Origin of the sequence: Serratia sp. Je.1.23.a (assembly GCF_051129805.1) — a bacterium.
Classification (GTDB): Bacteria; Pseudomonadota; Gammaproteobacteria; order Enterobacterales; family Enterobacteriaceae; genus Serratia; species Serratia liquefaciens.
Genome location: NZ_JBCPSR010000001.1, coordinates 1,205,441 through 1,262,652, shown reverse-complemented (window position 1 = coordinate 1,262,652; position 57,212 = coordinate 1,205,441). Strand labels below are relative to the sequence as shown.

The window sequence follows — 57,212 nt, the reverse complement described above, 5'->3', positions numbered from 1 at the left end:
CCGCGGGGAAACTGCTGCTCAGGCGGCGGAAGGGACGATGCAAAGACAAAAAAACGCGGCCAGCTGAAGGCCCATATTTACTGCGGCACAGGCAACCGCCCGCGCAGGTTGATGGAACAGTTATGGCTGTCATGGTTCTTTCCTCGCCGGCGTCCTGTACGCCAAGTAGAAGAAATGCTTTACCGCTGCGCGCAGCTTCGCAGGCCACAGGATAGCCGGCGGAATGCGCCAGACGCGCGCGGTATCATCGAGGATGAGCGGGTTCAGGCGTTTTTCAGCATCCACTCGATTTCGGTATCGGTGATCAGGCGCTCAAACTGCACCAGCTCATCCGTTTTACAGGCCAGATAAACATGGCTGAACCTTTCACCCAGCAGCGCATTCAACACCGGCTGATGCTCGAATTCATACAGTGCATCGCTCTGGCGGATAGGGAATGGCAGTCCGTCCTGCTCCAGCCCGTTGCCGGTTACCGGCTCTTGCAGCGGCAGCGGTGTTTCCAGCCCGTAGACGATGCCCGCCAGGATGGTCGCCATCACCAGATAAGGGTTGGCATCGGCACCGGCCACACGGTATTCCACGCGGTGGCTATCGCGGTCGCCGCAAGGGATACGCAGTGCCACTGTGCGGTTGTTATGGCCCCAGGATGCCTGAGTCGGCACGTACATGCCCGGTTGGAAGCGGCGGTAGGCGTTAACGTTCGGCGCCAACAGCGCAATAGAAGAAGGCATCAGGGCGATCATTCCCGCCAGAGCCTGTTTCAACAATGCAGAGTCTTCGCCGTCATCATCGGCGAGGACATTGTTGCCCTGGCGGTCCAGCATGCTGATATGCACGTGCATGCCACTGCCGGCGTGCTCTTCATACGGCTTGGCCATGAAGGTAGCCTGCATGTTGTGTTTTTCTGCCACCATGCGGATCAGGCGTTTCAACGCCAGCGCATGGTCGCAGGCCTGCAGCACGTTGTCGGTATGGTGCAGATTGACTTCAAACTGACCGGGCGAGGCTTCGGCCACCGCACCGTCTGCCGGCAGCCCCTGCAGGCGTGCCAGTTCGTCTATCTCACTTAGCACGTCGGCAAAGTTGTTAAGGTTGTCTACCGAATAGACCTGGCTTTGGGTGTTACGCTCCTGCGTACCCGGCGCACACGGCGGCTGCAGATACCCTTCCGAATCACGCTGACGATCGATGAGATAGAACTCCAACTCTACCGCTACTACGGGGGATAGCCCGCGCTGACGCAAACGCTGCCACACTCGGTTCAGCACATTGCGCGGTTCAACGTCAAAGGGAGTACCATCTTCATCCAGCATGGTGAGCAGTACCTGGCCGATATATTGTGGATCCGCCGCCGACGGCGTTAGCGTGCCCAACACCGGTACACAGATGTGGTCCGGCTCACCGAGCTCTTGCCCCAATCCGGCCTCTTCAACCACGTTGCCAAGAATATCCATCGCAAACACCGACGCCGGGAAGTAACAGCCCTTCTCCAGTTTGCTCAGCCCGCCAACCGGTATCCGTTTGCCGCGGAAGCTGCCGTTAAGGTCGGTCAACAGAACGTCAACGTGCTGAGTTAATGGATAACGTTCCAGATACTTCTTCACTTCACGTTGGAACGCGCTACTTCGCTTTTCTTCGTGGTGCTGAACAAAGTTTTCCACTTCTACTATGTTGGTCTGCATGATTCACCCGCCATGTATGTTTTTGTCTGTGGTTCTCACACTTATTGCCGTCGATGTTTTTTGACCATCTTGCTCAATATAATGTCCACCAATGAAACATAGATGCAACAAAATTGTTTTGCAAGTGTTACTTTTAGTTTGAATATTGCCCATCTCACTGCTAGATTTATAAAATATTGAACGGAAACGGCAGTGGAGAAGCTTATCGTTCATAATTTCGAACATACCAAGGGGACAGTATGGGCAATATATTTAACAGACCAGTGGTCGGCGTAGTGATGTGCAGGTATAGGTTAAACGGGCACCTCACTCAGACCTTGCAAGAAAAGTACCTAAATGCCGTTATCGCTGCGGGCGGGTTGCCGATAGCCCTGCCACACGCGCTGGCAGAACCGAAACTGCTCGAAGAGTTACTGCCACAACTCGATGGCATTCTGTTGCCAGGCAGCCCCAGTAATGTGCAGCCGCACCTTTATGGTGAAAACGGCGATGAGCCTGACGCCGATCCCGGGCGAGACGAATTGAGCCTGGCGCTGATCCGCCACTCGCTCGACAGGCGCATTCCCCTTTTCGCCATTTGCCGTGGCATGCAGGAAATGGTGGTCGCCACCCAGGGTACCCTGCACCGCCGGCTGTATGAACTGCCCGAACTGCTGGAACACCGTGAAGATCACGACCTGCCGCTCGAACAGCAATATGCCCCTGCCCACGAAGTCATCGTTCAGGAAGGGGGCCTACTCTCGCAACTGATACCGGATTGCAACAGATTCTGGGTGAACTCACTGCATGGCCAGGGCGCGAAGACGCTGGGATCCAGCGTACGTATCGAAGCTCACGCCGCCGACGGGTTGGTAGAAGCCATCAGCCTGCGCGATCAGCCCTTTGCGCTGGGCGTGCAATGGCACCCGGAATGGAACAGCGAGGAATATGCCCTGTCACGCCTGCTGTTTGAAGGTTTCATTAGCGCCTGCCGGAACTATCAAAAGGAAAAACGCCCATGAGCGATGTCAGCTTGGCACCGGGCAAACGTCTGTCGCAAATCCGCCAGCAATTGGGATTATCGCAGCGCCGCGCGGCCGAACTGTCTGGGTTAACTCACAGCGCCATCAGCACCATCGAACAGGACAAGGTCAGTCCGGCCATCAGCACCTTACAAAAGCTGCTGACGGTGTACGGGCTGTCCCTGTCGGCATTTTTCGCCGAACCGGAGAAGCCGGCCGAGCCACGGATTGTTATCGACTACCAGGATCTGATCGAGATTGGCAGCCAGGGGGTTTCTATGAAACTGATCCACAACGGCGATCCTAATCGCACCCTGGCGATGATGATCGAAACCTATGAGCCGGGTACCACCACCGGTGAACGCATCAAGCATCAGGGGGAAGAGATCGGCACCCTGCTGGAAGGCGAAGTCGTGCTGCAGGTCAACGGGCAGGCTTATCCCCTGCTGGCCGGCCAGAGCTACGCTATCAACACCGGCATTCCCCACAGTTTCAGCAACACGTCGGCGCGGATTTGCCGGATTATCAGCGCCCATACGCCGACGACATTCTGATCAACGGAGCAAGGTATGGACTTCCACCACCTGCAGTATTGGCAACACCGGGCGCAAGCCCTGAATATTGAGAACCGACTGTTTATCAATGGCCGCTATCAGCAGGCGGCCGAAGGCGAAACCTTTGCCGTGGAGGATCCTGCCGGTCAGCGAGAGCTGACTCAGGTGGCCCGGGGAAGCAGCGTAGATATTGACCTGGCGGTCAGCGCCGCCCGCGAGGTGTTTGAGCGGGGCGACTGGTCGCGCGCGGCCCCGTCGCAACGCAAGGCGACGCTGCTCAAGCTGGCGACATTGATGGAACAACACCACGAAGAGCTGGCGCTGCTGGAAACGCTGGACACCGGCAAACCGATTCGACACAGCCTGCGTGATGATGTGCCCGGTGCTATTCGTTGCCTGCGTTGGTATGCCGAAGCGATCGATAAGGTTTATGGCGAAATCGCCCCTACCGGCAGCGATGCGCTGGCGTTAATCGAACGCGAACCCATTGGCGTGGTCGGCGCCATAGTGCCGTGGAATTTCCCGTTATTGCTCGCCTGCTGGAAGCTCGGCCCGGCGTTGGCCACCGGCAACAGCGTGATCCTCAAACCTTCAGAGAAATCGCCACTGAGCGCGGTCTATCTGGGGCAACTGGCGCAGCAGGCCGGGCTGCCGGACGGCGTGCTGAATATCGTTCCCGGTTATGGTCACGATGCCGGTAAAGCGCTGGCGCTGCATAACGACGTCGACGCACTGACCTTCACCGGTTCAACCCAGGTTGCCAAACAACTGATGATCTATGCCGGCCAATCCAATATGAAACGGGTCTGGCTGGAAGCCGGCGGCAAAAGCGCCAATATCATCTTTGCCGACTGCCCGGATCTGGATAAGGCCGCACAAAGCGCCACCGCCGGGATTTTTTATAACCAGGGACAAGTGTGCATCGCCGGTACTCGGCTGTTGGTGGAAGAGAGCATACAGCAAGAATTTTTACAGGCGTTGCGCCGCCATGCAGCAGCCTTTGCACCAGGCAATCCGCTCGATCCGGCGACGGTGATGGGCACGCTGATTGATCAGGGCCACTGCGAGAAAGTGGCCGACTATATCGAACAGGGTTTGACTCAGGGCGCTGCGCTGTTCCTCGACGGTCGCGATCATCCGCAAGGTGAACACGGCGGTTATCTCGGCCCAACCATTCTCACCCAGGTAGACAACGCCATGAGCGTGGCGCGCGACGAAATCTTCGGCCCGGTATTGGCGGTCACTTCGTTTAGCGGCGAGCAGCAGGCCATGCAGTTGGCTAACGACAGCGACTACGGCCTGGGGGCTGCAATCTGGACCCGCGACCTGTCCCGTGCCCATCGTTTGGCGCGTCAGCTAAAAGCCGGCACGGTGTTCGTCAATAACTACAACGACGGGGACATGACCGTTCCTTTCGGTGGCTACAAGCAAAGCGGTAACGGCCGCGACAAGTCACTGCACGCACTGGACAAATTCACCGAGCTGAAAACCACCTGGATTTCATTGGAATAAGGGCAGAGATCATGACTGAACACGTAAAAAGCTATTATGCGGCTTCGGCCAACAACCACGCGCCCTACCCGCAGCTGAATGAATCCATTGAATGCGACGTCTGTATCGTCGGCGGCGGCTACACCGGTTTGTCATCGGCGCTGTTTCTGGTAGAGGCGGGGTACAACGTGGTGGTGTTGGAGTCTGCCCGCATCGGTTTCGGTGCCAGCGGACGTAACGGCGGGCAATTGGTGAACTCCTACAGCCGCGATATCGACGTCATTGAACAGCGTTATGGCGCCGAAAGCGCCCGCCTGCTCGGCAGCATGATGTTTGAAGGCGCAGAGATCATTCGCAGCCGTATCCAACGGTACGCCATCGAATGTGACTATCGCTCTGGCGGCATCTTCGCCGCGCTGAACAACCGGCAATATCACGCGTTGATCGAACAAAAACAGCACTGGGAGCGCTACGGCAATACCCAGCTTGAATTGCTGGACGCCGAGCGTATCCGCCAGGAGGTCGATAGCGAGCGCTACGTCGGCGCCCTGCTGGATCACAGCGGCGGCCATATTCACCCACTGAATCTGGCGCTCGGTGAAGCCGAAGCCATTCGCCTGCAGGGTGGACGGATCTTCGAACAGTCTGCGGTCACTCACATCCGTCATGGCGAACCGGCCATCGTCAGCACCGCCAACGGCCAGGTGACAGCGCGTTATGTGATTGTCGCCGGTAACGCTTATCTGGGCGATAAGCTGGAACCGCGGCTGGCGAAACGTAGCATGCCGTGTGGCACCCAGGTGGTGGCTACCGAACCGCTGGCGCCGGAAGTGGCGCGATCGCTGATCCCACAGAATTACTGCGTCGAAGACTGTAACTACCTGCTGGATTATTACCGTATCACCGGCGATAACCGCCTGTTGTACGGCGGCGGCGTAGTGTATGGCGCCCGCGATCCGGACGATATCGACAATCTGATCCGGCCAAAGCTGCTGAAAACTTTCCCGCAGCTCAAAGGCGTGCGTCTCGACTATCGCTGGACCGGTAATTTCCTGCTGACGCTGTCGCGCATGCCGCAGTTTGGTCGGCTGGAAAATAACGTGTATTACATGCAGGGCTACAGCGGCCACGGGGTGACCTGTACTCATTTGGCGGGCAAACTGATTGCCGAGCTGATGCGCGGCGATGCGGAAAGATTCGATGCGTTTGCCAAGCTGCCGCACCTGCCGTTCTTCGGCGGTCGCAACCTGCAAATTCCTTTCACCGCGATTGGTGCAGCTTACTACCAGCTGCGGGATCGGATTGGGGTGTAACGCTATCGGGCCCGGTATACCACCGGGCCCGAAATTACCGCTTAAACAATCTTCGGCTGGCCGTCAGAGGCGGTCGCCCCGCCGTCTACCGGGATGTTGGCACCATTGATAAAACTGGCGTCGTCACTGGCCAGGAACGCCATTACTGCCGCCACCTCTTCCGGCTCCGCCGCTCGGCCTAACGCAATACGCTCGTTAAACTTGTCGCGGATCTCCTGTGGCCAGCCGTTGGTCATATTGGTTTTCACCAGGCTCGGACATACCGAGTTGACCCGCACACCGTCACCGCCATGATCCAACGCCATGGCACGCGTCAGGTTAACCACCGCCCCTTTCGCCGCGCAGTAGTACGCCGCGCCCCAGTCACCACCCAGCCCGGAAACCGACGCGGTGTTAACGATGCAGCCTTTGGTTTTCAGCAGATACGGCATGGCGAATTTGGAACAGAACACCACGCCATCGATATCCACCCCGGCAATGCGTCGCCAGTCGGCAACGCTGGTTTCCAATACGCTGCCGGCCACGTGCACGCCTGCGTTATTGAGCAGCACGTCGATGCGGCCTAATTTTTCGGCCACCTCATTCATCATTTTTTCAACCGCAACGTGGTCGGAAACGTCAATATGTACCGCCAGAGCCTTGCCTTTTGGCAGCGAAGCGGCAACTTTGTCCACCGCCTCTTTCGCCCAGTCAGCCAATACTACGGTAGCCCCTTCGGCAGAAAAACGACGCGCTGCCGCCTCTCCCATCCCATTGCCTGCACCGGTGATCACTACCACTTTATTGTCAAAACGCATGAGACCTCCTCCATGTGAATGTATTTCTATAAATCATACAAATCCTAATGGTTCGAGGATAAAACTCATGGACGACGAGTGACAGTCAAAATGTGCGGTTTATTAATCACAAAGAGGTATTCAGTGCGAATTCAATGCGCTAGGTCAGGCATTATCGGAATTAAGCCAACCATTTGATAGGGTTAATAAAATTCATGTCAGTGACTATTGCCAACGCGCATTATCACCTATCAATAAGTCCCGTGCCGTCGCGTTAGTGCAGTTGGCGAGGTTCATTACTTCGCAATGGGGATCACCAACAGGTCAACGTTAAGGTTATTGATCGCCTGCCGGGCCGAAGATATCCATCTGCTCCAGATATCGTGATGATGGCCAAAGATAATCAGATCAATGCCTTTCTCTTTCGCCGCCCGGTTCAATTCTTCCGTCAGTTCGCCGCGGCTGATAATCACCTCTTCAACCGGGTAAGACGACTGATCCTTGATCGCATTCAGCATGTTTTTGACACGCTCCGAAAAAGTTCGGTCGGTGTAGTTGTATTCACCCACGCCCAGCTCAGCGTAATAGCCGCCACGGTGGATATCGATATAAATCAGGGATAGCCTGGCATTCAGTGCGCTTGCTAACTTGGCGCCTTTGCCGAGCAAAAATTCAGCGTCTTCGCTGAGATCGGTTGCCACAACGATATGATGATAAGCCATGATTACAGCCCTCCGCATTGCGCTGGTGAACAAAGTGGCGCTCCCTGCCAGGGCCTTTCCGCATGTTTGTTATGCTGTTTAAGTTTAGTTCAGCGCTGAAATAATCGCCTGCCCCTGGCCTTATTGTTCTTTTTATAGAACGATGCATCCTGAGTTAGCCCTCTAGTGGAATTTTCCTCTGGCCCTACACTGTTAACAAGCACTGAGATTAACCCTTGGTTAAACAAAGTTAATTGTTGTCTACGTCCCGATCACAGAGGAAAGAAAGATGAGCTCTCCAGCAAACTTTAATGGCCAGCGTCCTGTTATTGATGCCAATGACGCGGTGATGTTGTTGATTGACCACCAGAGCGGCCTGTTCCAAACCGTCGGCGATATGCCGATGACTGAACTGCGCGCTCGCGCTGGCGCACTGGCCAGTATCGCTACGCTAAGCAAATTGCCGGTCATTACCACGGCTTCCGTTCCACAGGGTCCTAACGGCCCCTTGATCCCCGAAATCCACCAAAATGCACCGCATGCGCAATATGTGGCGCGCAAAGGCGAAATCAACGCCTGGGATAATCCAGATTTTGTTGCGGCCGTAAAAGCAACCGGGCGTAAAACCCTGATTATCGCCGGAACCATCACCAGCGTTTGCATGGCCTTCCCGTCGATCAGCGCCGTGGCAGAGGGTTATAAGGTCTTTGCCGTTATCGACGCCTCCGGCACCTACTCTAAAATGGCGCAGGAGATTACTATGGCGCGAGTGGTGCAGGCCGGAGTGGTACCGATCGATACCGCCGGCGTGGCCTCTGAACTGCAGGGCAGTTGGAACCGCGAGGATGCACAGCAATGGGCTGAGGTTTACACCAAAATCTTCCCGGCATATCAGTTGCTGATTGAAAGCTATGTTAAAGCTCAGGACGTGGTGAAGAATAACGAAGTGCTGGATTCCCAGCGCGGCTAACGGTCACGCCAGGCTGGCCTGCTTCATTCTGGTCCAGCCTGTTTACCGGAGCAGCAGGCATAAAAAAACCCCGGCTTTCGGCCAGGGTCATCAATGTTTGTCGGTTACTTTCCCGACCGTCATGTTATGGCGTAAGCGTCCATCGAACACTCCAACCTTACGCAGCCTAAGCACAACTTTTTCACAACAGAAAAATAGACTGGATCGGACTTATAACTTTATGGGCCAATCTTCTTTTCTGTTGCCAATAACTTCAGTTATTGAAAATGGTGAAGCTAATTATTTTAGATAAACTCCGGGTAATCCCGGAGTTTATTCAGGCAATTATTTTATTTCTCATCTGCTCCGGCTTAAACCATCATCGCTATCGCAAGAAATAAAGCACTACCTTGAAATTATAAAACGACTACGTTGCCTGCAGACGGGCCTTTCATACCGTTTTCGACAGTGAACTCAACGCGCTGACCTTCATCAAGCGTTTTGAAATCATTGCTTTGGATAGCGGAGAAGTGTACGAACACGTCTTTGCTGCCATCTTCCGGAGAGATAAAACCAAAACCTTTACCTGCATCAAACCATTTTACCAAACCAGTCATTTTATTAGACATAGATATTTCCTTTATATTTTTGAGACGCCATAAGGCGATTGAGGTCTGTTTTTATTGGAAACTTATTGGGCACTAGAGAAGGAAATTCGCGGGAGAAGAGCTATCTATGGGATATCACTAATACTGAGAACTGCTTTACTAAAACTGCTTTCATAAGGTCTGTACTACAAACCGATGACGCTATTTACACATAGCTAGATTATTTAAGCAAGGAATATTTAACATTATATTTATACGCCCTGCTTATTATTTCCCAGATTCTGCAGCCCCACCCCCGCCCAGCAAGGCCTGATTGCCCTTTGCGGGATCGTCGCCTTAGCCGATAATGGCAATGCCCAGGCGTTCCATTAGCTGGAACACCTGGTAACTGTCCAACTTCACGCCCTGCAGATCGGTTCCGCGCAGATCCAACTCACCCAGTTCAGAGTTGGTCAGATCACAATGGGTAAAGTTGGCAGCACGCCAGTCGAAGGAGGAAAACTCGCCGCCGGACAGATCTGAGCCGCTAAAGGTCGCGCCGAGAATTTGCGCGCTGTTCCAGCGATTTTCCCACAGCTCACACTTTTCCAGCACCACTTTGGAAAAATTGGCGTAACTCAGGTTGCTTTTGGTGATGTAGGCACTGCAAAACCAGGTGCGCGAGGTAATCATGTTCATAAAGCTGGCACCGCGGAAGTCTGCGCCCTGAGCCCGGCACTCACGAATTTCGATGCCTAAAGCGTTGGCATTTCTAAAATCTGCCATCGACAGATCGCAATTCTTGAAGCTGGCGTCCTTGAGCACGGCGCGGCTGAAGTTACCGCCCTGCTGGCTCTCGCGGTCGTAAAACTGGCAGTCGATAAATTCGGTGCCGGTCAGGTCGGCGCCCGAGAAATCGCAGTTAATAAAGCTGCCATTTTCGACTTTCTCACCGGTAAACCGGTTACGAGCAATCTTTTCACCCTTCAGAGCCAGCACCATTCCATTCACCTGTTTATTTGTACAGTCAATGGCGCAGTATAATCCTATTTACATGACAGATTAAACCGCTTTAACGGGGTTTATCTGCCTCTGAGCACAAAAAAATAACCCGTGGGATAGGTGAGTTTTAAGCCTGTTTGACCTGGATCCGGTTCATATTCAAGCTGGCGTTCTGCGCCTGCACCACTCCTTGTTCAATCAGGGCATACAATCGGAAATTCAAAAAAGTATCCCCCACCGGATAAGGTGAATTTACCATCGCATCACCGACCACCCGGGAACCCTGGGTATAGTCATTCGGGCAAGCATCTAACAGTGGACGGTCATGGAAATCGAGCGCTTGCCCCTGCACGCGGTTTTCCGCAAAAATCCGTACCAGTGAGTTTTCCGCCAACAGGCGATGCCAATCGGCAATCAGCCTGGCTTTCTCTTCCGGAGAAAGCTCGCGCCGCAAGATCCACAGTGGTTCCAGCATTTCTGCCGGGCACCAGTTGGTGGCAACCCGCCCGGTGTGTTCGGTTACGTTAACCACGAAAACGCGACGTTCCCCCAGCAACGGCAATAGTGCGCGCAGCATCAGTTGCTCGTCGGGATTGGCACCCGCCCACAACGTCACCTGCCCGGTTACAGCAGCGAGTTGCGTTTTTAACGTGGTCATCGCCAGCGGCAGCGCTTCAGAGGTATCCCACTCGGGAGCATGAACAGATTGGTGCAGATCGCGCAACCAGCGGCATCGGGCTTGCAGGGCCTGATCATCATCCAGCCCATACAGCGGCCCAAACGATAGGCTATCGGCAAAATCCAGTACGTTTTCTCCCGGGTAGGCCAACCGCACGCAGCCACCCGACAGTGCGATATGCACATCCTTCATCAATGCTTCTCCTTCGCTATTGCTTAAGTCAATCCTGAGCTGAATTTTGCCCCCTTTCCCCCTGCATCACCAGGCAAATAATCTGATTTTTTGCGTTTAAGCGACATAAAAAAACCGCCCTTGGGCGGTTGATGATAAGCATGAAGATTTACTTCAGCGCTTCCTGAATGGCATCGGCCAGTGGACCAACGTGCTTTTCAGCGGCCTTAAGCTGGAAGTCTACGCCGTTGCCGTCATTGGTGTCAGACAGCGTCGCCTTGATCAACTCCAGTGCCGCTTGCACTGCCACCAGCCTTTTATGCTGTTCGTCCGTGATAGGTTTGGAACTCATGGTGGCCGGGTAATATTGCTCTAACATCGTTCTCTCCTTGTGATTACGCTAATAAGTAACTTAACAGAATTTAAAGTTTTATCTAATGAAGCGAACCACAGAACCCCCCATTACCGCTGAGGATAAGTTGCCGGTACATCGATATGGCAGAAAATACATCAGTCGAAATGATTAGCGGAACGCCACCCAACTGGCATCGGCATCGGCGGAGCGCACGCAGTTTTCCACCCAGCGTACCCCCATCGCGCCGGCATGCACGTCGGGGTACCAAAAACCAGCCAGAAACGCCTCGTCTCGCCGGTCGGTGGCGTCCATCGCCAACGCAAAGCGCCGGTAAAGATTCGACCAGGCTTCGAACAGCCCTTCGGAATGACCGCCGCCGATGCGATCCTCCGCCAATGCCATAGGATCGAGGTAGGACATACCACGCTCCAGAATACGCACCGGCTCGCCCTGCACTTCAAAGCGCAGTTGGTTAGGCTGTTCGTCCCACCATTCCAGGCTGGCCTTTTCCCCCACAATACGCACCTTTTGGCCATGCATAGAACCGCTGTTAACTGCCGAACACCACATTGAACCGACAGCGCCATTATCGTACTCCATCAGTACATAGGCATTGTCTTCCAGCGGCGCACGAGTTTTGACAAAGCTCTGGCGGCTGCACATCAACCGTTTGATCTTCAACTGCGGCACCATGGTTTCCGCCAGGAATAACGGGTGGGTGGCTAAATCACCCAATACATAGCTGGGGCCGACAAAACGCGGGTCCACCCGCCAACGCGTGCTGGGATTGTCCAGTTCCACCGGCGCGGCATGGAACCCGTGAGAGAACTGCATGTTGATGATACGGATCTCACCCAGTTGGCCATCGGCAATCATCTGACGCGCCTGAAGGATCAACTGATGCCCGGCATAGCCGTAGGTAACACCGATAATTTTATGCTGCCTTTGGCTCAGTTCCACCAGTGCTTGCGCCTCCTGCGTGGTGAAACACAGGGGTTTTTCGCACACCACGTGCAGGCCTGCTTCCAGCGCCGCCTGGCAAATAGCGAAATGGGTATTGTTTGGCGTAGCAATGGAAACCGCCTCTATGCCGTCCGCCCTGGCGGCTTCTTCACGGAATAACGTGGCGTAATCCGGATAACAGCGCTCCGCTGCCACGCCCAGGCTTTGCCCAAAGCTGCGCCCGCGCGATGCGTCAATGTCAAACGCGCCGGCCAGTAAGGTGAAAGTGCCGTCGCGCAATGCCGCAGAACGATGGATATAACCGATCTGACTGGTACCCCCGCCGCCCACCATGCCCCACCGCAGAGATCTTTCCAGAGGTTTAATACCGTTAATCATCTCGTTGCTCCTGATTAAAAACCGACACTGCGTAAATAAGTAAGGCTATCCGTTACGTCGCGCAGGCTGCCTTGCGCCTGACGCGGATCCCGTTCCTGCTCAATGGTGATCCACCCCTGATAGCCGCGCGCAGCCAATAAGTCGCGCACGGCAGGGTAATCAATCGCTCCCTTCCCCAGCGGGCACATAACCCCTTGCGCGCAGGCGGTAAAGAAATCCAAACCACGCTCCAACACATTGCGGAACACCTGCGGGTTAACGTCTTTGAAATGCAGATAATCAATCCGGGAGAAGTAGCGCTCGAGCCAGGTGAGCGGATCCATGCCGGAGTAGTACAGATGTCCGGTATCCAGACACAACCCCGCAGTGTGGTGCGGGATCTGCGCGGCCAGCAGTTCGATTTCATCAGCGAACTCAATACAGCCTCCGGCGTGCGGGTGTACCACCGGTCGTACCCCATATTCCCGCCAGGCAATCTCGCTAACGGCAATAATATGGCCGATCATGCGGTTCCAATCGGCTGTATCCAGCCGCGGTGCCTGCATTGATTGCCCGGCAAACCTGGCCCGCTGCGGATTGCCGAAGTCGATAATCACCAGATACGGCGGTGAAAAATGGCCTTCGCAAATGGGTTGCGCCTGGGGCGCCTGCGAGAGGTTGCGGCATATGTTGTGGGTCAGTGCCAGTATGTGCTCGAAGTTATGCTCGCTGACCAAATCATCAAAAATGGTGCCCCCCACCAGCGACAACGAATGCCGTTGCAACTCAGTGGTCAGAGTTGCGGCATCGGTAGGCAGGTAGCTCCAGGGCCCCAGTTCAATGCTGTGATAACCCGCTGCGCTCGCTTCCTGCAGCACTTTGCTATAAGGCGGTAGGTCAGGATTTTTAGGATCATCCACTCCCCAGCTGCAGGGAGCGTTGGCAATAGGCAAAGTCATTTTTCAGTCCGTCTCTTGGTGTTGTGTAGCGCCAGTATCAAACGAAAATTTCGAAACCAACAATGATGGAATTTTCATTTCTTGATGGCGATCGCGTTATTTCTGATAGATAAAATGATGCTTTTCTATCAAACATAGACAGGCCGTGACTTCACGGGAGCACGGTATTTTTAGCGAGGGAATTGGCTCCCAGGGCGGGAGCCGGTAATCAGATATTTTCTTTGGTGATCAGATCAAAACGGTTGATGCAGTGGGTAAACCCGGAAGCGTCGCCGCTGGCGGCAGAAATAAAGGTGTTGACGATCGAGGCGGCGAATTCCTGGATCCTGTGCCTCAACATCAGATCCAAAGTGCCGTCAATCAACGCCATCTCGCCCCCCTCAACCGGGCCATGGCAAATCAGCATGACCTCATGCTGCCTGCCGCTCTCGCGCAATGCGGCAATGATTCCCTCCACGCCGCCGCAGGGTGCATACAGAGCGACCAGGTTCGGATACTGCTCCAGCAGAGTATGAGTCACTTGCCTGGCACTTTCGGCCTGTTCATGACTGCGGACCGGCTCAAGCACCCGCTGCGTACTTAAATGCTCACGCAGATAAGAACGGAAGCTGCTTTCACAGGTTTCCTGACACTGAAAGCGGTTGTCACCGATGATCACCCCCACTTCGCCCTGCCGCCGGCACAGGCGCTCGACTGCCCAGGCGGCCGTACGGCCGGCCTGTTGATTGTCCAAGCCGATATAACCGGCGCGGCAGTGTACCGACAGATCGGACAGCAGCGTGAACACCTTCACGCCCTGGCGAGTGGCTTCTTCAACCGCATAGCGGATCATCGGATTATCCAGCGCAAGCACCCCGATAACATCCACGCTCTGGCTTAACTGCGTAATGGCGGCGGCGGTGTCGCTGACCGCGCTAATATCATGAAAAATAAATTGCGGCGGACTCTCGCGATCGTGATAAGGCATAGCTTGCTCCAGCAAGCTTTCCGCCAGCTGCGAGTAGAATGAATGCTCCTTTTTCAGCAGGATAAAACCCATTTTGAGGCGCACGGCAGGCTGTCTGGCGGCTTCAAACAGTCGGTGGGATTTCTCCAGCGCAAACCCCAGCTTTTGTGCCGCGGCTATGACTTTACGCTCCGTTTCCGGCCGCACCGGCGCGCGTTGGTTGATCACTCGATCGACCGTCGCGACACCGACGTGTGCCTCTCTGGCGATAGCCGCCAGCGTCGTTTTTTTGCCCGCCATAATCATTCCCATCACTGTTTTGATAGAAACTATCATGGCAGGCAGGTTGAAAGAAGGCCGATGCGGAGTTTGTGTGATCGGGCGCGTTAATCACCCAACGCGGAGGGAAGCCTCAACGATAAACGGAAAATTTCTTCGTCAGCGGCTTAAGTTGTTCGCTATCCCCGTACAGCGCCACCCCAACGAACTCCAGCTTGTCATACTCGGTATTGGCGGTATCGGCAATTTGCTGTTCAGCGGAGTGTGACAGCATGGTGGTGGTAAAGAAGTTGGCTAACACCCCTTCCTCCTTGCATTTGAGCATGAGATTGCTGAGCTGGCTGCTGTTTTTCGCCTGCAGGATCACGATCGGATAATGACTCATATTGGCGCTTACGCCTTCAATAGCGCTGGGATAATGGTCGAATTCACGCTGTTCGATCAGATCGGTAATGCCGGCGGTTAAATGGCAGGAAGCGTTAAATAAGGTGGCCGGTTCGTGGTTGCGGTTCAGGATGATATAGAACTTTTTCTCGTTGTCGCTGTACATCTTTTTCTCCTTGAATAGGGGCTCCAGTGTTATTCAGACGCGCAATCGCCTTCAATGATATTGATCATTGGCAAGCTACTTCCCGAGCGGCCAAGTCGTAGCCAGGCAGATTGCAGACATTGTTGCGAATGAATATCATATGCATCTTAGCAACAGGAGGTTGCCATGAAAATATATTGGTCGCGACGCCAAATCCCAGAGCTGCAGTCACTACCCCGCAGGATACGCAACCGTAATTACCGCGATGCCTATTTTAGAACTTTTCGCCATTGGGAGGGCTGGTTTGATGATCTACATCGCGTTGATTTGGCTATTTCTTCACGTATCCCATTTTATTTACCCACATGTCGAGGGCGAAATGGGGCGTTTGCTGCAGATCCTGGTCACAGTCACGATTCCCGTCTTTATATGGAGCCAGATATCAATCCATCTGATGCGGAAATACTATCGGCATCTTCTTATACGCAGTACCTAAGCCAAGGCCATTCCCCGGCTTAAAGACGTGCCCCGATAAACAGCGGCTCTGCGATGGTGTACCAACGTTTCCAGTACGATTGCGCAATTAAGCTCGAAATATGCGGTTGCGCCAAAAAACAGAGCAATAATTGAACTGCCGCTAGTCGCGCCCAGGCGCATAGTCTGGTCTTTGTCGTCGCTGGAGACCGCCATGTCCGCCATCAAACCTGAAACGCTGAACGCAACCCTCGATACCCCGACCACTCACTGGCCGGCTATCGCCAATGTGGTGCTCGCCGGTATTGCCGTTGCCCTGCACGTGGGTAAAGCGACTATTGCCTTACCGGAGCTGCAACGCGAATTCGGCCGTTCACTGGAGTCGCTGAGCTGGATCATTTCGGCCTTTCCTTTTATCGGCGTGTTCGGTGGCATCGCCGCCGGCCTGCTGGTGCGCCGCTGGGGCGACCGGCGTTTGTTGGGGCTGGGATTGGTGATCGTCAGCGCCGCCAGCTTCGTTGGCGCGGCTCAACACAACTTCATCGGTTTGATCGTCACCCGCGCGATTGAAGGGATAGGGTTCGTTATCGTCGTGGTCTCAGCGCCAACCGTGCTCACACGCGTGGTTTCAGCGCAAAAACGTAATCTGGTCTTCAGTATTTGGAGCACCTTTATGCCGGCGGGCATGGCCATTTCGCTGTTTTTCGGCCCGCATTTTAGCAACTGGCAACAAAGCTGGATCGCCGGCGGTATCCTCACCCTGCTGGCCGCGCTACTGCTGCCATTCACCACTCCGCGAGCCGCTGTCACCACGTCTTCCACTGTTGCCTTTAAACTGCGTCAGGCGTTGGTCAGCATCCTGCGCGCACGGCAGCCCCTGCTGCTGGCCTTGATATTTACTACCTATAACCTGCAGTTCTTCGCCGTGATGGCCTTTCTGCCGATTTTCCTGATGCAGCGCATCGGGCTGACGCTGGCTACCGCCGGTGGGATCAGCGCGGCGGTGATAGCCGTAAATATCCTCGGCAATCTTGCAGCTGGGGTACTGCTTTCACGCGGTCTGCGGGCTCGAACTCTGCTCGCTGTTGTCAGCCTGCTGATGGGGCTTGCCGGTACCGGCGTTTTCCTGTCCGTTACACCAAACGCTTTACTGATCCCGCTGTGCTTAGTATTTAGCGCCATTGGCGGCATGATCCCCGCCACCATTCTGGCCGCCACTCCGGCGGCGGCGCCAGAGCCGGGTTTGATCCCGTTGAGCCTGGGGCTGGTGATGCAAGGCATTTATCTCGGTCAGGTGATCGGCCCCATCGTACTGAGTGCGCTTGTTGCCTATGCCGGTTGGTCTGCGCCCGCGGGTATGGTGCTGGCCGCCGCGCTGTTGGGCAGTATCCTGGCACTGGCGCTCGCATCGAAAACCAGAGCCTAGGCAATGCATGCCCTGCCACCGTTTCATCAGCTTAATATCCTCATAACATAAGGCACTATTAGTAAATTCTATTAACTGTTCACCGATAAAATCCGCTACCTGTTAACCGTTTGTGATGATAGGGTTTATTCTTCAAGAAGTGTCAATGCCGGTGAATACCGAGATCCACCGGCAAAATCTATCATCTGAGGGACGGGTATGATGTCTAAAGGTATTTCAAAGGGATTCTTTCTTCTGATCCTTTTTATCGTTACCGCTGCTTTTATGGACGTCTTGGGTCCCTACTACTCATCTGTGCTGTGGGCTATCATCCTGGCGGTGATTTTCCACCCTGTGAAACAAAAACTTAAACAGTATCTGGGAGACCGAAACGGCCTGGTTTCATTGATAACGCTCGCGGTGATCTGTTTGATCGTCTTTACGCCATTGGCGATCATCGCTTCTTCATTGGCGATTGAACTGAATGTCGTTTACACCAAGCTGCAGACCAATAATACGCAGTTCCCGGTTATTGTTGCCGACACCCTGAAATTGCTCCCCGGATGGGCACGGCATTTTCTGGCGGAACATAATCTGGACAGCGCCGCGGAAATACAGAAACAACTTTCCGAAGTGGCACTCAAGGGCGGCCAATACCTGGCCGGCAGCGTCTTTTTGATTGGTAAAGGCACCTTCAACTTCGCCGTGGGTTTTGGCGTCATGCTGTATCTGCTGTTCTTCCTGCTCAAAGACGGCCCTTATCTGGTCAATCTGACGCTGGAAGCCCTGCCGTTATCCCAGCACGTTAAACACCATTTGTTTGTGAAATTCGCTGCCGTGTCACGCGCGACGGTGAAAGGCACGGTGGTCGTGGCCGTGGTGCAAGGTGCGCTTGGCGGTCTGGCATTTTACTTCACCGGGATCGACGGCAGCCTGCTGTGGGGCGCGTTGATGGCATTCCTGTCTATCATCCCTGCGGTGGGTTCCGCCATTATCTGGGTACCGGCAGCCATCTATTTCTTCGCCACCGGCATGCTGTGGAAAGGCCTGTTCCTGGTCGGTTTCTTCGTGGTGATCATCGGGTTGGTCGACAATATTCTTCGCCCGCTGTTGGTCGGCAAAGACACCAAAATGCCGGACTACCTGATCCTGATTTCCACCTTGGGTGGCATGGAGATTTACGGTATTAACGGCTTCGTTATCGGCCCATTGATCGCCGCCCTGTTCATCGCCTGCTGGAATATTCTTTCCGGCCGCGACAGTGCAGAAACCACCGATGAGATCGACGAAGATTTTATCGAGGAAGGCAAGAATCACCCAGACGCCACCAAGGCGGAGTGAATAATAAAAAGTCGTTTTTTGATTGAGCATTACGACTTAATGTAAAAAATACCCCGCATACTGCGGGGTATTTTACGATGGCATCATACCGGTGTAATCAGCCGTGTATAATTTGCCTGAACCGTTGGCCCCCATACACCATCACGTTGCCGCACAGAACCACCAACGATATTCTGGAACCCGACGCACTCACCATGAACGCAGATGGTCGCACTGAGCAAGGTTCGTTCATTTAACCCATGAGACTGCATATAAATATCGGTTGGTAATGGCTTGCCCGCTGCATCGATGGGAATTTCCAACATGCTCACGCTATAGTTACCAAACGATTCCCCCTCGTTGAATTTATATAGTTCAACGTAATTTTTCCAAACTTCCACACCATCAACTTTATAATGACTTTGTAATTCGCTCAGAGATGCTCCCGTATCATCTTCCATTGCAATAGTATCGAATCCAAACTCAACTTTTTGATTGTCCATTATTAATCTCTCTCTGACTTCCCATTTTAATTATCAGGCTACAAACCCGAACCATTGCCGGTACCGACACAGTCAGTTTATGTAATCTATAGAACATAACGTACTGAATGCCGTTGTTTGGCCTATCAGTAAACATTGGCTTATCTTTGAATGTCCGGATTATCTTGACGCAGGCCAGGCCCGAGAAATACAGGCTCACAACCAAAACGTCTAAATGAGGCTGGTAATATGGCTAAATTTTTTACGAAAACACTCGCGATAATATATAGGCAGGGCTGGATTGGGTCGTTATTGCCATTTAAATAGGAGAGGTTTGTGGGGGATGATAAGGATTGCAGTTTGAATAATAAAAAACGGGAACCATCAGGCTCCCGTTATCATTTGACGCTAAAACACCATTACATGTGCTTAACGATAGCGTCGCCAAACTCTGAACATTTCAGCAGCTTAGCGCCTTCCATCAGGCGTTCGAAGTCATAGGTCACGGTCTTGGCAGCGATGGCGCCTTCCATGCCCTTAACAATCAGGTCAGCCGCTTCGAACCAACCCATGTGACGCAGCATCATTTCTGCAGACAGGATGATGGAACCTGGGTTCACTTTGTCCTGGCCGGCATACTTAGGTGCGGTACCGTGGGTGGCTTCGAACAGCGCGCAATCGGAACCGATGTTGGCGCCAGGTGCGATACCGATACCGCCAACCTGCGCGGCCAGGGCGTCGGAGATGTAGTCACCGTTCAGGTTCATACAGGCGATCACGTCGTATTCAGCCGGACGCAGCAGGATTTGCTGCAGGAAGGCGTCGGCGATCACGTCTTTAACCACGATCTCTTTACCGGTGTTCGGGTTCTTGATTTTCAGCCATGGGCCGCCGTCGATCAGTTCGCCACCAAACTCTTCGCGCGCCAGTTCGTAGCCCCAATCCTTGAAGGCACCTTCGGTGAACTTCATGATGTTGCCTTTGTGAACCAGGGTCACAGAGTCGCGGTCGTTGGTGATCGCGTATTCGATCGCCGCACGTACCAGACGTTTTGTCCCTTCTTCAGAACATGGCTTCACGCCGATACCACATTGCTCTGGGAAGCGGATTTTTTTCACGCCCATTTCGTCGCGCAGGAACTTGATCACTTTGTCTGCTTCTGCAGAACCGGCTTTCCACTCGATACCTGCGTAGATGTCTTCGGCGTTTTCGCGGAAGATCACCATGTCGGTCAGCTCTGGCTGTTTAACCGGGCTTGGAGTGCCCTGGTAGTAACGCACCGGACGCAGACACACGTACAGGTCCAGTTGCTGGCGCAGGGCCACGTTCAGGGAGCGAATACCGCCACCGACTGGGGTAGTCAGCGGGCCTTTGATGGCAACGCGGTAGTCACGGATCAGATCCAGGGTTTCTTCCGGCAGCCACACGTCTTTCCCGTAAACGTGAGTGGATTTTTCGCCGGTGTAGATTTCCATCCAGGAGATTTTACGTTCGCCGTGGTAGGCTTTTTTCACTGCTGCATCAACCACGTGAATCATAGCAGGGGTAACGTCAACGCCAATGCCGTCGCCTTCGATAAACGGAATGATCGGGTTATTCGGAACAACCAGTTTACCCTGGGCATCGACCGTAATCTTTTTACCTTCTGCCGGAACAACTACTTTGCTTTCCATCAACCTCTCCTTCAAGCGCAATTTTTGTTAATGCTTTGTAAGATGCGTGTAGATACTACTGGAATTTTCAGTCCGCGCCAATCCGAAACGGATTCGGTTATAATGCGCCTATCATCCGTAATCTCAACTGTTATGAAAAAATTCTCTGTTAAAAATCACAAAGTTAAACGATTCAGCAAGCCTGCCCCCGCCAAACCCGCAGTCGCACAGGGGCCGCGTCGCGTGGTGTTATTCAATAAGCCGTTCGATGTGCTGCCGCAATTTACCGATGAAGCCGGCCGCACCACCCTGAAAGAATTCATTCCATTTCCCGATGTTTACGCCGCCGGACGTTTGGATCGTGACAGCGAAGGTTTATTGGTGCTAACCAATGACGGCAAGCTGCAGGCGCAACTCACCCAGCCGGGCAAACGTACCGGAAAAGTCTATTACGTGCAGGTCGAAGGCGCCCCGCAGGAGAGCGATCTGGCCCCCTTGCGCAACGGCGTCACGCTCAAAGACGGCCCGACGTTGCCGGCAGGCGTTGAGTTGGTCGCAGAACCGCAATGGCTGTGGCCGCGCAATCCGCCCATTCGCGAACGCAAATCAATCCCCACCGCCTGGCTGAAAGTCACCCTTTATGAAGGCCGAAACCGCCAGGTGCGTCGCATGACTGCACACATCGGCTTTCCTACCCTGCGGCTGATTCGCTACAGTATGGGTAATCTTTCATTGGGCGAATTGCAGCCCGGTGAATGGAAAACCCTGGACTCACTGTAACCAGCCCGAGGAGCAGCAACGATGAAAACATTAACCGCGCTACTGTTCACCGCCCTGCTTTCGGTTCCTGCCGTTCAGGCCGCCAGTTTTGACTGCGCCAAAGCCGTCAGTGCCGACGAAAAGGCCATCTGCGCCAGCCGTACGCTGAGTGACAAAGACGTGGAAATGGCGACTAAGTACCAGTTTTTACATGGTCTGTTCGCCATGGGAGTGCGCGGTGAGATGCAAGATCAGCAACAGCGCTGGCTGGCACAGCGGAAATTGTGCGGGAGCGACGTCAGTTGTCTTTCAGGCAGCTATCAGGCCCGTATTACCGAACTGGATGACATCTATCAGCATATCAATAAGCCGCTGTAAGGGACCTTTATGTTTAAACCGCACGTCACCGTTGCCTGCGTGGTTCACGCCGCCGGCAAGTTTTTGATCGTCGAAGAGACGATTAATAACAAGGCGCTTTGGAATCAGCCGGCAGGGCACCTTGAAGCCGACGAAACGCTGGTGCAGGCCGCCGAGCGCGAGCTGTGGGAAGAAACCGGCATTCGCGCCACGCCACAGTCATTCCTCAAGCTGCACCAGTGGATCGCACCGGACAATACGCCGTTTCTGCGCTTCTGCTTTGTCATCGAGCTCGAACAGCAGTTGCCGACCGAACCGCACGACAGCGATATCGACCGCTGTCTGTGGCTGAGCGCCGACGAGATTTTGCAGGCCCCTAACCTGCGATCCGCACTGGTCGCGGAAAGCCTTCGTTGTTACCAACAGCCGGAACGTTACCCGCTATCGCTGGTCAGCAGCTATAACTGGCCGTTCTGAGATGAATAAGTGCCGTGCGCCGGCGCAGGCAACGTGGTAAAATCCTGCGCTTGTTTTTTATCAGCACGGTTCGTGTTCAAGTTCGTGAGATCCCCATGTCAGACAACAGCCAGAAAAAAGTAATCGTCGGTATGTCCGGCGGCGTCGACTCTTCCGTTACTGCCTATCTGTTACAGCAACAGGGCTATCAGGTCGCTGGGCTGTTTATGAAGAACTGGGAAGAAGACGATGATGAAGAGTACTGCTCCGCAGCGACCGATTTGGCCGATGCACAGGCGGTATGCGACAAACTCGGCATCGAACTGCACACGGTGAACTTCGCGGCAGAGTACTGGGACAACGTCTTTGAACTGTTCCTGGAAGAGTACAAGGCCGGCCGTACGCCGAACCCGGACATCCTGTGCAATAAAGAAATCAAATTCAAAGCCTTCCTGGAATTCGCCGCCGAAGATCTGGGGGCCGATTTTATCGCCACAGGCCACTACGTGCGCCGCCAGGACGTTGACGGCAAAAGCCGCCTGCTGCGCGGCGTCGACGGCAATAAAGACCAAAGCTATTTCCTCTACACCCTGAGCCACGAGCAGGTTGCGCAAAGCCTGTTCCCGGTCGGTGAGCTGGAAAAACCGGAGGTGCGCCGCATCGCCGAACAGCTGGATCTGGTCACCGCCAAGAAAAAAGACTCCACTGGCATCTGCTTTATCGGCGAACGCAAGTTCCGCGACTTCCTTGGCCGCTACCTGCCTGCACAGCCGGGCACGATTGTCAGCGTTGACGGCCAGACCGTCGGTGAACATCAGGGCCTGATGTACCACACCCTGGGCCAGCGTAAAGGGCTCGGCATCGGTGGTATGAAGGACAGCAGTGAAGATCCGTGGTACGTTGTGGACAAAGACGTCGCCAACAACGTGCTGGTGGTTGCCCAGGGGCATGAGCATCCGCGCCTGATGTCCGTCGGTCTGGTAGCGCAGCAGCTGCATTGGGTCGATCGCCTGCCGCTGAGCGGCCCCTTCCGCTGTACGGTGAAAACCCGTTATCGCCAGCAGGACATTCCGTGTACCGTTACCCCACTTGACGAAGAGCGTATTGAAGTGCGTTTCGACGAGCCGGTCGCTGCAGTGACACCAGGCCAGTCTGCCGTGTTCTATCAGGATGAAATCTGCCTCGGTGGCGGCATTATCGAACAGCGTTTACAGGAGTAATCGTGGCGAAGAATTATTATGACATTACGCTGGCCATGGCTGGAATCAGCCAGGCGGCGCTTATGGTTCAGCAGTTGGCGCACGAAGGTCAATGCGATCGTGAAGCTTTCCATACTTCGCTGAACAGCCTGCTGCAGATGGACCCCTCTTCCACGCTGGCGGTGTTCGGCGGGGAAGAGCGCAATTTGAAAGTTGGCCTCGAGACGCTGATGAGCGTGCTCAACGCCAACAATAAAGGGTTAGGTGCCGAACTGACCCGGTACACCATCAGCCTGATGGTGCTGGAGCGCAAGCTCAACGCCAATAAGCAGGCGATGAACCAGCTTGGCGAACGTCTCGGCCAGCTTGGCGAACGTCTCGGCCAGCTTGAGCGCCAACTGGCGCATTTTGATCTGGAGTCAGACACTATTATCAGCGCGCTGGCCGGCATTTATGTCGACGTGGTCAGCCCGCTCGGGCCGCGCATCCAGGTGACCGGCTCGCCGGCCATTCTGCAGAATCCGCAGGTGCAGGCCAAGGTTCGTGCCACGCTGCTGGCCGGCATCCGTGCCGCCGTACTGTGGCAACAGGTTGGCGGCAGCCGCCTGCAGTTAATGTTTTCCCGTAATCGTCTGTTTAAACAGGCGCAAAATATCGTTGCTCATTGTTAATTGATCCCAGGAGTTGCTACCGATGGAATTATCCTCACTGACCGCCGTCTCACCCGTTGATGGACGCTACGGTGATAAAGTCAGCGCACTGCGCGCCATTTTCAGCGAATACGGTCTGCTGAAATTCCGCGTGCAGGTTGAAGTACGTTGGCTGCAAAAACTGGCCACCTGTGCAGAAATCAAAGAAGTTCCGGCTTTTGACGCCGACGCAAACGCTTTCCTCGACAAGATCGTCGCGGAATTCAGCGAAGAAGACGCACAGCGCATCAAGACCATCGAACGCACCACCAACCACGACGTCAAAGCGGTTGAGTATTTCCTGAAAGAAAAAGTGGACGCGATCCCTGCTCTGCAGGCGGTGTCCGAGTTTATCCACTTTGCCTGTACCTCAGAAGACATCAACAACCTGTCACATGCGCTGATGCTGCAAACTGCGCGTCAGGACGTGGTGCTGCCGTACTGGCGCAAAATCATCGATTCAATCAAGGGCCTGGCGCTGGAATACCGCGATATTCCGCTGCTGTCCCGTACCCACGGTCAGCCGGCAACCCCGTCAACCGTCGGTAAAGAATTCGCCAACGTGGCCTACCGTATGGAACGTCAGTTCCGTCAGCTGGAGCGCGTGGAGATCATGGGTAAAATCAACGGTGCGGTCGGCAACTATAACGCCCACATCGTGGCTTACCCGGAAGTGGACTGGCATGCATTCAGCGAAGACTTCGTGACTTCACTGGGCATTACCTGGAACCCGTACACCACCCAAATCGAACCGCACGACTACATTGCCGAGCTGTTCGACTGCGTGGCGCGTTTCAACACCATTCTGATCGACTTCGACCGTGATATCTGGGGTTATATCGCCCTGAATCACTTTAAGCAGAAGACCATCGCCGGTGAAATCGGCTCTTCCACCATGCCGCACAAGGTCAACCCGATCGACTTCGAGAACTCCGAAGGCAACCTGGGCCTGTCTAACGCGGTGCTGGGCCACCTGGCCAGCAAACTGCCGGTGTCTCGCTGGCAGCGCGACCTGACCGACTCCACCGTGCTGCGTAACCTGGGCGTGGGTCTGGGCTATGCGTTGATCGCCTATCAGGCGACCATGAAAGGCATCAGCAAGCTGGAAGTCAATCAGACACATCTGCTGGACGAGCTGGATCACAACTGGGAAGTATTGGCCGAGCCGATCCAGACCGTGATGCGTCGTTACGGCATCGAAAAGCCGTATGAAAAGCTGAAAGAGCTGACCCGCGGCAAACGCGTGGATGCCGCCGGTATGCAGGCATTTATCGATGGTCTGGCGCTGCCGGAAGAAGAAAAAACCCGCCTGAAAGCCATGACCCCGGCAAACTATATTGGCCGCGCGGCGACCATGGTCGATGAGCTGAAGTAAGCGTTTTGTTCCGATAGTAAAGAGGCGGCCTTTTGGCCGCCTCTTTTATTTCTGTGGCATAAAATCCTGCAGGCGTTTTATCTGCTGCCCTTGCGCATTGAAATTATCGGGACTCAACCACTGCTCGAATCCCGCCTTGATTGCCGGCCAACGGTCAGCGGTTATGGCAAACCAGTCGGTATCCCGAGTGCGGCCCTTGGTGACCACCGCATAGCGGAAAGTGCCCTCATGCAGAAAACCAAATCTCGCCGCCGCCTGTTTGGAGGGCGCGTTGTGACTGTCGCACTTCCATTCGCAACGGCGATAGCCCAAATCCTCAAACAGATGCCGCAGCATCAAATAAATTGCCTCGGTGGCGCTTGAGCGCTGTTTCATCGCCGGTGACCAGCTGACATGTCCAATTTCAGCCACGCCATTACCTTCGTCGATGCGCATATAAGCTACCGTCCCGACCGGTGCCTGGCTGACAGCGTCGAACACCGTCAGATTCACCAACGTAGTGTTCGCTTGCAAGGTGGTCAGGTGTTGCAACATCGCCGCAGAGCTTTCTGGTCGTTCTATCGATAAATAAGTCCAGTCCCGGCCATCAACCGCCTGCTGGAAAGCGCTGAACAACGCCGCATAATCCCGCTGCGGATCGAGTTGCTTCAGACAGCAAAAACGTCCGTTAAGCGTCTCGCCCGCGGGGCGCTTCGCCGCCCGCCAATCGGATAATGGCTCGCCCACCGGCTGCCCAAACTGATTGATCACCATACACTTCCTCGCGGCCTGTCGTTAACGGGTATAGACGATAAACGAACTTCTCTTGCCTATCTTGTCGTACAGCGACCGCGCCGGGGCGTTATATTCCTGCGTCATCCAATAAACTCTGTCGCAGCCCTTCTCATCCGCCAACTGATAGGCCTGTTCGAAGAGTTTTTCGGACACTTTCTTGCCGCGGCCCGCCGGTGAAACGTAAAGATCTTCAATATAACAATAGCCGGCCGAGCTCCAGGTTGAAGGATGGAAAATAAGATGCATGAACCCCAGCAGGTTGCCGTTTCTATCTTCCGCCACCAGGCCGTAGACCTGTTGATCTTCGCATAAACGCTCGAAGGTATGATCGGTAACCTGCGCCGAGATGTCCGCACGGTAAAAATGGAGGTACCCCTGCCACAGTTCCAACCACTGCGGCTTATCGGCGTTTTGTATTTTACGTACTGCTGCTTCATGAGTTATTGGGAGCATGGTGCCTCTCTGGTATTAAGTAAGTGATCCCGCAACCTTTAAGCCACCCTAAGGGTGATGGTGATCAAAGCGTCATCGGGGCTTTTCTGAGAAAAAATAACGTAATACCAGTAGGATACCCGCACCATTGCGAACTGAATACAGACCAATTAATAACAGTGAACAGACCAATTTTGATGTGCAACCGCAGTCACATCTCAGCCGGCCGCTCGCTGAAAATAGCAGCTAACTTTTTGATGAATCTTACAATCTCGTCTGGGGAATAAGCGGCAAAACCCAATACCAGCGCCCCCTCCGTGGGCTGCCCGGTATAAAAATCTATCAGGCCATAGACCTTTATCCCCTGCGCGGCGGCGGCCTGAATCAGGCGCCGTTCAGTTGCCGCGTCCGCCAACGGACAAACCAGTTGCAACCCGCCCTGCGGCAAACGTGGCTGAGTCCAGGTGCCAAGATGCTGATGAACCGCTGCATGCAAAATCTCCAGCCTGGCCTGATAGGTTTTGCGCATGTTCCTCAAATGTTCGGTATGGAAATCTTCATGGATAAATTTGAACAACGTCATTTGCGGCAATGCGGAAGTATAACCATCCTGGAATTGCTTGGCGGCGACCATAGGTTTAATCAGCTGCGGCGGAACGATAATAAAACCGATGCGCAACCCCGGGAATAACGTCTTGCTAAAGGTGCCGATATACAAGGTTCGCTGGTACTGATCCAGCCCCTGCAGCGATGCCCTGGTCAGGCCGTCGTAATTGAACTCGGAATCGTAATCGTCTTCAATAATCCAGGCTTTTTCACGTTGCGCCCAGGCCAACAGCTTTAACCTCCGGTCGATGCTGAGCGAATGCCCCAACGGATAATGATGTGAGGGCGTGATGTAAACGCCCCGCCCGCCCCCGTCTGCCCGTATCAATGCATCAATATCCAAACCGGATTGATCTACCCCAATCGGTTGGGCGAGTATCCCTGCCGACTGAACCAATTTTTTGGCCCCCTGGTAGCCCGGCTCTTCCACGAACACCCGGTCGCCAGGATTAAACAACACCTGCGTACACAGCGATAGCGCCTGCTGTGAACTGGTTACCACGATCACCTGCTCCGCGCTGGCCTTCACGCCCCTTTCGCGCCGCAAATAGTCAATGATCTCCTCCCGCAGTTCCACCAGCCCCTGAGGATCGGCATACCCCAGCAGGCGCTCGGCTCCCTGTCGCACCGCCAGCCTTTCCAGCTGCAACCAGCTATCGATGGGAAACAACCGCAAATCGGGCACGGAAGGGGTCAGCGAGTCGCTTCGACTGGTGTGCGGAGTGTGGGCTGCCAGCAGCAAGGAGCGGCCATGCACACTCAGTTCCGACTCCGCCAGTTGAGCGCTTTCGGCAGAGTTGTCAGTCAGCAGCTCGCGGCCAATCAGGGTATTTTGCTGGTAGCTGACAAAACTGCCGCGCCCCACCGCGCGAGCAATATAGCCTTCGGCCTCCAGTTGGGCATAAGTCAGTTCAACCGTATCGCGCGAAACCACCAGCCGGGCAGCCAGTACGCGGCTGGGCGGCAGTTTTGCCAGATAGTCCAGCTCCCCCGCCGTCACCAGTTGCTTGATGGTCAGATGCAGCGCGGCTTTGCGCGTCATGCCTTGACGTAGATGCCGACTAAAGGTGGCCTGGATGATATCCGGCCGGCTGTCACTACTGTGCTTCATGCTGCTCCGGGTCGAAGGTCTGCCGAAGACAAACCTGCGGTATGTATGTTGATAAGTTGATCTACATCAACTTAGTTGTGAACAAAATGTTTTGAAACAGATCATCGATTGTTTCATTCAGTTCGCCAGTCCTACACTAAAACAACCATACCAGTAGCTTGCTATTTATATGGTTGTTTACTATCCGTTTACCCATCCCCGCCTGTTTACCGCTGCTGGAGAGCCGCGGCGTAGGCCGCTATTGCCTGCGCAGGCATTAATTGTGAAGCATGTTCAAGGTGGAATTATGTCACAACAGCACGACGCTACGCCGCCCAGGCGTAACTTTCTAAAAAAGACACTGGCGTTAATCCCGCTCGCCGCCGCAGGCAGCAGCATTATGGCACTGGAAGCCAAGGCGGCACCCGCCCCCGGCGTATCGAACCACTATGTCCCGGTCTATTTCAACGGTGACGAATGGCGTTTTCTGCTGGCCGCCTGCGACCGGCTGATCCCGACGGACGCTAACGGCCCCGGCGCGGTGGATCAGGGCGTACCGGTATTTATCGACCGACAAATGGAAACGCCTTACGGCCACGGCGGACTGTGGTACATGCATCCGCCCTTCGTTCCCTCTCCGCCGGAACTGGGCTATCAGTCCAAGCTGACGCCGCGCGAGACTTACCGTATCGGTATCCGTGAAGTGAATGCGCACTGCCGTCGGCAGTTTCAAAAGGTGTTTGCCGAACTGGGCCACGCTGAGCAGGAACAGCTGCTGACGGCGCTGGAACATGGCCAATTGGACTCGGAAGCCCTGCCCGGCAAGGCGTTTTTCGACCAGTTGCTGACCAATACCAAAGAAGGCTATCTGGCCGATCCGCTGCATGGCGGTAACCAGACGTTAGCGTCCTGGAAACTGATTGGTTTCCCCGGCGCGCGCGCGGATTACACCGATTGGGTCAATCGCCCCAATCAGCCTTACCCCCTCGGCCCGGTCAGTATTTCAAGCAAAAGGAATGCCTAAATGAGCACAATTAAAAAACCACCGGTAGACGTGGTTATCGTCGGGTTTGGCTGGACCGGCGCCATAATGGGGATGGAATTGACCGAAAGCGGCCTGAGCGTACTGGCACTGGAACGCGGTGAGCAGCGTGAAACCTACCCGGACTTTGCCTATCCGCGCATTGCCGACGAACTGACCTACGGCATTCGCCTGAAACTGGCACAGGAAATGGCGCATGAGACGGTCACGGTGCGCCACACCCCGGCAGATTTTGCCGTGCCCTACCGCCAGCTCGGGTCTTTTCTGCCCGGTAACGGCGTCGGCGGTGCAGGCGTGCACTGGAACGGCATGCACTGGCGTGCCTTGCCATCCGACTTAAAGCTGCACACCACCCTCAATGAAAAGTACGGGGCCAAATGGATCCCGGAGGGCATGACGCTGCAGGATTATCCGCTGAGTTATCAGGAACTGGAGCCTTACTTCGATAAATTCGAAAAAGTGTGCGGCACTTCCGGCCGAGCCGGCAATCTGCAGGGAAATATCATCAAGGGAGGCAATCCGTTTGAAGGGCCACGAGCCAGCGAATACCCGACGCCGGCGCTGAAACAGCTCTATTCCGGCTCGCTGTTCGGCAAGGCCGCGGAATCGCTGGGCTATCACCCGTTCGCCATCCCCGCCGCCAACTGCTCCGAACCCTATACCAATCCTTACGGCGTGCAGCTGGGTCCCTGTAATTTTTGCGGCTACTGCGAGCGCTTCGGCTGCTTTATGTACTCCAAGGCTTCGCCGCAAACCACCATTTTGCCGGTACTGACCCAGCGCAAAAACTTTGAGCTGCGCACCCAGTCGCAGGTAATCAAAGTGAATCTGGACAGCACCGGCAAGAAAGCCACCGGCGTCACCTACATCAACGCCCAGGGGCAAGAGGTGGAACAACCGGCCGATCTGGTGATCCTCAGTGCTTTCCAACTGCATAACGTTCGCCTGCTGCTGTTGTCCGGCATTGGCAAACCTTACGATCCGGTGACCGGTGAAGGCGTGGTCGGCAAGAACTACGCCTATCAGATGAACAGCGGTGTATCGCTGTTTTACGACCAGAATACCCACTTCAATCCGTTTATCGGCGCAGGCGCGGCCGGCACGGTGATCGACGATCTTAACGGCGAGAACTTCGATCATGCCGATTTGGGTTTTATCGGCGGTGCCTACATCTCTGCCACCCGCACCGGCGGCCGACCTATCCAGCAAATGATGCTGCCGCCGGGTACGCCTGCCTGGGGCGGCGGCTGGAAACAGGGCATCAAGGATAACTACCCGCACTCAATGAGCATCGGCTCCGAAGGCTCGGTGATGCCGTACCGCGACTGCTATCTGGATCTCGACCCAACCTATAAGGACGGCTACGGCCTGCCGCTGTTACGCATGACGTTTGACTGGAAAGACAATGAAATCAAAATGACACAGCACATCACCAGCAAAATGGTGAATATCGCCAATGCCATGAAGCCCAAACAGATAGCGGTTTCGGTGAAAAAAACCGGCGATCATTACGATGTGCGCCCCTACCAGTCGACTCACACCACCGGCGGAGCCATTACCGGTGACAACCCTGCCACCAGCGTGGTGAATAAATACCTGCAGTGTTGGGATGTACCTAATGTGTTCGTCACCGGCGCCTGCGCCTTTCCGCAGAATCTGGCCTACAACCCCACCGGCATCGTCGGGGCGCTGGCCTATTATTCGGCCGAGGCGATCCGCACGCAGTATTTAAAAAACCCCGGTCCGCTGGTTCAGGCCTGAAAGCATAAGGAGCTTCATATGAAAGGATTTACTCCCTCGCTGCTGGCGCTGTTGATGCTGGGCACCGCGACGGTACAGGCGGCCGATGACCCGCAATTGGCCGCCCGGCTCCTGCACGGCGAATATCTGGCGCGTGCCGGTGACTGCGCCGCCTGCCATACTCCCCCTGGCGGTGCACCCTTTGCCGGCGGCCTGAAAATGACCACGCCGGTGGGGGCCATCTACTCCACTAACATCACCCCGGACAAACAGACTGGTATCGGCGAATACAGCCTGCAGGAGTTCAGCGACGCATTGCGCAAAGGTGTCACCCGCGACGGCACCCGACTCTACCCGGCGATGCCCTATCCCTCTTTTGCCAAAATCAGCGATGAGGATGTGCGCGATCTGTACCTGTATTTCACCCATCAGGTTCACCCCGTGGCGCAACAGAATAAAGACAGCGATATTTCCTGGCCACTGAATATGCGCTGGCCGCTGGCAATGTGGGATCTGGTGTTCCGAGAGGACGGAACTTATCAGCCGGATGCCACCCAAAGCGCCGAATGGAATCGTGGAGCCTATCTGGTGCAGGGGCTGGGCCACTGCGGAAGTTGTCATACGCCACGCGGTATTGGCTTCCAGGAGAAAGCGCTCAATCAAAGCGACAGCGCCTATCTGAGCGGCGGTACGCTTGAAGGCTGGCATGCCGCCAACCTGCGGGCGGATGCGGTAAGCGGTTTGGGCGGTTGGAATGCGGAAGATATCACCCGCTTTCTGAAAACCGGCCACAACAACCGATTTGCCGCTTTTGGCTCGATGGTTGACGTGGTTCAGGACAGCACGCAATACCTGAGTGATGAGGACTTACGCGCTATCGCCAGCTATCTGCAATCATTACAGGCAGATAATCAGGAGAAGCCATTGCCGCAAGACGGCAGCACGGCTGCTCTGCTGGCAAAAGGGGATGTCAGTCGCCCGGGCGCTCAAGCCTATCTGGATAATTGCGCCGCCTGCCACCGCAGCGACGGGCAGGGCTACCGTGATACCTTCCCGCAGTTGGCACACAATCCGGCGCTGTTAAGCGATGATCCTTCCTCACTGATCAGCATTGTTATCAATGGTTCCCGTACCCCCATAACCGTTGGTGCCCCTACAGGGTTGACCATGCCGGACTTTGGTTGGCGGTTGAACGACCAGCAAATTGCCGAACTCGCGACCTTTGTACGCAGCAGTTGGGGCAACCATGCGCCGCGAGTTACCGCCGCCGAAGTGCAGGAGATCCGTAAAAACAGCGTCAGCAAACCGACCCATCCTTAACATTTGCGGGCCCGGCATCCGGGTCCGGTTCTCTCATCGCAGCCTCTTCCGTTTAAGTTTGGTTTAACTTTCCCTCGCCATTGTTTATCCAACGTTTATTTGACCTTGTCGATAATGACAGCGAACTAAATATCGATAGCGCTTATTTCCTGCCAAGGTTCTGCGTCCCTTGCGGTAAGAGCCGGTTATACCTACCATAACGTCAAGATCACGATCGGATGGCTTAGGTTGTCGCACGCTATCCCTCACACGCTGCTGAGCGTGTTACCTTTACTGCGTGGGTGACAGGATGTTCACCCGCCGATCCACAGGAGTTCGCCATGCGAGTACTGGTTGTTGAAGATAACGGTTTATTACGCCACCACCTCTCCGTCCAGATGCGTGAAATGGGCCATCAGGTTGATGCGGCAGAGGATGCCAAAGAAGCCGATTATTTCCTGCAAGAGCATGCGCCTGACATCGCCATTGTCGATCTCGGCCTGCCGGGTGAAGACGGCCTGAGCCTGATCCGCCGCTGGCGCGCCCACCAGATGAAGCTGCCAATCCTGGTGCTGACCGCGCGTGAAAGCTGGCAGGACAAAGTGGCGGTGCTGGAAGCCGGTGCCGACGACTATGTGACCAAGCCGTTCCATCTGGAAGAAGTGATTGCCCGTATGCAGGCGCTGATGCGCCGTAACAGCGGTTTGGCCTCTCAGGTGATCGTATTGCCTCCGTTCCAAATCGACCTTTCCCGCCGTGAGCTGAGCGTCAACGAACAGCAGATCAAACTGACTGCGTTCGAATACACCATCATCGAAACCTTAATCCGCAACGCCGGCAAGGTGGTCAGCAAAGACTCGCTGATGCTGCAGCTTTACCCGGATGCCGAACTGCGCGAAAGCCATACCATCGACGTACTGATGGGCCGTTTACGCAAAAAATTGCAGGCAGAATACCCTCAGGAAGTGATCACCACGGTTCGTGGTCAGGGCTATCGTTTTGATGCGAAATGATCGCCATGTTCAACAAGGGTAAAAAACCTTTCTCACTGCGCGCCCGCTTTTTGATGGCCACCGCTGGGGTGATCCTGGCGCTCTCGCTGTCCTATGGTCTGGTGGCGGTAGTCGGTTACATTGTCAGCTTCGACAAAACTGCCTTCCGCCTACTGCGCGGTGAAAGTAATCTGTTTTTCAGCCTGGCCCAGTGGAAAGATAACAAACTCACCATTGCCATTCCGCCCGATATCGATCTCAACTTCCCAACCCTGGTGTTTATTTACGACGATAAAGGCAATCTGCTGTGGAGCCAGCGCCAGGTACCTGAGCTGGAAAAACGCATCAATAAAGAGTGGCTGGAAGAGTCCGGCTTCTACGAAATCGATACCGATACCCGTATCAGTAGTGAAGTGTTGGGCAACAACCCCAAGGCGCAGGATCAGCTTAAAGACTATGACGACAACGACCAGAACGCCCTGACCCACTCAGTGGCGGTCAACACCTACGCGGCCACCGCGCGGCTGCCGGCTTTGAGTATCGTGGTGGTCGATACCATTCCGCAGGAATTACAGCGCTCCGACGTGGTATGGGAATGGTTCAGCTACGTGTTGCTGGCCAACCTGCTGTTGGTAGTCCCCTTGCTGTGGCTGGCGGCCTACTGGAGCTTGCGCCCCATCAAGGCGCTGGTGAATCAGGTTGGTGAGTTGGAAAACGGCGAGCGAGAACAACTCGACGAAAATCCCCCCAGCGAGCTGCGTGGGCTGGTACGTAACCTGAATATTCTGGTGCGCAACGAGCGCCAGCGTTACACCAAATACCGCACCACGCTTTCCGATCTGACCCACAGCCTGAAGACGCCGTTGGCGGTGTTGCAAACGACGCTACGTTCATTACGTACCGGTAAGCAGACCACCATCGAGGAAGTCGAGCCGATCATGTTGGACCAGATCAGCCGTATTTCTCAGCAAATCGGTTACTACCTGCACCGGGCCAGCATCAATTCGGGGCAAACGGTGCTGACGCGCGAGATCCACTCGGTCCCGGCGCTGCTCGACAGCCTGAACGTGGCACTGAACAAGGTGTATCAGCGCAAAGGTGTGGTGATCACGCTGGATATTTCGCCGGAAGTGACCTTTATGGGGGAGAAAAACGACTTTATGGAAGTGATGGGCAATGTACTGGAAAATGCCTGTAAATACTGCCTGGAGTTCGTTGAAATCACCTCCCTGCACTCCGACAAATACCTTACTATCGTCATTGATGACGACGGCCCCGGTATCCCGGAAAGCAAGCGTGAACTGATCTTCCAGCGCGGCCAGCGGGTAGATACGCTGCGCCCTGGACAAGGATTGGGATTGTCGGTCGCGGCGGAGATTATCGAACAGTACGACGGTTCCATTACCATCAGCGACAGCCCGCTTGGCGGCGCTCGCATGCAGGTCACTTTCGCCCGTCAGCACGACTCCCATCATCACGAGTAAATTCTGTCGCTCTGGCCCCGATCCACGGGGCCAAACTTCCGTTATAATCGCACTCAGGCTCACTCCTCTATCCTGGAATAGAACATGGATTATCAATTAGATCTGGACTGGAACGACTTTTTGCAGCGCTATTGGCAAAAGCGTCCGGTTATTCTGAAGCGCGGCTTCAAAAACTTTATCGATCCGATCTCCCCGGATGAGCTGGCCGGGCTGGCGATGGAGAACGAAGTGGACAGCCGTCTGGTCAGCCACCAGGACGGTCGCTGGCAGGTTGCGCACGGCCCTTTCGAGAGCTTTGATCACCTGAGCGAAAACAACTGGTCGCTGCTGGTGCAGGCTGTGGATCACTGGCATGAACCTTCCAGTGCGCTGATGCTCCCGTTCCGTAAGCTGCCAGACTGGCGGATGGACGATCTGATGATCTCGTTCTCAGTCCCCGGTGGCGGCGTTGGCCCGCACCTCGATCAGTATGACGTCTTTATCATTCAGGGTACCGGCCGCCGTCGCTGGCGCGTGGGTGAAAAAGTGCCGATGAAACAGCACTGCCCGCACCCGGACCTGCTGCAGGTTGAGCCTTTCGACGCCATCATCGATGAAGAAATGGAACCGGGCGATATTCTGTATATCCCACCGGGCTTCCCGCATGAAGGCTACGCGCTGGAAAATGCGCTGAATTACTCGGTAGGTTTCCGCGCCCCGAACGGCCGCGAGTTGGTCAGTGGCTTTGCCGACTACGTGCTGGCCCGCGAACTGGGCAGTAAGCGCTACAGCGATCCGGATATTCAGTTGCGTGAGCATCCGGCAGAAGTGCTGCCGCAGGAAGTCGATGCGCTGCGCCAGATGATGGTGGATTTGGTTCAGCAACCTGAACACTTCCAGCAGTGGTTCGGCGAGTTTATCTCCCAGACCCGTCATGAGCTGGATGCTGCGCCGCCAGAGCCGCCTTATCAGGCCGGTGAAATCTACGAACTGCTGCAACAGGGCGAGCCTTTGCAGCGCCTGGGTGGCCTGCGCGTACTGCGCATTGGCGACCAGTGCTTTGCTAACGGTGAACTGATGGATACCGAGCATCAGCAGGCTGCCGATGCGATGTGCCAGAATTTCAGCGTGGATGCCGCCATGCTGGGCGACGCAATCGAAGATCCTTCGTTCCTGGCACTGCTGACCTCGTTGGTCAACAGCGGTTACTGGTACTTCAAAGACTGAGGCATGACCTTTAGCGACCAGAGCCACCCGCGTTTCGGCGGGTGGCTTTTTTTATGCCCGCAACGCCCTGGTCTGATAACCGTCCAATTCGGCGTCCGGCATGCCCGCCTGGGTTGCCGCAGCACAGATCTGCCGCCAGGTGTTGTCGTCTATCGGGATCCCCTGCCGCAACCGCGCTTCACGGTTGGCGTCTTCCCACTCACCCGGCACTTCAATCGGTTGGCCGTCACTTGGCGGTGAAGCCTTCACCCAATCGATAAAGGCCTCGGCCTCGGTTTGCATCTCTGGCGCGTCGAAGGCTTCCGGATTGAGGATGATGGTGGTCATGCAGTTGAAAATAGCATCGCTGTTGGATTTCACCGTCGCCGCATGAGTAGTGCGGCCACCGGACAGCGCACCGCCGAGGATTTCGCATAACGTGGCTAACGCATAGCCTTTATGGGCACCGAAAGGCAGCAACGAGCCAAACGGCTGTTCGTGCATCACCTTGGGTTCCGTCGTTGGCTGGCCGTGTTGGTCAATCAGATAACCCGGCGCGACGCTCAAACCTTTGTTGTAGGCCACGCGGGTTTTACCAAACGCGATGCCGCTGGTAGCAAAATCCAGCAGTAACGGTTTTTTATCTTTACGGGGAAAAATAACGCAGAAGGGGTTGGTGCCGAAACGACGGTCACTGCCGCCGAACGGTGCCACCATAGGATCGCCCACCACATTGACGAAATGAATAGAGATAAAACCGGCTCGCGCACACTGCTCGGCCCAGTGGCCAATGCGGCCAATGTGATGTGAGTTGTGCAACGCCACCGCAGCCAGCCCCAACTGCCGGGCGCGCTCTATGCCTTTTTCCATCGCCTCACAGGCGACGACCTGGCCAAAACCCTGTCCGCCGTCCACCGTCAGCACCGCTCCGGCATCGCGTACCACTTTGGCATGAACGTTAAGCTGCAAATGCCCCTGAGCCAATGACGACATATAGCTGGGGATCATGCCTACGCCGTGGGAATCGTGCCCGGCCAGATTCGCCTGAACCAGATGATCCGCCACCCGCGCGGCCTCCTGCTCGGTACTGCCGGCGTGGCGCCAAATAGCCTGCACAAACTGCTCAAGACACTGGCGATCGATACGGTGCTCGGTACTGCTCATGATACGGCTCCTTGTGCTGGAAATATATCCTACACTAGGAGCAAATCATTGTTACGGCAAGCAATTATACTCAATCTCATCGAGGTTATTTGGCGCGTTCGGCGGTCAGCGCGGCGATGCGCATAATAACCGAAACCGCCTGTTCCATCCCTTCCAGCGACACAAACTCATGCTTGCAGTGGTAGTTATAACCCCCGGTGAACAGATTTGGGCAAGGCAAGCCGCGAAACGACAGCTGAGCGCCGTCGGTACCGCCGCGAATCGGTTTCATGATCGGTTCGATATCACAATCACGCATTGCCTGCTGTGCCAATGCAATCACATGTGGATGCTCTGCCACCTGTTCCCGCATGTTGTAATAGCTGTCTTCAATCGTGACTTCAATATAACAATCGCGCGGCAGACCTTTGCCCACCTGTTGAGCGACCTCTATCATCCGGCGTTTACGTGCCTCAAAACCCTCACGCTCAAAATCACGCAGGATGTACTGCATCTCGGCGCGCTCAACGCTCCCCTTAAAGCTGCTGAGGTGGTAGAACCCCTGATAGCCGCTGGTGGTTTCCGGGGTTTCATCCACCGGTAACGCCTGCTGAATACGCGTCGCCAACGATAAGGCATTCACCATCACTCCTTTGGCGCTGCCCGGGTGGACATTGTTACCGACAATTTTCACCGTCACCGATGCTGCGTTGAAGTTTTCGCACTCCAACTCACCCACGCCGCCACCGTCCACGGTATAGGCCCATTCGGCATCGAACTGCGCCACGTCAAACAACCGCGCCCCTTTGCCCACCTCTTCATCCGGTGTAAAGGCTACGCGGATATCGCCGTGTGGAATGTTGCGCTGCTGCAGTCGCACCATGGCGGTCAGGATTTCGGCGATGCCCGCCTTGTCATCGGCACCGAGCAGCGTTTTACCGTCGGTGGTGATCAGCGTCTGCCCCAACATTTGGTGCAGGATCGGGAACATCACTGGCGACAGCACTTCATCACCAATGCCCAAGGCAATATCGCCGCCGCGGTAATTTTCGACAATCTGCGGGTTGACGTGCTTACCGGTAAAATCCGGTGAAGTATCCAGGTGGGCAATAAAGCCTATCGCCGGCACGAGCCAGGTAACGTTCCCCGGCAAAGTGCCCATCACGCAGCCATGCTCACTGAGCGACACCCGTTCAAAACCCAGTTCAATCATTTCCTGCTGCAATGCACGCGCCAGCTTCAATTGCCCGTCGGTGCTCGGCACATGTTTGACGTTCGCTTTAGATTGCGTGTCGAATGAGACGTAGTTAAAAAAGCGATCAAGTAGTTTATCCATGGTATCCGCCCTCAGAATTTCGCGTTTCATTATGCGGAACCGATCGAGATCAAATATTGAGACAGGTCATTTTTAACCAGATTTAACGGAAATCATTAATTCTTGTGGTGTTTGATATTTCGCCTCCTCCCTTGGTGTCTGTCCATCTTACCTTTCACTCCCCCCCTTATGTGATCCTCTTCACGCCTGGTACCGGTTGTCAGTCATTGACCACCGGTACCTTTTTCCGGCGGCTGATTGCATCGCTAAATAATTCGACCTATAACTGGTTTAAGGCAGGGGTTGCCGCATTCAAAATCATTTTTATTTCGCCATACCAGGGAGTATTACCAGCAACGTCATTATCCACTAAAATATAAAAAAGGAACTGCTATGAAAGATATTATTGATAATATCTTAAGCAAGCTGCAGATTTTCTCCAAAGCCATGATGGGGCCAATATTCTTTCTGCCGGTAATTGGTCTGATTCTGGCATTAAGCTCTATTCTCACCAATGCCACGCTGGTGAATGAAAACTCCGGCGTATTTCATATCGGCAAAATGATCGGTGATACCTTTTGGCCGCTGTTTGGTAATCTCGGGCTGATTTTTTGCATCGGTATTACCTACGGCCTGGCGAAGGATAAAAAAAGCGAAGCGGCGCTGGTTGCCGTGATGTGCTTTATTATGTTCCTGGGCGCCAACTCATCCTATCTGCAATTAAGCGGTCACATAGCGCAGAAAATCAATGGGGAATATTACGGCACCGGGCAAACCGAACTGCTGGGCTTTACCGTGGTGGATATGGGTATTTTCCTCGGCCTGATCCTCGGTGTCACTATCGCCTGGGTGCACAACAGATTGTGTAACGTGGAGCTGAACGGCGTACTTTCCGTCTATGGCGGTTCCAAGCTGGTGCTAATCGCCATGACGCCGGTGATCATGCTGTATGCCGTCGGTTTCAGCTACCTTTGGCCGGCCATTTCACACGGGCTGATTTCCCTGACCGGCTTTATGAAAAGCTCAGGTTCGCTCGGGGTCTTCGTCTATGGCTTTTTCGAAAAATTCCTGATCCCCACCGGTCTGCATCATTTTATCTGGTCGCCATTTCAGTTGACCAGCATCGGCGGTTCAATTGTACAAGACGGCCATACGGTGTCGGGCTCGCAGGCCATTTTCCTCGCTTATATGCGCGACCCGAGCATCTCCCCGCTGATGAACGAGGCACTGCGCTTTTCGCAACAGGGCATGGTGACCATTTTCGGTCTGTCAGGCGCTGCGTTGGCGTTCTATCACACCGCCAAACCGGAGAAAAAAGTGCTGGCCAAGGCGATATTGATCCCGGCCATCACCACTTCCATTCTGGTAGGCATAACCGAACCGATAGAGTTCACCTTCCTGTTTATCTCACCGTTACTGTGGGTGATACACGCCGTGCTGACCGCACTTTCGCAAGTTGCGTGTAACCTGTTCGACGTTCGCCCCTGGGGGGCCAGCGGCCTGATCGAATTCCTGGTTTACAACCTGCCGTTACCGGTCGCCCTCACCCGCTGGCCGCTGTACGTGGTGATTGGTCTGGTGCAGTTTGCGGTGTATTACCTGGTATTCAAAACCCTGGTGCTGAAGCTTAATTTAAAAACGCCGGGCCGTGAGGATGACGACGGGGTCAAGCTCTATTCCAAACAGGAGTATCAGAACAGCAAAAATACACCCAATGAGTTAAGCGGGGTTATTATTCGTGCCCTGGGTGGCAAAGAAAACATTATTTCCGTCGACAACTGCTTCACCCGATTGCGCGTCGAACTAAAAGACATGCAATTAATTGATGAGGCCGCATTAAAAAGTACCGGAGCAAAAGGCGTGGTGAAAAGCCGGCGTGAAGTCCAGGTGATTTATGGTGTCACCGTCGGAAAAGTGAAAAGTCAGGTCGAAAAATATTTAGCAGCATTATAACTTTATTTATTGGGAGAAAATTCATGAAATTAACCGTTCTGGGCGGCGGTGGCGTACGCTCACCGTTCCTGGCCAAGTCCATTGCCTATAACGCCCACCGCATCGGCGTCACCGAAGTGGTGTTTATGGATACCGATCGGGAGAAATTGGCGGTCTACGGCGCCATCGCACAGGGTGTCTTCGAGCGTATCCGCAGCGACATCAGGTTCAGCCTGAGCAGCGACGCCCATCAGGCGCTGAGCGGAGCCGATTATATCATCACCACCCTGCGTATCGGCGGTGAAGAAGGCCGCATTCATGACGAACGTATCGCACTCAATCATCAGGTCCTGGGGCAAGAAACCACCGGTGCCGGCGGTTTTGCCATGGCGATGCGTTCTATTCCGGCCATAGTGGAATATTGTCGGCTCATAGAGCAGGTGTCATCACCGGACGCGGTACTGTTCAACTTTACCAACCCTTCCGGCATGGTGACCGAAGCCATCATCAAATCCGGCTTCAAACGCAAGGTGTACGGCATATGCGACGCCCCCAGCGAGTTTATCCGTGAGTTGGCGGAACTGCTGGGCTGTCGTGAGTCCGAGCTTAGCGTCGACTGCTTTGGGCTAAATCACCTGTCATGGTTCCGCAATGTGCGGGTCAACGGTCTGGAGGTGAGCGAGCAACTGCTGGCCGATCCACGCCTGTACCGTGATACCTGCATGAAATATTTCTCACCAGAGCTGGTCGCGCTGTCCGATAACCTGATGCTCAATGAGTATCTGTATTACTACTATTACCGGGAACAGGCGATCGCCGCCATCGTCGATGCCGGAGAAACCCGTGGCGAACAGATTGCGCTGATAAACCAGCAAATGCTGGCCGACCTTGCCAGGCTGGATATCGCCACGCAGCTGGATCAGGCTTTCAGCGTCTATTTCGCTCACTATCTGACGCGGGAAAACTCCTACATGCAGCGAGAATCCAGCCAGGGTAAAGTCAAAGAGCGTGAGATGCTGACGCTGCAGCAGTTTATCGAACAGCCTGACAGCGGCGGTTATGCCGGGGTGGCGATAGACATTTTGGAGGCGGTAAATAACGGCCAGCAAAAACGAGTGGTGGTGTCGATGCAGAACAACAGGACGCTCGACTTCCTGCACCCGGAAGACGTGATTGAAATCAGCTGCGAACTCAGCAACGCGGGCATTCACCCGGTAAAAATGAATGATATTCCCGACACCCAGAAAAACCTGATCTCCCAGGTCAAAGAGTACGAACGCCTGGCGGTTGCCGCCATTCTGGAAGGGGACCGTCAGAAGGCCATCAAGGCACTGATGGTGCACCCGCTGGTCAACTCTTACTCACTGGCAAAAACGCTGGTTGAAGAGTACCTGCAGGCTCATCACCAGTATGCCAAGCATTGGCATTAAGCAGGGCTGAAACGGCGCAGGCCTCAACGGCTGCGCCGTTCAAACCAGGCTTTGATCAGGTTCTCAAACCCCAGCAGGCAGTGGCCGAAAAACGGGTTGGGATAGTAAATATCGTGGTCGTACTTTTGCCGATCCTCGTAAATAAAGGACATATCGGCCTGCTGCGCCAGCGGGCTGTTTCCGTCGCCACAAAACGCCGCCAGCCGGATATTATTGCGTTTCACCGCGTCGCTCCAACTCAGCGCCGAGCTGCTGTTGCCCGATTTTGAAATCACAATCACCATATCAAACCGGAAACGCATCTCTCGATCGAGGATCTCGAAATCCGGCCACAGCGACAGGTAGCTGTCGATGCCCAGCGTCATAAATTTGTTGTACATATACTGCGCCACCAGCTGCGAGAAACCGCTGCCGTGGATCAGGATTTTGCCGCTGTCGAGCAGATCAAGGAATTGGGTCTGTTGTTTTAAGCTGGCCGCTGCCGTCGGCTGCGGCTGCTCCTGAAAAGCCGGTGCCATCACCAGGTTGAACTTGATGAAATACACCAGTTCCAGATAGCCGCGAAAGCCCAGCTTTTTCGCCAACCGCACCAGGGTCGAGGGTGAACTGTGGCAACGAACGGAAACCGCACGGATACCCTCGTCAATGCAGGCGTCCGGGTTGTCGAAGATAGCGTTGAGGATGGTGAGATCCGTTTTGCTCAGATCCGCCTGGCTGAATACCTGCTTGAAATTCACCGTCGCCCCTGCTCATTTAACCAAAGAAAGGCCGGCGTCAAACGGCCGGCCAGTTACCCGAGTCAGACAGCGCATTGACCTGGGGTTAAGGCCTATCAGCCCTTTCAACTTTCCCTACCAGGAATTTGTGCACAAAACGTGGTACCACCGCGCTGGCCTGGCCGTAGTGTTTTTCATCAAACTGACTTTCCACCTGGCTGGGCTCCAGGTTGAGCTCCATGGTATGCGCCCCCCCCAGCCGCGCTTCATGCACAAAGCCCGCCGCCGGATAAACGTGGCCCGAGGTGCCGATAGCGACAAAGAAGTCGGCCTTGGCCAGCGCCTGATAAATTTCATCCATGCCCAGCGGCATTTCGCCGAACCACACCACGTGTGGGCGCAACGGGGCCGGGAACTGGCAACAATGGCAGCGGTCGTCCACGCTAAGGTCTTCCGGCCAGTCAAAGACCTGCCCGGAGCTGGTGCAGCGTACTTTCAACAGTTCACCGTGCATATGCAACACCCGCGAGCTGCCTGCGCGCTCATGCAGGTTATCGATATTTTGCGTTACCAGCAGGAAGTTATCTCCCAACCAGGCTTCCAGATCCGCCAGGGCACGATGCGCAGCGTTAGGTGCAATGTCCGGCGATTGCAGCTGACGACGGCGTTCATTGTAAAACGCCTGTACCAGCTGTGGATCGCGCTGATAACCTTCCGGCGTAGCGACATCCTCCACGCTATGCTCTTCCCACAACCCGTCCGCCGCCCGGAAGGTACGAATACCCGACTCAGCCGAGATCCCGGCGCCGGTCAACACCACGACAAACGGCTTTTTCAGCTCGGCCGCCGCCATGGTATCGCGATGAAAAATACGCGAACGAAAGCGCTGATGCAGCACATGCTTACTCTTGCGAAACTGACACAGCCGATGACGAGTGTGCATTAACTCTCTCCTTACTTTTCCCTGTTAACCAAATTGAGGAACGCCGCCCCGCGTACGCCACCGGCGTCCCCGTAACGGGCTTTTTCAATTCGTGGCAGCTTGGCCACGCGCAACACATGCGCCGGCAAACGCTGCGGTAACGCCTGGTAAATAGCGTCAAAATTCGACAAGCCACCGCCAATCACCACCAGATGCGGATCGATGATAGTCAGCAGATTGCCCAGGCATATCGCCAGGACGTCCATGAAACGTTCGACATGAGCCACCGCCTGCGGCTCACCTGCCTGATAATGCGCAATGATCTGCTGCGCAGGCAAGTGCTGCTGGTAAAAGTGGCCGTACATCCACTCAAAACCGCGGCCAGAAATGTAATTTTCGATGCAACCCTGATGACCGCACCCGCAAGGAACGCGAGGTATATCACGTCCCAACACCTCCAGCGCATCCACCGGCAGACGGAAATGACCAAATTCACCGGCGATATAGTTACGCCCGGAGAGCACCTTACCGTCGACGATTAGCCCGCCGCCTACCCCGGTTCCGAGGATAATGCCCAGCACCGTCGGATAGCGACGAAACTCCTCGTCCCAGGCCTCCGACAGCGCAAAGCAGTTGGCGTCGTTATCGATGCGTACGTCACGGCCAATCAACTCGGCCAGGTCATGCGGCAAGCGCTGCCCCATCGCCGCCGGGACGTTGGCGGTGAAAACCGTGCCGTCATCGTCGTTGGGCAGGCCGGGAATACCGATACCTACCATGCCTTTCTGGCCACAAAACGCATCCGCTTCAAAGGTCAGATCGCGCAGCGTCGTCAGCAGTTGTCGATAATCCTCACGTGGCGTCGGCACCCTTTTTTGCCAGATACGCTGCAGATCTGCATCGAACACGCCCAGCTCAATCTTGGTGCCGCCCATATCGAAACCGTAGTACATAACCCACCCTCAGGCTAAAAAAAGGGGCGGCATCTCTGCCTCCCCTGATTTTCATTATTGTCCGCTCAACACTCGCGCCGGATCGATACGGCTGGCGCGCCTGGCCGGGTACCAGCTGGCCAACAGGCTGAGCACCAGCGCGGTCACCAGTACAATCACCACGTCCAGCCAGTGCAGCTCGGAAGGCAGGAAGTCGATGAAGTAGATATCTCCCGACAGGAATGAATGCCCCATCAGCTTTTCCAATCCTTTGATGATGTTGGTCAGCTGCAGTGAGGCGATAACCCCGACCACCACGCCGCTGAGGCTACCCACAAGCCCGGCCAGCAGGCCGTACCAGATAAATATGGCGCGGATAAAACCGTCTTTGGCCCCCAAGGTGCGCAGTACGGCGATATCACCACTCTTGTCCTTCACCGCCATCACCAGCGTGGAGACAATGTTAAAACAGGCCACGCCGATCACCAGCACCATCGCCAAATACATAATCGCGCGGATCATCTGGATATCGCGGTACATATAGCCGTAGGTGCCGATCCAACTCTTGATATACACGTAGGAATTGGTGACTTCACCGGCGTCGCGCACCAGCTTGTTGGCGGCAAACACGTCGTTAACCTTGATGGCAATACCGGTGACACTGTCACCCATATCCAGATACTGTTGGGCATCGGCCAATGGCACCATAGCCAGACTGTGATCGAGCTGACCGCTGAGCTGCAAAATCCCGGTGACGTGTAAACGAATGCGCTTCGGTTGCAACAGCTTCATCTGCGGGTCGCTGTTGGGGATCATCACCGTCACATAGCTGCCCTGCTTGACGCCCAAAGCGTCGGCGACGCCCTTGCCGAGGATCACCTGTTGCTCACCGCTTTTGAAATTGGCCCAGGCGTCGCCCTGCACATATTTCGGCAGCGCGCTAAGCTGGTTTTCCTGCTGAGGATCCACCCCTTTCACCCCGACCGCCCGCAGCTGCGCGCCGTTTTCCATCAGGCCGGTAAAGTTGATATAGGGAGCGGCGGCCAAAATGCCGGGTACTTTCTCCACCCGTTGCAAAATTGACGACCAGTCTTTGAACGGCTGCTTCACCGGCTCTATTTCACCGTGCGGCACCACCGCCAAAATACGATTTTTCAGCTCGCGCTCAAAACCGTTCATGGCGCTCAGGCCGACGATCAGCACCGCCACGCCCAGCGCGATACCTATGGTGGAAATCACCGAGATCAGCGACACCATGCCGCCGCGCTTGCGCCCACGGCTGAAGCGTAGGGCCGTCAGAAACGAAAGTGACGCTCCCGCCATTACTCAGCCCCCAACAGCGTCAACTGGGCCTGCAGATGGCCATCGGCCATTTCCAGCTGGCGGCTGAGGCGCTTGGCCAACTGCAAGTCATGAGTGACCACCAGAAACGCAGTGCCCTGGCGCACGTTCAATTCGCCGAGCAGATCGAAAATGCTGTCGGCAGTGCGTTTATCGAGGTTACCGGTAGGTTCGTCCGCCAATACCAGCGACGGGTTATTGACCAGCGCACGGGCAATCGCCACGCGCTGACGCTCACCGCCGGAGAGTTCTGACGGCCGGTGCTTGCTGCGTTTTGCCAGCCCGACCGCCGTCAGCATTTCCAGCGCCTTTTCCTGCGCCTGCGCCGGTTTCATCCCGCCGATCAGCAAAGGCATCGCGGCGTTTTCCAGCGCGGTAAAGTCAGGCAACAGATGATGGAACTGGTAGATAAAGCCCAACTGGCGGTTACGCAGCTCCGCCTTGGCGGCCGATGACAGGGTATTCAGAGACTGCCCTTTGTAAATCACCTCGCCGGAGGTTGGTGAGTCCAGCCCACCCAGCAGATGCAGCAAGGTACTTTTACCGGAACCCGAGCTGCCGACAATCGCCATCATCTCGCCCGGCTGCATGGCAAAGCTGACATTGCGCAGTACGTCGGTATGCAGGTTGCCTTCCTGATAGGTCTTGCACAGGTTGTCGCACTGCAACAAAAAATGGTTACTCATAACGTAAAGCCTCAGCGGGTTGTACGGCGGCAGCGCGCCATGAAGGGTAAAGCGTGGACAACAGAGACACCGCCATCGCCGCTACGGCGATAATCGTCACCTGCAGCGGATCCACCGCCACCGGCAGCGATGCGCCGTCAATCAAAGCGCCGAGGATCGGCATCAGGTTATTCAGGTTGCTGGCCAGCAACACGCCCAGCAGCGTACCGAGCAGCGAGCCGATAATGCCGGCGCTGGCGCCTTGCACCATAAATACCGACATGATCTGTCGACGCGTCAGGCCCTGGGTCTGCAGAATGGCAACTTCGCCCTGCTTCTCCATCACCAGCAGGCCGAGTGAAGTGATGATGTTAAAGGCCGCGACGGCCACGATCAGGCTAAGCAACAGCCCCATCATGTTTTTCTCCATACGCACTGCCTGGAACAGCTCGCCCTTGCGCTCGCGCCAGTCTTTCCACTCGGTGCCCTGCGGCAATTTCTGTTGGCTGAGAGTATCGACCGTCAGCGGCTGCTGCAGGAACAGGCGCCATCCGGTGATATTGCCCGCCGGGTAGCGTAACAGACGTGAGGCATCCTGCTGATTGACCAGCATCTGGGTGCCATCCACTTCGCTGTTGGCATGGAAAGTGCCGACCACGGTAAACAGGCGTTGAATAGGGATGCGGCCCATCGGCGTGAACTGGCTGGCGCTGGGCACCATCACCCGCAGCGGATCGCCGCGTTTAACGCCAAGTTGCCCGGCCAACTGCTCGCCGATAATGATGTTGTACTGGCCCGGCTGCAACAGCTGCTGCTTGACGTTGACCAGGAACGGCGTCAAAGGATCGGCTTCGTCCGGATTGACCCCCAACATCACGCCGACCGCCACGCTGCGAGCGCTTTGCAGCACTACGTCACCGGTGGTCAGTGGCGCTACGCGGCTAACGCCCTGCAGGCTTTGTACCGCCGATGCCGGGATCTGCTGAGGGTTGATCGAGCCCTGTGGGCTGGTGATCAACGCCTGCGGCATCAGACCGAGTATGTTGTTTTCCAGATCCTTTTCAAAACCGTTCATCACCGACAAGACGGTGACCAACGCCATCACCCCCAGCGTAATGCCGATGGTGGAAAGCCAGGAAACAAACCGTCCGAAGCGGTCTGATGCCCGCCCGCGCATGTAGCGCAGGCCAATGAATAACGCGACAGGTTGATACATGAAATCCGTTTTGTTGCCGTAGCTTAAGCAAAGTGATCAAGGATAATAAAGGCTATACCCCGTTTAGGGAACCACCCTGACGCCTTTTATTCCGTCGATCGCGCCAGCGGCAGCACGTCACCCGGCATCGCGCTTTAACAGGTTGTAAACCGACACCCGGGAAATCCCCAGCGCCTCCGCCGCCATGGTGGCTGCCCCGCGCAGTTGCAGATAGCCCTGCTGCTTTAGTTGCTGGATCACCTGAACACGCTGCTCAGACGTGAGCGCGCGCGGTGCAGTGGCATGCGAAGCGGCAAAGTTGTTGATCACTGAAGCAATGTCGGACAGTGAGCGAGCCCCTTCATCCGCCGCCTGCGGCGTGCTCTGTACCACCGCGGTCAGTTGTTGCAGGATGGCGTTGACGCTGTTGAAGATTGAAACGTCCAGGTTAAGGCAGATCGCCGCCACGTAGACCCCCTGGCTGTTGCGCAGACCAATGGAGGTGCTCTTGGCCGGACGCCCATCCGGGAACGCATTGGCATAGTTTTGCACCACGTCCGGAAAATCCGGCGAGGCGATACGCTCAAGCCCCATTTCGCTGGCGGCATCGCCGATACTGCGGTTCGACAGGTTATTGGCGATGCTGACGATGGCATGATTCGGTTGCGTCAGATCGTGCAACACCACTTCACAGCTGGGCGCAAACATCGCGCCCAGTGCCTGAACAATTTTTTCCGCTTCGCGCAACAGCAGCGCATTTTCCTGCCTGAGATCGCTCATAAACTTAACCATTTGACAATAACTTTACAAAGAGTAAATTAAAATAATCGGGTAATCAATCAACCTTTCACCAGACGAGGTCGCCATGAGTTCAACGCCCCACTGCATCACCGCCGCCGATATCTCTACCGCCGCCGAAATTCTGGCAGGACATGCCCTGCGCACACCGGTCATGACCTCGCAGCAGGCCGACAACATCGCCGGGGCGCAGCTGTTCTTCAAGTGCGAAAACTTCCAGCGTGTAGGCGCCTTCAAGTTTCGTGGCGCGTACAATTCTATTGCTCAATTGAGCCCGGCGCAGCGCCAGGCTGGTGTAATTGCCTTCTCCTCCGGCAACCATGCGCAGGCAATGGCATTGGCGGCACGGGAACTGGGGGTCAAGGTGACCATAGTGATGCCGCACGACGCACCGGCAACCAAGCTGGCAGCAACGCGCGGCTACGGCGCCAACGTCGTGATTTATCAGCGGCACAGCGAAGACCGTGCTGCCATAACCCAGCGGTTGGCAGCCGAACAGGGCCTGACGATAGTGCCGCCTTATGATTACCCACAGGTGATCGCCGGCCAAGGCACCGCTACCAAAGAGTTGATTGAGGAAGTCGGGCCGCTGGATGTTTTGTTGGTGTGCACCGGCGGCGGTGGTTTGCTGGCGGGCAGCGCGGTGGCGGCACACCACTGGTCGCCCGGGTGCCGCGTTTTCGGCGTTGAACCACAGGCAGGTAACGACGTTCAGCTGGCGTTCCGTAGCGGCCAGCCGGTACAGATCCCAGTGCCAAAAACCATCGCCGACGGTGCGCAAACGCAGCAGGTGGGCACGCTGACGTTCCCGATCATTCAACAGTATGTAGAAGATATTTTAACGGTCAGCGACCAGCAGCTGTGCCGACAGATGCGTTTCTTTATGGAACGGATGAAAATGGTGGTCGAGCCCACAGGCTGCCTGGCCGCGGCGGCGGCGATGAATTCACTGCTCGACCTGCGGGGTAAAAAGGTCGGGGTGATCGTCAGCGGCGGCAACGTCGACGTTGATAAAATCGCCGACTATCTTGCCATGGGCGCGCAGGAATAACTCTGCATTACGGGCAATACAACCTTCAATCTCTGGCCTATGGCTGAGTCATCGGGGCGAATTTATTCGCCCGCTAACGTTACTGGAGCGACGAATCTGCCTGCAGTACATTTGAAAGTCGCCGCTTGAAAGACGACGGGTTTCGCGCTTTTACCTATGTCAGTTTATGGCTCAGTGGGCTAGTATTACCGGGTAAAGGCGCGTTGTAATCTGTGCCGGGCGAAATTTAACACATTGATTAAAGATACCTTAATGAGCACCTCCGATAACCCTAACCGTTCTTCATCGTCATCCTCCCGTTATTCCCTGCCTGAACGCGCGGGCGATTTGCGCCAGTTGGGGCAGCTGACCGGCTCGGCCTGCGCCGTGGAGTGCGCCGAGATCGTCGAACGTCATAACGGGCCGGTGATGCTGATCGCCCCGGACATGCAAAATGCCCTGCGGTTGCGCGACGAAATTCAGCAGTTTACCGACCAGATGGTAACCACCCTGTCCGACTGGGAAACCCTGCCTTACGACAGCTTCTCGCCGCATCAGGAAATCATCTCTACCCGCCTGTCGAGCCTGTACCATCTGCCGACCATGGCCCGTGGCGTAATTATTCTGCCGGTCAATACCTTAATGCAGCGCGTTTGTCCGCACGAGTTTCTGCACGGCCACGCGCTGGTGATGAAAAAAGGCCAGCGTCTGTCACGCGACAAACTGCGCGCCCAACTGGAACAGGCCGGCTACCGCAGCGTCGATCAGGTAATGGAGCACGGTGAGTTTGCCACCCGCGGCGCGCTGCTCGACCTGTTCCCCATGGGCAGCGAAGAACCTTACCGCATCGATTTCTTCGACGATGAAATCGACAGCCTGCGCACCTTTGATGTCGACAACCAGCGTACGCTGAACGAAGTCGAGGCCATCAATCTGCTGCCGGCCCATGAATTCCCTACCGACAAAAACGCCATCGAACTGTTCCGCAGCCAATGGCGCGAGCAGTTTGAGGTGCGCCGCGACGCCGAACATATTTATCAGCAGGTCAGCAAAGGCACCTGGCCGGCCGGTATCGAATACTGGCAACCGCTGTTCTTCAGCCAACCGCTGCCGTCACTGTTCAGCTACCTGCCGGAGAACACGCTGATCGTCAATACCGGCAATCTGGAGAACGCAGCCGATCGTTTCTGGCTGGACGTTAACCAACGCTACGAGAGCCGCCGGGTCGATCCTATGCGCCCACTGCTGGCGCCGCCAAGCCTGTGGCTGCGGGTTGACGAGCTGTTTAGCGAATTGAAAGCCTGGCCGCGTATGGCGCTGAAAACCGAAGAGCTGCCCGCCAAAGCCGGCAACACCAATCTGGATTATCGCACCCTGCCTGATCTGGCGGTGCAAGCCCAACAGAAAGCGCCGCTGGACAACCTGCGTCGTTTTACCGAAAGCTTCGACGGCAGCATCATTTTCTCGGTGGAAAGTGAAGGCCGCCGTGAAACGCTGCAGGATTTGCTCGGCCGCATCAAGCTCAGCACCGCCTTGATCCAGCATCTCGATCAGGCCGAGCCGGCTGGTCGCTACATGATGGTCGGCGCCTCCGAACGCGGCTTCCTCGACGGCATGCGCAACCGGGCGCTGATCTGCGAAAGCGATCTGCTCGGCGAGCGCGTTAGCCGCCGTCGCCAGGACAACCGGCGCACCATTAATACCGATGTGCTGATCCGCAACCTGGCGGAGCTGCACCCTGGCCAGCCGGTGGTGCACCTGGAGCACGGCGTCGGGCGTTACGTTGGCCTGACCACGCTGGAAGCCGGCGGCATCAAGGCCGAATACCTGATCCTGGCCTACGCCGGCGAAGACAAACTCTACGTGCCGGTTTCTTCATTGCATCTGATCAGCCGCTACGCCGGCGGTGCGGACGAAAACGCCCCGCTGCACAAGTTGGGTGGAGACGCCTGGACGCGCGCACGGCAAAAAGCCGCCGAACGGGTGCGAGACGTTGCGGCGGAACTGCTGGATATTTACGCACAGCGCGCGGCCAAAACCGGCTTCGCCTTTAAACATAACCGTGAGCAGTATCAGCTGTTCTGCCAAAGTTTCCCGTTTGAAACCACGCCAGATCAGGAGCAGGCAATCAACGCCGTGCTGAGCGACATGTGCCAACCCCTGGCCATGGATCGTCTGGTCTGTGGCGACGTCGGCTTCGGCAAAACCGAAGTGGCGATGCGTGCCGCCTTCCTGGCGGTAGAAAACGGCAAGCAGGTGGCGGTGTTGGTACCAACCACCCTGCTGGCGCAGCAGCATTTTGACAACTTCCGCGACCGCTTCGCCACCTGGCCGATCCGCATCGAGATGATGTCGCGTTTCCGTAGCGCCAAAGAGCAGCAACAGGTGATGGACGATGCCGTCGACGGTAAGGTAGACATCATCATCGGTACCCACAAACTGCTGCAGAGCGATCTGCGCTGGAAAGATTTGGGGCTGCTGATCGTCGATGAAGAACACCGCTTCGGCGTTCGCCACAAAGAACGCATCAAGGCGATGCGTGCCGATGTGGATATTCTGACGCTCACCGCGACGCCAATCCCGCGTACGTTGAATATGGCGATGAGCGGCATGCGTGACCTGTCGATTATCGCTACCCCCCCGGCGCGTCGTTTGGCGGTGAAAACCTTCGTGCGCGAATACGACAGCCTGGTGGTGCGCGAGGCTATCCTGCGTGAAGTGCTGCGCGGCGGTCAGGTTTATTATCTGTATAACGACGTGGAAAATATCGAGAAGGCGGCGGAAAAACTGGCTGAGCTGGTGCCAGAAGCGCGTATCGCCATTGGCCACGGCCAGATGCGCGAACGTGATTTGGAACGGGTGATGAACGATTTCCACCACCAGCGCTTTAACGTACTGGTCTGTACCACCATTATCGAAACCGGTATCGATATTCCCAGCGCCAATACCATTATCATCGAACGCGCCGATCGTTTCGGGCTGGCGCAACTGCATCAGTTGCGCGGTCGCGTCGGACGTTCTCACCATCAGGCCTATGCTTATTTGCTGACGCCAAATCCGAAAGCCATGAGCACCGACGCGCATAAGCGGCTGGAGGCCATCGCTTCACTGGAAGATCTGGGCGCCGGTTTTGCCCTGGCTACCCACGATCTGGAGATCCGCGGCGCGGGCGAACTGCTGGGCGAAGACCAGAGCGGCCAGATGACCACAGTCGGCTTTTCGCTGTACATGGAACTGTTGGAAAGCGCGGTGGATGCACTCAAACACGGGCGCGAACCTTCGCTGGAAGATCTTACCAGCAACCAGACCGAGGTGGAGCTGCGCATGCCGGCCCTGCTACCAGATGACTATATCCCAGACGTCAACACGCGCCTGTCGTTCTACAAACGCATCGCCAGCGCGAAAAACGACGCCGAGCTGGAAGAGTTGAAAGTGGAGTTGATCGACCGTTTCGGCCTGCTGCCTGATGCGGCGCGCAACCTGCTGCAAAGTGCGGCGCTGCGTCAACATGCACAGAAGCTGGGGATCAAGCGCATCGAAGGTAATGAGCGCGGTGGTTTTATCGAGTTTGGTGAGAAGAATCGGGTCGATCCTGGCTATTTGATTGGCCTGTTGCAAAGCAACCCGCAGATCTATCGCCTGGATGGGCCGACCAAGTTGAAGTTTATGCTGGATCTGACCGACCGTCAGAAACGCCTTAAGTTTACCGAGGAACTGCTGACCGCATTCCGCGAACATACTCTGGCGGCCTGACCTATCCCCCTCCTGAACCTTCAGGAGGGGTTATTCCTGCCGAAAACCGGCACCCAGCGGGGCAAGCTGCATCAGCCTGCTGCAGACCACCCGATTTTTCCCCTGCCGCTTGGCGTCATACAGCGCCTCATCCGTGACCTCTATTGCCTTGTCCAACGCCATGCCGGGCAGGTATAACGACGCACCGATAGAAACCGTGATACGTGCCTCGACGTCTTCATCCAGCAAAAATAACGTCGTTTCCACGCTGCGTCGTATGCGCTCCGCCACACCGCCAATCACCGTCGGATCATAACTGGCGGTGATCACGATAAATTCCTCACCGCCATAACGACCGACGAAATCCTCACTGCGCACGCTGCTTTGCAACAGTTGTCCGACGCGAGCCAGCAGCAGGTCTCCGGCCAAATGGCCGTAGGTGTCGTTGATTCGTTTGAAATTATCCAGATCGAGGATCATCAACCCGCAGGGGCTGCGCTCCGCCTGCTGCAGCATGAGTCGATAGTCTACGCTGGCGCGATTATTGATATGGGTGAGGCTGTCGGTGGTGGCTTTATCACGCATAGAGAAATAAGCGTGGATATGGCGCTCTTTGAAATTCAGCCCGTGGAAGCATATAGCCAGACACAGGGCCGAGACCGCCTGATACAACAACACATCACCCCATAGCGCGCGTATATCTGCCAATAACCAGACCACTCCGATACGGTACAGCGCAATGATGCCAATGGTGAGATAAAACACCCGATTCGACTTTATCAACCACACACGCGACAACAGCAATGGAATGATGATCGAACCGATAAACAGATTATCGACGGTCAAGCCTCCCGTAAATGCCAGCGACATCAGGTAGCAGACCAGTCCACTGACCGCCCCGCCATAAAAGGTCACCAGTATCATCGGGATCATGGCAAAGCTGAAATGCAGGTTACCGCTCAACTCCAGCCGGTCCTGATTGAGAAACAGCACCGCCAGCCCGGCAAGCAGGCCAAAGACTATACGCTTCCATCCTTCGGACTGATAAGAAAAAGGCGCATTTTTACTGAGGGCAAAATAGCTGACGGACAGCGTGGCATAGGTAATGCAGGCGTCACTATACAGGGTGGGAATTGACGCGACGTAAGTCATAAATATTCGATAGGCTCCACGGAATCGACAGGGGGATTTAGCGACGAATTTTGAGCATTCCCTGTCTCATCCATTTCGGCATCGTACATATTATTACTCAGGTTAATAATAGATTAGCAGTTCTATGTTATTTCCAAGGTATCTATCCCATAAATTCTGTTCAGGATAATCTGTTGGCAACCAATAAAGGGGGCGACCATGAATATCGATGATGATTTGCACGCGCTTAGCGAACAAGAAACCACGTTGACCTTCAGCCATTTTGACCATAACACCGCCTGGGAGCTGGGCTCTGCATTGAAATCAGCGGCCGAACAGCGCCGCCTGTCGATCGCTATTGAGATCCAGCTCGCGGGGCAAACGCTGTTTTATTACGCCATGCCCGGCACTACCCCCGATATCGCCGATTGGGTACGGCGCAAACGCAATGTGGTGAAGCACTTCCACAAGAGCTCTTACGCGATTGGCCTGCGCCTGCAGCAACGACAATCGACCCTGGAAGAACGCTATGGCCTGAGCGTCAGCGATTACTCGGCACACGGTGGCGCCTTCCCGATCAATCTTGGTGGCGTGGGCTGCATTGGCACCATCAGCATTTCTGGCTCACCCCAGTTGGAAGATCACAATCTGTTGGTCGGCACCCTGGCGCATTTTCTCGGATTATCCCTACCGGCGGTCCACTAAGCGGTATAACCTGGCCTATTCTTTCTGCGCAGGCCGCCTAAACCGCGGCCTGCCTGTAACTTGTCATTTATCCCGTTCCTGAAAGAGTATAAGTCTGATTTTCCGAAGTGCATTGATGTATATCTAGGAATCGCCGGCACAACAGGCGTATGGTGTCTATCAGCTATTCGAGACGGACCGCATCCGGCCCGCCATTCCGTTCTCTTTTATAGACTTGGTTTACACCTCAGATGAAAACGCATGAAATTAACGGCATTAGGCCGTTCAGCGCGCTGATTGATGCCTGTTGGCGAGATCCCTATTCCCTGCAACGCCTGCTAAAAGATGCCATCGCCGGCGTCACCGTCGGCATTATCGCGATCCCGCTGGCGATGGCGTTGGCGATTGCCAGTGGCGTTCCCCCCCAATATGGACTGTACACCTCAGCGGTTGCCGGGATTGTCATCGCCATCAGCGGTGGTTCCCGCTACAGCGTTTCCGGGCCTACCGCCGCGTTTGTGGTGATCCTCTATCCGGTGTCGCAGCAGTTCGGCCTCTCGGGCCTTCTGATCGCCACCCTGCTTTCCGGACTGTTTCTGGTCATCATGGGACTGGCGCGTTTCGGTCGCCTGATTGAGTACATTCCCCTGTCGGTGACGTTAGGCTTTACCTCCGGTATCGCCATCACCATTGCTACCATGCAGGTGAAGGATTTCTTTGGCCTGCAAATGGCGGTGGTGCCAGAACACTATGTGGGCAAGGTTTACGCCCTGCTGCAGGCGCTGCCGACGCTGGACGTCGGCGACACCCTGATCGGCGCAGTGACCCTATTGATCCTTATCTTCTGGCCCAAGCTCGGCCTGCGGGTACCGGGCCATTTACCCGCACTGCTGGCGGGTACCGCGGTTATGGGTATTCTGGCGCTGTTTGACCACCCGGTTGCGACCATCGGCTCGCGCTTCAGCTATCTGCTGGCCGACGGCACCCACGGCCAGGGCATACCGCCCATTCTGCCGCAGCTGATGCTGCCGTGGGATTTACCGGCCGGTGACGGTAAGCCGATGGCGTTAAGCTGGCAAACGCTTTCCGCCCTGCTGCCGGCTGCTTTCTCCATGGCGATGCTCGGGGCCATAGAATCCCTGCTGTGCGCGGTGGTGCTGGACGGGATGACCGGCAAGAAGCACAACTCCAATACCGAACTTATCGGCCAGGGTGCGGGCAACATCATTGCGCCTTTCTTCGGCGGCATTACCGCCACCGCGGCCATTGCACGCTCTGCCGCCAACGTACGCGCCGGTGCCACCTCCCCGGTCTCGGCCATCATCCATGCGTTGTTGGTACTGCTGGCGTTACTGGTGCTGGCACCGTGGTTGTCCTGGCTGCCGCTGGCTGCAATGGCGTCGCTGTTGCTGATGGTGGCCTGGAATATGAGCGAGGCGCACAAGGTGGTTTATCTGCTGCGGCGAGCGCCGAAAGACGACATTCTGGTGATGCTGCTGTGCATGTCGCTGACGGTGCTGTTCGATATGGTGATCGCCATTACCGTAGGCATTGTGCTGGCCTCGCTGCTGTTTATGCGCCGCATTGCGCGCATGACGCGCCTGAGCGAACTGAGTGCCGACAACGGCCGATTGGTGCTGCGGGTGAATGGCCCGCTGTTCTTCGCCGCCGCCGAGCGTATTTTTAACGAGCTACTGGTGCGCAGCGAAAATTATGACGTGATCGTCTTGCAGTGGGATGCGGTGCCGGTGCTGGATGCCGGGGGACTGGATGCCTTGCAACGCTTTATCGAAGCCCTGCCGGCCGGCAAACAGTTGGCAATCACCGACATGCCTTTCCAGCCGTTGAAAACGCTGGCAAGGGCACGGATACAGCCGATTGAGGGGAAACTGCATTTCTACGCGACGCTGCCTGAAGCGCTTGCAGCGCTCGATGCCTGAAAAACAAAAAGCCCGACGAATCGGGCTTTAAACCATAGCGGGCGCAGTATGCTGCGCCCCTACAAATAACAGCTGTGAAAATGTTTAGTTGCTGGTGTCCAGCTCTGGGAAGCTCTTCACCAGGTCGTCGATGGCTTTCATCTGCACCAGGAACGGCTCCAGCTTGTCCAGCGGCAACGCGGACGGGCCGTCACATTTGG

At 55.5% G+C, this 57,212-nt stretch carries 53 protein-coding genes (1 of these 53 cut by a window edge); 26 read left to right on the top strand and 27 right to left on the bottom strand.

Going from position 1 to position 57,212, the window contains the following annotated elements:
• Positions 1–263 precede the first annotated feature (263 nt).
• Entirely contained in the window at positions 264–1,682 is a 1,419-nt protein-coding gene (locus AAZT04_RS06100; RefSeq protein ID WP_020826502.1) for a glutamine synthetase family protein, read from the bottom strand.
• 239 nt (positions 1,683–1,921) lie between these two features.
• Between AAZT04_RS06100 and puuD the strand changes: the two genes are divergently transcribed.
• From puuD to AAZT04_RS06080, 4 genes are read left to right on the top strand one after another with little or no spacing between them, the layout of a single operon-like run.
• Entirely contained in the window at positions 1,922–2,683 is a 762-nt protein-coding gene (gene puuD / locus AAZT04_RS06095) for a gamma-glutamyl-gamma-aminobutyrate hydrolase (RefSeq protein ID WP_041414480.1), read from the top strand.
• Positions 2,680–3,237 carry an HTH-type transcriptional regulator PuuR gene (puuR, locus tag AAZT04_RS06090; protein ID WP_020826500.1) on the top strand — a complete coding sequence of 186 codons (558 nt, stop codon included), beginning with the start codon at positions 2,680–2,682 and terminating at the stop codon, positions 3,235–3,237. The genes puuD and puuR overlap by 4 nt, the downstream gene beginning before the upstream one ends.
• Positions 3,238–3,252: 15 nt before the next feature.
• Positions 3,253–4,749, top strand: a complete 1,497-nt coding sequence (gene puuC / locus AAZT04_RS06085; protein WP_434679290.1) for an aldehyde dehydrogenase PuuC — start codon at positions 3,253–3,255, stop codon at positions 4,747–4,749.
• A gap of 11 nt (positions 4,750–4,760) precedes the next feature.
• Entirely contained in the window at positions 4,761–6,041 is a 1,281-nt protein-coding gene (locus AAZT04_RS06080) for an NAD(P)/FAD-dependent oxidoreductase (protein ID WP_434679288.1), read from the top strand.
• 41 nt (positions 6,042–6,082) lie between these two features.
• Here the strand turns inward: AAZT04_RS06080 and AAZT04_RS06075 are convergent, their stop codons facing one another.
• Positions 6,083–6,838 (bottom strand): SDR family NAD(P)-dependent oxidoreductase, encoded by a 756-nt coding sequence (locus tag AAZT04_RS06075; protein WP_020826497.1) that lies wholly within the window; start codon positions 6,836–6,838, stop codon positions 6,083–6,085.
• A gap of 275 nt (positions 6,839–7,113) precedes the next feature.
• On the bottom strand, positions 7,114–7,539 hold the full coding sequence (locus AAZT04_RS06070) for a universal stress protein (RefSeq protein WP_020826496.1): 426 nt from the start codon (positions 7,537–7,539) through the stop codon (positions 7,114–7,116).
• Positions 7,540–7,807: 268 nt separating this feature from the next.
• Between AAZT04_RS06070 and AAZT04_RS06065 the strand changes: the two genes are divergently transcribed.
• Complete coding sequence (locus AAZT04_RS06065) at positions 7,808–8,488, top strand: hydrolase (protein ID WP_020826495.1); 681 nt, start codon at positions 7,808–7,810, stop codon at positions 8,486–8,488.
• A gap of 395 nt (positions 8,489–8,883) precedes the next feature.
• Here the strand turns inward: AAZT04_RS06065 and cspE are convergent, their stop codons facing one another.
• The 8 genes from cspE to AAZT04_RS06025 all read right to left on the bottom strand — a co-directional run bounded on the left by cspE (position 8,884) and on the right by AAZT04_RS06025 (position 15,315).
• A complete protein-coding gene (gene cspE, locus AAZT04_RS06060; RefSeq protein WP_020826494.1) occupies positions 8,884–9,096 on the bottom strand; it encodes a transcription antiterminator/RNA stability regulator CspE in 213 nt (70 codons plus the stop codon).
• A 315-nt stretch (positions 9,097–9,411) separates the two neighbouring features.
• Positions 9,412–10,056: a Qnr family pentapeptide repeat protein gene (locus tag AAZT04_RS06055; RefSeq protein ID WP_020826493.1), complete on the bottom strand. Its 645-nt coding sequence runs from the start codon at positions 10,054–10,056 to the stop codon at positions 9,412–9,414.
• Positions 10,057–10,183: 127 nt separating this feature from the next.
• Positions 10,184–10,927 carry a DUF3658 domain-containing protein gene (locus tag AAZT04_RS06050; RefSeq protein WP_046373799.1) on the bottom strand — a complete coding sequence of 248 codons (744 nt, stop codon included), beginning with the start codon at positions 10,925–10,927 and terminating at the stop codon, positions 10,184–10,186.
• A 148-nt stretch (positions 10,928–11,075) separates the two neighbouring features.
• On the bottom strand, positions 11,076–11,285 hold the full coding sequence (locus AAZT04_RS06045) for a hypothetical protein (protein WP_020826491.1): 210 nt from the start codon (positions 11,283–11,285) through the stop codon (positions 11,076–11,078).
• A 144-nt stretch (positions 11,286–11,429) separates the two neighbouring features.
• A complete protein-coding gene (locus AAZT04_RS06040; RefSeq protein WP_116690683.1) occupies positions 11,430–12,602 on the bottom strand; it encodes a Gfo/Idh/MocA family protein in 1,173 nt (390 codons plus the stop codon).
• A gap of 14 nt (positions 12,603–12,616) precedes the next feature.
• The gene (locus AAZT04_RS06035; RefSeq protein WP_048762633.1) at positions 12,617–13,540 is read right to left on the bottom strand and encodes a TIM barrel protein; all 924 of its coding nucleotides are present in this window, start codon (positions 13,538–13,540) and stop codon (positions 12,617–12,619) included.
• A gap of 208 nt (positions 13,541–13,748) precedes the next feature.
• Entirely contained in the window at positions 13,749–14,786 is a 1,038-nt protein-coding gene (locus AAZT04_RS06030) for a LacI family DNA-binding transcriptional regulator (protein ID WP_176983957.1), read from the bottom strand.
• A gap of 112 nt (positions 14,787–14,898) precedes the next feature.
• The gene (locus AAZT04_RS06025; protein ID WP_020826487.1) at positions 14,899–15,315 is read right to left on the bottom strand and encodes a DUF2000 domain-containing protein; all 417 of its coding nucleotides are present in this window, start codon (positions 15,313–15,315) and stop codon (positions 14,899–14,901) included.
• A gap of 165 nt (positions 15,316–15,480) precedes the next feature.
• Here AAZT04_RS06025 and AAZT04_RS06020 point away from each other — a divergent pair, with 165 nt between their 5' ends.
• The 3 genes from AAZT04_RS06020 (at position 15,481) to AAZT04_RS06010 (ending at position 18,514) form a co-directional block, all read left to right on the top strand.
• Complete coding sequence (locus tag AAZT04_RS06020) at positions 15,481–15,813, top strand: hypothetical protein (RefSeq protein WP_172958948.1); 333 nt, start codon at positions 15,481–15,483, stop codon at positions 15,811–15,813.
• A gap of 169 nt (positions 15,814–15,982) precedes the next feature.
• Complete coding sequence (locus AAZT04_RS06015) at positions 15,983–17,194, top strand: MFS transporter (protein ID WP_434679282.1); 1,212 nt, start codon at positions 15,983–15,985, stop codon at positions 17,192–17,194.
• A gap of 198 nt (positions 17,195–17,392) precedes the next feature.
• Complete coding sequence (locus AAZT04_RS06010) at positions 17,393–18,514, top strand: AI-2E family transporter (protein ID WP_020826483.1); 1,122 nt, start codon at positions 17,393–17,395, stop codon at positions 18,512–18,514.
• Between the two features lie 83 nt (positions 18,515–18,597).
• On the opposite strand, the gene AAZT04_RS06005 is transcribed toward AAZT04_RS06010, so the two are convergent.
• Positions 18,598–18,996 carry a hypothetical protein gene (locus AAZT04_RS06005; RefSeq protein WP_129982990.1) on the bottom strand — a complete coding sequence of 133 codons (399 nt, stop codon included), beginning with the start codon at positions 18,994–18,996 and terminating at the stop codon, positions 18,598–18,600.
• Between the two features lie 398 nt (positions 18,997–19,394).
• Positions 19,395–20,648 (bottom strand): NADP-dependent isocitrate dehydrogenase, encoded by a 1,254-nt coding sequence (gene icd, locus AAZT04_RS06000; protein ID WP_012006449.1) that lies wholly within the window; start codon positions 20,646–20,648, stop codon positions 19,395–19,397.
• A 132-nt stretch (positions 20,649–20,780) separates the two neighbouring features.
• Here icd and rluE point away from each other — a divergent pair, with 132 nt between their 5' ends.
• From rluE to purB, 6 genes are all read left to right on the top strand, one after another.
• Positions 20,781–21,407, top strand: a complete 627-nt coding sequence (gene rluE / locus AAZT04_RS05995) for a 23S rRNA pseudouridine(2457) synthase RluE (protein WP_122078727.1) — start codon at positions 20,781–20,783, stop codon at positions 21,405–21,407.
• A 21-nt stretch (positions 21,408–21,428) separates the two neighbouring features.
• Positions 21,429–21,764 (top strand): lysozyme inhibitor LprI family protein, encoded by a 336-nt coding sequence (locus tag AAZT04_RS05990; protein ID WP_020826480.1) that lies wholly within the window; start codon positions 21,429–21,431, stop codon positions 21,762–21,764.
• 9 nt (positions 21,765–21,773) lie between these two features.
• Complete coding sequence (locus AAZT04_RS05985; RefSeq protein ID WP_048760698.1) at positions 21,774–22,220, top strand: NUDIX hydrolase; 447 nt, start codon at positions 21,774–21,776, stop codon at positions 22,218–22,220.
• A gap of 95 nt (positions 22,221–22,315) precedes the next feature.
• Positions 22,316–23,419, top strand: a complete 1,104-nt coding sequence (gene mnmA / locus AAZT04_RS05980) for a tRNA 2-thiouridine(34) synthase MnmA (protein ID WP_434679277.1) — start codon at positions 22,316–22,318, stop codon at positions 23,417–23,419.
• Between the two features lie 2 nt (positions 23,420–23,421).
• Positions 23,422–24,069: a high frequency lysogenization protein HflD gene (gene hflD, locus AAZT04_RS05975; protein WP_434679275.1), complete on the top strand. Its 648-nt coding sequence runs from the start codon at positions 23,422–23,424 to the stop codon at positions 24,067–24,069.
• 22 nt (positions 24,070–24,091) lie between these two features.
• Positions 24,092–25,462 (top strand): adenylosuccinate lyase, encoded by a 1,371-nt coding sequence (gene purB, locus AAZT04_RS05970; protein WP_176983955.1) that lies wholly within the window; start codon positions 24,092–24,094, stop codon positions 25,460–25,462.
• Between the two features lie 45 nt (positions 25,463–25,507).
• On the opposite strand, the gene AAZT04_RS05965 is transcribed toward purB, so the two are convergent.
• From AAZT04_RS05965 to AAZT04_RS05955, 3 genes are all read right to left on the bottom strand, one after another.
• A complete protein-coding gene (locus AAZT04_RS05965; protein ID WP_434679273.1) occupies positions 25,508–26,215 on the bottom strand; it encodes a GNAT family N-acetyltransferase in 708 nt (235 codons plus the stop codon).
• 21 nt (positions 26,216–26,236) lie between these two features.
• Positions 26,237–26,689 carry a GNAT family N-acetyltransferase gene (locus tag AAZT04_RS05960; protein WP_048760691.1) on the bottom strand — a complete coding sequence of 151 codons (453 nt, stop codon included), beginning with the start codon at positions 26,687–26,689 and terminating at the stop codon, positions 26,237–26,239.
• A 190-nt stretch (positions 26,690–26,879) separates the two neighbouring features.
• Positions 26,880–28,385, bottom strand: coding sequence for a PLP-dependent aminotransferase family protein (locus tag AAZT04_RS05955; protein WP_434679270.1), 1,506 nt, complete (start codon positions 28,383–28,385; stop codon positions 26,880–26,882).
• A gap of 286 nt (positions 28,386–28,671) precedes the next feature.
• On the opposite strand from AAZT04_RS05955, the gene AAZT04_RS05950 reads away from it, so the two are divergent.
• The 6 genes from AAZT04_RS05950 (at position 28,672) to AAZT04_RS05925 (ending at position 36,127) form a co-directional block, all read left to right on the top strand.
• Entirely contained in the window at positions 28,672–29,388 is a 717-nt protein-coding gene (locus tag AAZT04_RS05950) for a gluconate 2-dehydrogenase subunit 3 family protein (protein ID WP_434679268.1), read from the top strand.
• A complete protein-coding gene (locus AAZT04_RS05945; RefSeq protein WP_046373815.1) occupies positions 29,389–31,167 on the top strand; it encodes a GMC family oxidoreductase in 1,779 nt (592 codons plus the stop codon).
• A gap of 18 nt (positions 31,168–31,185) precedes the next feature.
• Positions 31,186–32,466: a c-type cytochrome gene (locus tag AAZT04_RS05940; RefSeq protein ID WP_434679265.1), complete on the top strand. Its 1,281-nt coding sequence runs from the start codon at positions 31,186–31,188 to the stop codon at positions 32,464–32,466.
• 320 nt (positions 32,467–32,786) lie between these two features.
• Positions 32,787–33,458 (top strand): two-component system response regulator PhoP, encoded by a 672-nt coding sequence (phoP, locus tag AAZT04_RS05935; protein ID WP_020826469.1) that lies wholly within the window; start codon positions 32,787–32,789, stop codon positions 33,456–33,458.
• Positions 33,459–33,463: 5 nt separating this feature from the next.
• Entirely contained in the window at positions 33,464–34,921 is a 1,458-nt protein-coding gene (phoQ, locus tag AAZT04_RS05930; protein ID WP_041415330.1) for a two-component system sensor histidine kinase PhoQ, read from the top strand.
• 84 nt (positions 34,922–35,005) lie between these two features.
• Entirely contained in the window at positions 35,006–36,127 is a 1,122-nt protein-coding gene (locus AAZT04_RS05925) for a cupin domain-containing protein (RefSeq protein ID WP_020826467.1), read from the top strand.
• A gap of 51 nt (positions 36,128–36,178) precedes the next feature.
• Here the strand turns inward: AAZT04_RS05925 and AAZT04_RS05920 are convergent, their stop codons facing one another.
• Both AAZT04_RS05920 and pepT read right to left on the bottom strand, forming a co-directional pair.
• Entirely contained in the window at positions 36,179–37,270 is a 1,092-nt protein-coding gene (locus AAZT04_RS05920; protein WP_020826466.1) for a malate/lactate/ureidoglycolate dehydrogenase, read from the bottom strand.
• 85 nt (positions 37,271–37,355) lie between these two features.
• Positions 37,356–38,585: a peptidase T gene (pepT, locus tag AAZT04_RS05915; RefSeq protein ID WP_434679261.1), complete on the bottom strand. Its 1,230-nt coding sequence runs from the start codon at positions 38,583–38,585 to the stop codon at positions 37,356–37,358.
• A gap of 372 nt (positions 38,586–38,957) precedes the next feature.
• On the opposite strand from pepT, the gene AAZT04_RS05910 reads away from it, so the two are divergent.
• Together AAZT04_RS05910 and AAZT04_RS05905 are read left to right on the top strand one after the other, a co-directional pair.
• A complete protein-coding gene (locus AAZT04_RS05910; RefSeq protein WP_020826464.1) occupies positions 38,958–40,517 on the top strand; it encodes a PTS transporter subunit EIIC in 1,560 nt (519 codons plus the stop codon).
• Positions 40,518–40,540: 23 nt separating this feature from the next.
• Positions 40,541–41,926 (top strand): glycoside hydrolase, encoded by a 1,386-nt coding sequence (locus AAZT04_RS05905; RefSeq protein ID WP_262034242.1) that lies wholly within the window; start codon positions 40,541–40,543, stop codon positions 41,924–41,926.
• A 23-nt stretch (positions 41,927–41,949) separates the two neighbouring features.
• On the opposite strand, the gene AAZT04_RS05900 is transcribed toward AAZT04_RS05905, so the two are convergent.
• The 7 genes from AAZT04_RS05900 to AAZT04_RS05870 all read right to left on the bottom strand — a co-directional run bounded on the left by AAZT04_RS05900 (position 41,950) and on the right by AAZT04_RS05870 (position 48,477).
• Positions 41,950–42,663: a MurR/RpiR family transcriptional regulator gene (locus tag AAZT04_RS05900; RefSeq protein ID WP_261439659.1), complete on the bottom strand. Its 714-nt coding sequence runs from the start codon at positions 42,661–42,663 to the stop codon at positions 41,950–41,952.
• 85 nt (positions 42,664–42,748) lie between these two features.
• Positions 42,749–43,585, bottom strand: coding sequence for a Sir2 family NAD+-dependent deacetylase (gene cobB / locus AAZT04_RS05895; RefSeq protein ID WP_046373822.1), 837 nt, complete (start codon positions 43,583–43,585; stop codon positions 42,749–42,751).
• A gap of 11 nt (positions 43,586–43,596) precedes the next feature.
• Positions 43,597–44,517, bottom strand: coding sequence for an N-acetylglucosamine kinase (gene nagK / locus AAZT04_RS05890; RefSeq protein WP_020826460.1), 921 nt, complete (start codon positions 44,515–44,517; stop codon positions 43,597–43,599).
• A gap of 54 nt (positions 44,518–44,571) precedes the next feature.
• Entirely contained in the window at positions 44,572–45,819 is a 1,248-nt protein-coding gene (gene lolE, locus AAZT04_RS05885; RefSeq protein ID WP_044549982.1) for a lipoprotein-releasing ABC transporter permease subunit LolE, read from the bottom strand.
• Positions 45,819–46,523 carry a lipoprotein-releasing ABC transporter ATP-binding protein LolD gene (lolD, locus tag AAZT04_RS05880; protein WP_434679257.1) on the bottom strand — a complete coding sequence of 235 codons (705 nt, stop codon included), beginning with the start codon at positions 46,521–46,523 and terminating at the stop codon, positions 45,819–45,821. Before lolD ends, lolE begins: the two co-directional genes overlap by 1 nt.
• Positions 46,516–47,718 (bottom strand): lipoprotein-releasing ABC transporter permease subunit LolC, encoded by a 1,203-nt coding sequence (lolC, locus tag AAZT04_RS05875; protein ID WP_044549980.1) that lies wholly within the window; start codon positions 47,716–47,718, stop codon positions 46,516–46,518. Before lolC ends, lolD begins: the two co-directional genes overlap by 8 nt.
• Before the next feature lie 117 nt (positions 47,719–47,835).
• Positions 47,836–48,477, bottom strand: coding sequence for a helix-turn-helix transcriptional regulator (locus tag AAZT04_RS05870; RefSeq protein ID WP_048760668.1), 642 nt, complete (start codon positions 48,475–48,477; stop codon positions 47,836–47,838).
• An 85-nt stretch (positions 48,478–48,562) separates the two neighbouring features.
• Here AAZT04_RS05870 and AAZT04_RS05865 point away from each other — a divergent pair, with 85 nt between their 5' ends.
• Both AAZT04_RS05865 and mfd read left to right on the top strand, forming a co-directional pair.
• Complete coding sequence (locus tag AAZT04_RS05865) at positions 48,563–49,546, top strand: threo-3-hydroxy-L-aspartate ammonia-lyase (protein WP_116690699.1); 984 nt, start codon at positions 48,563–48,565, stop codon at positions 49,544–49,546.
• Positions 49,547–49,798: 252 nt separating this feature from the next.
• Entirely contained in the window at positions 49,799–53,278 is a 3,480-nt protein-coding gene (mfd, locus tag AAZT04_RS05860) for a transcription-repair coupling factor (protein WP_434679253.1), read from the top strand.
• A 30-nt stretch (positions 53,279–53,308) separates the two neighbouring features.
• Here the strand turns inward: mfd and AAZT04_RS05855 are convergent, their stop codons facing one another.
• The gene (locus AAZT04_RS05855) at positions 53,309–54,409 is read right to left on the bottom strand and encodes a GGDEF domain-containing protein (protein WP_404779746.1); all 1,101 of its coding nucleotides are present in this window, start codon (positions 54,407–54,409) and stop codon (positions 53,309–53,311) included.
• Between the two features lie 198 nt (positions 54,410–54,607).
• Between AAZT04_RS05855 and AAZT04_RS05850 the strand changes: the two genes are divergently transcribed.
• The gene (locus AAZT04_RS05850) at positions 54,608–55,093 is read left to right on the top strand and encodes a heme-degrading domain-containing protein (RefSeq protein ID WP_046373827.1); all 486 of its coding nucleotides are present in this window, start codon (positions 54,608–54,610) and stop codon (positions 55,091–55,093) included.
• Positions 55,094–55,323: 230 nt separating this feature from the next.
• On the top strand, positions 55,324–57,012 hold the full coding sequence (gene dauA, locus AAZT04_RS05845; RefSeq protein WP_176983943.1) for a C4-dicarboxylic acid transporter DauA: 1,689 nt from the start codon (positions 55,324–55,326) through the stop codon (positions 57,010–57,012).
• Between the two features lie 84 nt (positions 57,013–57,096).
• Here dauA and kdsA read toward each other — a convergent pair whose 3' ends face one another.
• Positions 57,097–57,212, bottom strand: partial view of a 3-deoxy-8-phosphooctulonate synthase gene (kdsA, locus tag AAZT04_RS05840; protein WP_020826450.1) — the end only. 739 nt of this gene lie beyond the right edge of the window; 116 of the gene's 855 nt are visible here — the last part of the coding sequence; its start codon lies beyond the right edge, outside the window; it ends in the stop codon at positions 57,097–57,099.

What these genes read in the sequence shown, in the direction of transcription:
- AAZT04_RS06100 (WP_020826502.1), bottom strand. Translation starts at nt 1,682, where the DNA reads ATGCAGACCAACATAGTAGAAGTGGAAAACTTTGTTCAGCACCACGAA.
- puuD (WP_041414480.1), top strand. Translation starts at nt 1,922, where the DNA reads ATGGGCAATATATTTAACAGACCAGTGGTCGGCGTAGTGATGTGCAGG.
- puuR (WP_020826500.1), top strand. Translation starts at nt 2,680, where the DNA reads ATGAGCGATGTCAGCTTGGCACCGGGCAAACGTCTGTCGCAAATCCGC.
- puuC (WP_434679290.1), top strand. Translation starts at nt 3,253, where the DNA reads ATGGACTTCCACCACCTGCAGTATTGGCAACACCGGGCGCAAGCCCTG.
- AAZT04_RS06080 (WP_434679288.1), top strand. Translation starts at nt 4,761, where the DNA reads ATGACTGAACACGTAAAAAGCTATTATGCGGCTTCGGCCAACAACCAC.
- AAZT04_RS06075 (WP_020826497.1), bottom strand. Translation starts at nt 6,838, where the DNA reads ATGCGTTTTGACAATAAAGTGGTAGTGATCACCGGTGCAGGCAATGGG.
- AAZT04_RS06070 (WP_020826496.1), bottom strand. Translation starts at nt 7,539, where the DNA reads ATGGCTTATCATCATATCGTTGTGGCAACCGATCTCAGCGAAGACGCT.
- AAZT04_RS06065 (WP_020826495.1), top strand. Translation starts at nt 7,808, where the DNA reads ATGAGCTCTCCAGCAAACTTTAATGGCCAGCGTCCTGTTATTGATGCC.
- cspE (WP_020826494.1), bottom strand. Translation starts at nt 9,096, where the DNA reads ATGTCTAATAAAATGACTGGTTTGGTAAAATGGTTTGATGCAGGTAAA.
- AAZT04_RS06055 (WP_020826493.1), bottom strand. Translation starts at nt 10,056, where the DNA reads ATGGTGCTGGCTCTGAAGGGTGAAAAGATTGCTCGTAACCGGTTTACC.
- AAZT04_RS06050 (WP_046373799.1), bottom strand. Translation starts at nt 10,927, where the DNA reads ATGAAGGATGTGCATATCGCACTGTCGGGTGGCTGCGTGCGGTTGGCC.
- AAZT04_RS06045 (WP_020826491.1), bottom strand. Translation starts at nt 11,285, where the DNA reads ATGTTAGAGCAATATTACCCGGCCACCATGAGTTCCAAACCTATCACG.
- AAZT04_RS06040 (WP_116690683.1), bottom strand. Translation starts at nt 12,602, where the DNA reads ATGATTAACGGTATTAAACCTCTGGAAAGATCTCTGCGGTGGGGCATG.
- AAZT04_RS06035 (WP_048762633.1), bottom strand. Translation starts at nt 13,540, where the DNA reads ATGACTTTGCCTATTGCCAACGCTCCCTGCAGCTGGGGAGTGGATGAT.
- AAZT04_RS06030 (WP_176983957.1), bottom strand. Translation starts at nt 14,786, where the DNA reads ATGGCGGGCAAAAAAACGACGCTGGCGGCTATCGCCAGAGAGGCACAC.
- AAZT04_RS06025 (WP_020826487.1), bottom strand. Translation starts at nt 15,315, where the DNA reads ATGTACAGCGACAACGAGAAAAAGTTCTATATCATCCTGAACCGCAAC.
- AAZT04_RS06020 (WP_172958948.1), top strand. Translation starts at nt 15,481, where the DNA reads ATGAAAATATATTGGTCGCGACGCCAAATCCCAGAGCTGCAGTCACTA.
- AAZT04_RS06015 (WP_434679282.1), top strand. Translation starts at nt 15,983, where the DNA reads ATGTCCGCCATCAAACCTGAAACGCTGAACGCAACCCTCGATACCCCG.
- AAZT04_RS06010 (WP_020826483.1), top strand. Translation starts at nt 17,393, where the DNA reads ATGATGTCTAAAGGTATTTCAAAGGGATTCTTTCTTCTGATCCTTTTT.
- AAZT04_RS06005 (WP_129982990.1), bottom strand. Translation starts at nt 18,996, where the DNA reads ATGGACAATCAAAAAGTTGAGTTTGGATTCGATACTATTGCAATGGAA.
- icd (WP_012006449.1), bottom strand. Translation starts at nt 20,648, where the DNA reads ATGGAAAGCAAAGTAGTTGTTCCGGCAGAAGGTAAAAAGATTACGGTC.
- rluE (WP_122078727.1), top strand. Translation starts at nt 20,781, where the DNA reads ATGAAAAAATTCTCTGTTAAAAATCACAAAGTTAAACGATTCAGCAAG.
- AAZT04_RS05990 (WP_020826480.1), top strand. Translation starts at nt 21,429, where the DNA reads ATGAAAACATTAACCGCGCTACTGTTCACCGCCCTGCTTTCGGTTCCT.
- AAZT04_RS05985 (WP_048760698.1), top strand. Translation starts at nt 21,774, where the DNA reads ATGTTTAAACCGCACGTCACCGTTGCCTGCGTGGTTCACGCCGCCGGC.
- mnmA (WP_434679277.1), top strand. Translation starts at nt 22,316, where the DNA reads ATGTCAGACAACAGCCAGAAAAAAGTAATCGTCGGTATGTCCGGCGGC.
- purB (WP_176983955.1), top strand. Translation starts at nt 24,092, where the DNA reads ATGGAATTATCCTCACTGACCGCCGTCTCACCCGTTGATGGACGCTAC.
- AAZT04_RS05965 (WP_434679273.1), bottom strand. Translation starts at nt 26,215, where the DNA reads ATGGTGATCAATCAGTTTGGGCAGCCGGTGGGCGAGCCATTATCCGAT.
- AAZT04_RS05960 (WP_048760691.1), bottom strand. Translation starts at nt 26,689, where the DNA reads ATGCTCCCAATAACTCATGAAGCAGCAGTACGTAAAATACAAAACGCC.
- AAZT04_RS05955 (WP_434679270.1), bottom strand. Translation starts at nt 28,385, where the DNA reads ATGAAGCACAGTAGTGACAGCCGGCCGGATATCATCCAGGCCACCTTT.
- AAZT04_RS05950 (WP_434679268.1), top strand. Translation starts at nt 28,672, where the DNA reads ATGTCACAACAGCACGACGCTACGCCGCCCAGGCGTAACTTTCTAAAA.
- AAZT04_RS05945 (WP_046373815.1), top strand. Translation starts at nt 29,389, where the DNA reads ATGAGCACAATTAAAAAACCACCGGTAGACGTGGTTATCGTCGGGTTT.
- AAZT04_RS05940 (WP_434679265.1), top strand. Translation starts at nt 31,186, where the DNA reads ATGAAAGGATTTACTCCCTCGCTGCTGGCGCTGTTGATGCTGGGCACC.
- phoP (WP_020826469.1), top strand. Translation starts at nt 32,787, where the DNA reads ATGCGAGTACTGGTTGTTGAAGATAACGGTTTATTACGCCACCACCTC.
- phoQ (WP_041415330.1), top strand. Translation starts at nt 33,464, where the DNA reads ATGTTCAACAAGGGTAAAAAACCTTTCTCACTGCGCGCCCGCTTTTTG.
- AAZT04_RS05925 (WP_020826467.1), top strand. Translation starts at nt 35,006, where the DNA reads ATGGATTATCAATTAGATCTGGACTGGAACGACTTTTTGCAGCGCTAT.
- AAZT04_RS05920 (WP_020826466.1), bottom strand. Translation starts at nt 37,270, where the DNA reads ATGAGCAGTACCGAGCACCGTATCGATCGCCAGTGTCTTGAGCAGTTT.
- pepT (WP_434679261.1), bottom strand. Translation starts at nt 38,585, where the DNA reads ATGGATAAACTACTTGATCGCTTTTTTAACTACGTCTCATTCGACACG.
- AAZT04_RS05910 (WP_020826464.1), top strand. Translation starts at nt 38,958, where the DNA reads ATGAAAGATATTATTGATAATATCTTAAGCAAGCTGCAGATTTTCTCC.
- AAZT04_RS05905 (WP_262034242.1), top strand. Translation starts at nt 40,541, where the DNA reads ATGAAATTAACCGTTCTGGGCGGCGGTGGCGTACGCTCACCGTTCCTG.
- cobB (WP_046373822.1), bottom strand. Translation starts at nt 43,585, where the DNA reads ATGCACACTCGTCATCGGCTGTGTCAGTTTCGCAAGAGTAAGCATGTG.
- nagK (WP_020826460.1), bottom strand. Translation starts at nt 44,517, where the DNA reads ATGTACTACGGTTTCGATATGGGCGGCACCAAGATTGAGCTGGGCGTG.
- lolE (WP_044549982.1), bottom strand. Translation starts at nt 45,819, where the DNA reads ATGGCGGGAGCGTCACTTTCGTTTCTGACGGCCCTACGCTTCAGCCGT.
- lolD (WP_434679257.1), bottom strand. Translation starts at nt 46,523, where the DNA reads ATGAGTAACCATTTTTTGTTGCAGTGCGACAACCTGTGCAAGACCTAT.
- lolC (WP_044549980.1), bottom strand. Translation starts at nt 47,718, where the DNA reads ATGTATCAACCTGTCGCGTTATTCATTGGCCTGCGCTACATGCGCGGG.
- AAZT04_RS05870 (WP_048760668.1), bottom strand. Translation starts at nt 48,477, where the DNA reads ATGAGCGATCTCAGGCAGGAAAATGCGCTGCTGTTGCGCGAAGCGGAA.
- AAZT04_RS05865 (WP_116690699.1), top strand. Translation starts at nt 48,563, where the DNA reads ATGAGTTCAACGCCCCACTGCATCACCGCCGCCGATATCTCTACCGCC.
- mfd (WP_434679253.1), top strand. Translation starts at nt 49,799, where the DNA reads ATGAGCACCTCCGATAACCCTAACCGTTCTTCATCGTCATCCTCCCGT.
- AAZT04_RS05855 (WP_404779746.1), bottom strand. Translation starts at nt 54,409, where the DNA reads ATGACTTACGTCGCGTCAATTCCCACCCTGTATAGTGACGCCTGCATT.
- AAZT04_RS05850 (WP_046373827.1), top strand. Translation starts at nt 54,608, where the DNA reads ATGAATATCGATGATGATTTGCACGCGCTTAGCGAACAAGAAACCACG.
- dauA (WP_176983943.1), top strand. Translation starts at nt 55,324, where the DNA reads ATGAAAACGCATGAAATTAACGGCATTAGGCCGTTCAGCGCGCTGATT.